General features: G+C 70.7%; 54 protein-coding genes and 3 pseudogenes (1 of these 57 only partly in view). 24 read left to right on the top strand and 33 right to left on the bottom strand.

All coding sequences use genetic code 11. The annotated features are described in order from the left end of the window. Both ACGFY9_RS47245 and serB read left to right on the top strand, forming a co-directional pair. Positions 1-1,539: pseudogene (locus tag ACGFY9_RS47245) on the top strand (streptophobe family protein) (its annotated part extends 414 nt beyond the left edge of the window); the annotation flags it as partial. 1,071 nt (positions 1,540-2,610) lie between these two features. After that, a complete protein-coding gene (gene serB / locus ACGFY9_RS47240) occupies positions 2,611-3,819 on the top strand; it encodes a phosphoserine phosphatase SerB (RefSeq protein ID WP_365610411.1) in 1,209 nt (402 codons plus the stop codon). A 142-nt stretch (positions 3,820-3,961) separates the two neighbouring features. On the opposite strand, the gene ACGFY9_RS47235 is transcribed toward serB, so the two are convergent. The 4 genes from ACGFY9_RS47235 to ACGFY9_RS47220 all read right to left on the bottom strand — a co-directional run bounded on the left by ACGFY9_RS47235 (position 3,962) and on the right by ACGFY9_RS47220 (position 6,559). Beyond that, a complete protein-coding gene (locus ACGFY9_RS47235) occupies positions 3,962-4,504 on the bottom strand; it encodes a SixA phosphatase family protein (protein WP_393765093.1) in 543 nt (180 codons plus the stop codon). A 77-nt stretch (positions 4,505-4,581) separates the two neighbouring features. Further along, positions 4,582-4,788, bottom strand: a complete 207-nt coding sequence (locus ACGFY9_RS47230) for a hypothetical protein (RefSeq protein WP_366494379.1) — start codon at positions 4,786-4,788, stop codon at positions 4,582-4,584. Positions 4,789-4,972: 184 nt separating this feature from the next. Continuing rightward, positions 4,973-5,089, bottom strand: coding sequence for an SGM_5486 family transporter-associated protein (locus ACGFY9_RS47225; protein WP_019060691.1), 117 nt, complete (start codon positions 5,087-5,089; stop codon positions 4,973-4,975). An 84-nt stretch (positions 5,090-5,173) separates the two neighbouring features. Further along, on the bottom strand, positions 5,174-6,559 hold the full coding sequence (locus ACGFY9_RS47220; RefSeq protein ID WP_393765091.1) for a CynX/NimT family MFS transporter: 1,386 nt from the start codon (positions 6,557-6,559) through the stop codon (positions 5,174-5,176). Between the two features lie 82 nt (positions 6,560-6,641). Between ACGFY9_RS47220 and ACGFY9_RS47215 the strand changes: the two genes are divergently transcribed. After that, entirely contained in the window at positions 6,642-7,337 is a 696-nt protein-coding gene (locus ACGFY9_RS47215; RefSeq protein ID WP_393765089.1) for a FadR/GntR family transcriptional regulator, read from the top strand. Here ACGFY9_RS47215 and ACGFY9_RS47210 read toward each other — a convergent pair. From ACGFY9_RS47210 to ACGFY9_RS47185, 6 genes and pseudogenes are all read right to left on the bottom strand, one after another. Then, the gene (locus tag ACGFY9_RS47210) at positions 7,312-7,665 is read right to left on the bottom strand and encodes a hypothetical protein (protein ID WP_393765087.1); all 354 of its coding nucleotides are present in this window, start codon (positions 7,663-7,665) and stop codon (positions 7,312-7,314) included. The genes ACGFY9_RS47215 and ACGFY9_RS47210 overlap by 26 nt on opposite strands. 175 nt (positions 7,666-7,840) lie before the next feature. Further along, entirely contained in the window at positions 7,841-8,608 is a 768-nt protein-coding gene (fabI, locus tag ACGFY9_RS47205) for an enoyl-ACP reductase FabI (RefSeq protein ID WP_393765085.1), read from the bottom strand. Between the two features lie 5 nt (positions 8,609-8,613). Continuing rightward, positions 8,614-9,318: a 3-oxoacyl-[acyl-carrier-protein] reductase gene (gene fabG / locus ACGFY9_RS47200; protein WP_363102126.1), complete on the bottom strand. Its 705-nt coding sequence runs from the start codon at positions 9,316-9,318 to the stop codon at positions 8,614-8,616. A 336-nt stretch (positions 9,319-9,654) separates the two neighbouring features. After that, complete coding sequence (locus ACGFY9_RS47195) at positions 9,655-10,812, bottom strand: SEC-C metal-binding domain-containing protein (RefSeq protein ID WP_393765083.1); 1,158 nt, start codon at positions 10,810-10,812, stop codon at positions 9,655-9,657. A gap of 226 nt (positions 10,813-11,038) precedes the next feature. Beyond that, positions 11,039-11,461, bottom strand: coding sequence for a hypothetical protein (locus ACGFY9_RS47190; RefSeq protein ID WP_393765081.1), 423 nt, complete (start codon positions 11,459-11,461; stop codon positions 11,039-11,041). Positions 11,462-11,479: 18 nt separating this feature from the next. Beyond that, a pseudogene (locus ACGFY9_RS47185) lies at positions 11,480-12,043 on the bottom strand (ATP-binding protein). Positions 12,044-12,220: 177 nt separating this feature from the next. Between ACGFY9_RS47185 and ACGFY9_RS47180 the strand changes: the two are divergent. The 5 genes and pseudogenes from ACGFY9_RS47180 (at position 12,221) to tyrS (ending at position 17,734) form a co-directional block, all read left to right on the top strand. Then, positions 12,221-13,054, top strand: a pseudogene (locus tag ACGFY9_RS47180) (helix-turn-helix domain-containing protein). Next, positions 13,051-13,251 carry a DUF397 domain-containing protein gene (locus ACGFY9_RS47175; protein ID WP_393765079.1) on the top strand — a complete coding sequence of 67 codons (201 nt, stop codon included), beginning with the start codon at positions 13,051-13,053 and terminating at the stop codon, positions 13,249-13,251. The pseudogene ACGFY9_RS47180 and the gene ACGFY9_RS47175 overlap by 4 nt, the downstream one beginning before the upstream one ends. Positions 13,252-13,505: 254 nt before the next feature. Continuing rightward, a complete protein-coding gene (locus ACGFY9_RS47170; protein WP_393765077.1) occupies positions 13,506-15,029 on the top strand; it encodes a TldD/PmbA family protein in 1,524 nt (507 codons plus the stop codon). After that, the gene (locus ACGFY9_RS47165) at positions 15,026-16,420 is read left to right on the top strand and encodes a metallopeptidase TldD-related protein (RefSeq protein WP_393765075.1); all 1,395 of its coding nucleotides are present in this window, start codon (positions 15,026-15,028) and stop codon (positions 16,418-16,420) included. Before ACGFY9_RS47170 ends, ACGFY9_RS47165 begins: the two co-directional genes overlap by 4 nt. A 45-nt stretch (positions 16,421-16,465) precedes the next feature. Then, positions 16,466-17,734, top strand: coding sequence for a tyrosine--tRNA ligase (gene tyrS / locus ACGFY9_RS47160; protein WP_393765074.1), 1,269 nt, complete (start codon positions 16,466-16,468; stop codon positions 17,732-17,734). 67 nt (positions 17,735-17,801) lie between these two features. Here tyrS and ACGFY9_RS47155 read toward each other — a convergent pair whose 3' ends face one another. Then, complete coding sequence (locus ACGFY9_RS47155; protein WP_043685229.1) at positions 17,802-18,080, bottom strand: GlsB/YeaQ/YmgE family stress response membrane protein; 279 nt, start codon at positions 18,078-18,080, stop codon at positions 17,802-17,804. Positions 18,081-18,327: 247 nt separating this feature from the next. On the opposite strand from ACGFY9_RS47155, the gene ACGFY9_RS47150 reads away from it, so the two are divergent. Further along, positions 18,328-18,726, top strand: coding sequence for a DUF3099 domain-containing protein (locus ACGFY9_RS47150; RefSeq protein WP_393765072.1), 399 nt, complete (start codon positions 18,328-18,330; stop codon positions 18,724-18,726). Positions 18,727-18,950: 224 nt separating this feature from the next. Beyond that, positions 18,951-19,169, top strand: coding sequence for a hypothetical protein (locus tag ACGFY9_RS47145; RefSeq protein WP_327405070.1), 219 nt, complete (start codon positions 18,951-18,953; stop codon positions 19,167-19,169). Positions 19,170-19,193: 24 nt separating this feature from the next. Here the strand turns inward: ACGFY9_RS47145 and moaA are convergent, their stop codons facing one another. From moaA to ACGFY9_RS47130, 3 genes are all read right to left on the bottom strand, one after another. Further along, a complete protein-coding gene (gene moaA, locus ACGFY9_RS47140) occupies positions 19,194-20,183 on the bottom strand; it encodes a GTP 3',8-cyclase MoaA (RefSeq protein WP_393765070.1) in 990 nt (329 codons plus the stop codon). A 184-nt stretch (positions 20,184-20,367) separates the two neighbouring features. Beyond that, entirely contained in the window at positions 20,368-21,987 is a 1,620-nt protein-coding gene (locus tag ACGFY9_RS47135; RefSeq protein WP_393765068.1) for a cation acetate symporter, read from the bottom strand. After that, entirely contained in the window at positions 21,984-22,340 is a 357-nt protein-coding gene (locus ACGFY9_RS47130) for a DUF485 domain-containing protein (RefSeq protein WP_393765066.1), read from the bottom strand. Before ACGFY9_RS47130 ends, ACGFY9_RS47135 begins: the two co-directional genes overlap by 4 nt. A 251-nt stretch (positions 22,341-22,591) precedes the next feature. Between ACGFY9_RS47130 and ACGFY9_RS47125 the strand changes: the two genes are divergently transcribed. The 3 genes from ACGFY9_RS47125 to ACGFY9_RS47115 all read left to right on the top strand — a co-directional run bounded on the left by ACGFY9_RS47125 (position 22,592) and on the right by ACGFY9_RS47115 (position 26,806). After that, positions 22,592-24,124 (top strand): S8 family serine peptidase, encoded by a 1,533-nt coding sequence (locus ACGFY9_RS47125; RefSeq protein WP_393765064.1) that lies wholly within the window; start codon positions 22,592-22,594, stop codon positions 24,122-24,124. Positions 24,125-24,240: 116 nt separating this feature from the next. After that, positions 24,241-25,695 (top strand): CoA transferase, encoded by a 1,455-nt coding sequence (locus tag ACGFY9_RS47120; protein WP_393765062.1) that lies wholly within the window; start codon positions 24,241-24,243, stop codon positions 25,693-25,695. Positions 25,696-25,795: 100 nt separating this feature from the next. Further along, entirely contained in the window at positions 25,796-26,806 is a 1,011-nt protein-coding gene (locus ACGFY9_RS47115) for a CopD family protein (protein ID WP_393765060.1), read from the top strand. A gap of 56 nt (positions 26,807-26,862) precedes the next feature. Here the strand turns inward: ACGFY9_RS47115 and ACGFY9_RS47110 are convergent, their stop codons facing one another. From ACGFY9_RS47110 to ACGFY9_RS47075, 8 genes are all read right to left on the bottom strand, one after another. Continuing rightward, positions 26,863-27,909, bottom strand: coding sequence for a zinc-dependent alcohol dehydrogenase family protein (locus tag ACGFY9_RS47110; protein ID WP_393765058.1), 1,047 nt, complete (start codon positions 27,907-27,909; stop codon positions 26,863-26,865). Between the two features lie 37 nt (positions 27,910-27,946). Then, on the bottom strand, positions 27,947-28,654 hold the full coding sequence (locus ACGFY9_RS47105) for a lysoplasmalogenase (protein ID WP_393765056.1): 708 nt from the start codon (positions 28,652-28,654) through the stop codon (positions 27,947-27,949). Further along, complete coding sequence (locus ACGFY9_RS47100) at positions 28,651-29,529, bottom strand: sterol desaturase family protein (RefSeq protein ID WP_393765054.1); 879 nt, start codon at positions 29,527-29,529, stop codon at positions 28,651-28,653. Before ACGFY9_RS47100 ends, ACGFY9_RS47105 begins: the two co-directional genes overlap by 4 nt. Before the next feature lie 125 nt (positions 29,530-29,654). Then, positions 29,655-30,389, bottom strand: coding sequence for a VIT family protein (locus ACGFY9_RS47095; protein WP_393765052.1), 735 nt, complete (start codon positions 30,387-30,389; stop codon positions 29,655-29,657). A 25-nt stretch (positions 30,390-30,414) separates the two neighbouring features. Further along, positions 30,415-31,707 carry an amidohydrolase family protein gene (locus tag ACGFY9_RS47090; RefSeq protein WP_393765050.1) on the bottom strand — a complete coding sequence of 431 codons (1,293 nt, stop codon included), beginning with the start codon at positions 31,705-31,707 and terminating at the stop codon, positions 30,415-30,417. Next, entirely contained in the window at positions 31,704-32,987 is a 1,284-nt protein-coding gene (locus ACGFY9_RS47085; RefSeq protein ID WP_393765048.1) for an amidohydrolase family protein, read from the bottom strand. Before ACGFY9_RS47085 ends, ACGFY9_RS47090 begins: the two co-directional genes overlap by 4 nt. Before the next feature lie 10 nt (positions 32,988-32,997). Beyond that, entirely contained in the window at positions 32,998-33,882 is an 885-nt protein-coding gene (locus ACGFY9_RS47080) for an SDR family NAD(P)-dependent oxidoreductase (protein ID WP_393765046.1), read from the bottom strand. Further along, complete coding sequence (locus ACGFY9_RS47075; protein ID WP_393765044.1) at positions 33,882-34,679, bottom strand: acetoacetate decarboxylase family protein; 798 nt, start codon at positions 34,677-34,679, stop codon at positions 33,882-33,884. Before ACGFY9_RS47075 ends, ACGFY9_RS47080 begins: the two co-directional genes overlap by 1 nt. Before the next feature lie 172 nt (positions 34,680-34,851). Between ACGFY9_RS47075 and ACGFY9_RS47070 the strand changes: the two genes are divergently transcribed. The 5 genes from ACGFY9_RS47070 (at position 34,852) to ACGFY9_RS47050 (ending at position 39,715) form a co-directional block, all read left to right on the top strand. Further along, positions 34,852-35,835 (top strand): DEDDh family exonuclease, encoded by a 984-nt coding sequence (locus tag ACGFY9_RS47070; protein WP_365309045.1) that lies wholly within the window; start codon positions 34,852-34,854, stop codon positions 35,833-35,835. Positions 35,836-35,984: 149 nt separating this feature from the next. After that, positions 35,985-36,218 carry a hypothetical protein gene (locus ACGFY9_RS47065; RefSeq protein WP_078623033.1) on the top strand — a complete coding sequence of 78 codons (234 nt, stop codon included), beginning with the start codon at positions 35,985-35,987 and terminating at the stop codon, positions 36,216-36,218. 85 nt (positions 36,219-36,303) lie between these two features. Beyond that, positions 36,304-37,095: an SURF1 family protein gene (locus ACGFY9_RS47060; RefSeq protein WP_393765042.1), complete on the top strand. Its 792-nt coding sequence runs from the start codon at positions 36,304-36,306 to the stop codon at positions 37,093-37,095. Positions 37,096-37,166: 71 nt separating this feature from the next. Next, positions 37,167-38,954: a glycoside hydrolase family 15 protein gene (locus tag ACGFY9_RS47055; protein ID WP_393765040.1), complete on the top strand. Its 1,788-nt coding sequence runs from the start codon at positions 37,167-37,169 to the stop codon at positions 38,952-38,954. 5 nt (positions 38,955-38,959) lie between these two features. After that, the gene (locus ACGFY9_RS47050; protein WP_393765038.1) at positions 38,960-39,715 is read left to right on the top strand and encodes an SDR family oxidoreductase; all 756 of its coding nucleotides are present in this window, start codon (positions 38,960-38,962) and stop codon (positions 39,713-39,715) included. 48 nt (positions 39,716-39,763) lie between these two features. Here ACGFY9_RS47050 and amaP read toward each other — a convergent pair whose 3' ends face one another. From amaP to ACGFY9_RS47025, 5 genes are all read right to left on the bottom strand, one after another. Continuing rightward, a complete protein-coding gene (gene amaP / locus ACGFY9_RS47045) occupies positions 39,764-40,342 on the bottom strand; it encodes an alkaline shock response membrane anchor protein AmaP (protein ID WP_393765036.1) in 579 nt (192 codons plus the stop codon). 5 nt (positions 40,343-40,347) lie between these two features. Beyond that, positions 40,348-41,025 (bottom strand): DUF6286 domain-containing protein, encoded by a 678-nt coding sequence (locus tag ACGFY9_RS47040; protein WP_393765034.1) that lies wholly within the window; start codon positions 41,023-41,025, stop codon positions 40,348-40,350. Further along, positions 41,022-41,408, bottom strand: a complete 387-nt coding sequence (locus tag ACGFY9_RS47035; RefSeq protein ID WP_393765032.1) for an Asp23/Gls24 family envelope stress response protein — start codon at positions 41,406-41,408, stop codon at positions 41,022-41,024. The genes ACGFY9_RS47040 and ACGFY9_RS47035 overlap by 4 nt, the downstream gene beginning before the upstream one ends. Next, the gene (locus ACGFY9_RS47030) at positions 41,405-41,590 is read right to left on the bottom strand and encodes a hypothetical protein (RefSeq protein ID WP_019060657.1); all 186 of its coding nucleotides are present in this window, start codon (positions 41,588-41,590) and stop codon (positions 41,405-41,407) included. The genes ACGFY9_RS47035 and ACGFY9_RS47030 overlap by 4 nt, the downstream gene beginning before the upstream one ends. Before the next feature lie 67 nt (positions 41,591-41,657). Then, positions 41,658-42,143 (bottom strand): Asp23/Gls24 family envelope stress response protein, encoded by a 486-nt coding sequence (locus tag ACGFY9_RS47025; RefSeq protein WP_393765030.1) that lies wholly within the window; start codon positions 42,141-42,143, stop codon positions 41,658-41,660. 87 nt (positions 42,144-42,230) lie between these two features. Here ACGFY9_RS47025 and ACGFY9_RS47020 point away from each other — a divergent pair, with 87 nt between their 5' ends. Then, the gene (locus ACGFY9_RS47020; RefSeq protein WP_393765029.1) at positions 42,231-43,013 is read left to right on the top strand and encodes a nucleopolyhedrovirus P10 family protein; all 783 of its coding nucleotides are present in this window, start codon (positions 42,231-42,233) and stop codon (positions 43,011-43,013) included. A gap of 24 nt (positions 43,014-43,037) precedes the next feature. Here the strand turns inward: ACGFY9_RS47020 and ACGFY9_RS47015 are convergent, their stop codons facing one another. The 3 genes from ACGFY9_RS47015 to ACGFY9_RS47005 all read right to left on the bottom strand — a co-directional run bounded on the left by ACGFY9_RS47015 (position 43,038) and on the right by ACGFY9_RS47005 (position 46,138). Further along, positions 43,038-43,850 (bottom strand): enoyl-CoA hydratase/isomerase family protein, encoded by an 813-nt coding sequence (locus ACGFY9_RS47015; RefSeq protein ID WP_393765027.1) that lies wholly within the window; start codon positions 43,848-43,850, stop codon positions 43,038-43,040. 117 nt (positions 43,851-43,967) lie between these two features. After that, entirely contained in the window at positions 43,968-44,186 is a 219-nt protein-coding gene (locus tag ACGFY9_RS47010) for a helix-turn-helix domain-containing protein (protein ID WP_019060653.1), read from the bottom strand. 353 nt (positions 44,187-44,539) lie between these two features. After that, positions 44,540-46,138, bottom strand: coding sequence for an ABC-F family ATP-binding cassette domain-containing protein (locus ACGFY9_RS47005; protein WP_266767336.1), 1,599 nt, complete (start codon positions 46,136-46,138; stop codon positions 44,540-44,542). Between the two features lie 344 nt (positions 46,139-46,482). On the opposite strand from ACGFY9_RS47005, the gene ACGFY9_RS47000 reads away from it, so the two are divergent. Continuing rightward, positions 46,483-47,373, top strand: coding sequence for a neutral zinc metallopeptidase (locus ACGFY9_RS47000; RefSeq protein ID WP_393765025.1), 891 nt, complete (start codon positions 46,483-46,485; stop codon positions 47,371-47,373). A gap of 143 nt (positions 47,374-47,516) precedes the next feature. After that, on the top strand, positions 47,517-47,930 hold the full coding sequence (locus ACGFY9_RS46995; protein ID WP_393765023.1) for a VOC family protein: 414 nt from the start codon (positions 47,517-47,519) through the stop codon (positions 47,928-47,930). Between the two features lie 18 nt (positions 47,931-47,948). Here ACGFY9_RS46995 and ACGFY9_RS46990 read toward each other — a convergent pair whose 3' ends face one another. The 3 genes from ACGFY9_RS46990 to ACGFY9_RS46980 form a co-directional block, all read right to left on the bottom strand. After that, positions 47,949-49,358, bottom strand: a complete 1,410-nt coding sequence (locus tag ACGFY9_RS46990) for a hypothetical protein (RefSeq protein WP_393765021.1) — start codon at positions 49,356-49,358, stop codon at positions 47,949-47,951. A 222-nt stretch (positions 49,359-49,580) separates the two neighbouring features. Beyond that, complete coding sequence (locus tag ACGFY9_RS46985) at positions 49,581-50,708, bottom strand: alpha/beta hydrolase (RefSeq protein ID WP_393765019.1); 1,128 nt, start codon at positions 50,706-50,708, stop codon at positions 49,581-49,583. A gap of 684 nt (positions 50,709-51,392) precedes the next feature. Next, positions 51,393-52,136, bottom strand: a complete 744-nt coding sequence (locus ACGFY9_RS46980) for a class II aldolase/adducin family protein (protein WP_393765017.1) — start codon at positions 52,134-52,136, stop codon at positions 51,393-51,395. Between the two features lie 196 nt (positions 52,137-52,332). Here ACGFY9_RS46980 and ACGFY9_RS46975 point away from each other — a divergent pair, with 196 nt between their 5' ends. From ACGFY9_RS46975 to ACGFY9_RS46965, 3 genes are all read left to right on the top strand, one after another. Next, on the top strand, positions 52,333-53,124 hold the full coding sequence (locus ACGFY9_RS46975; protein ID WP_393765016.1) for a lysozyme: 792 nt from the start codon (positions 52,333-52,335) through the stop codon (positions 53,122-53,124). A 98-nt stretch (positions 53,125-53,222) separates the two neighbouring features. Beyond that, the gene (locus tag ACGFY9_RS46970) at positions 53,223-54,461 is read left to right on the top strand and encodes an anion permease (RefSeq protein WP_393765014.1); all 1,239 of its coding nucleotides are present in this window, start codon (positions 53,223-53,225) and stop codon (positions 54,459-54,461) included. A 33-nt stretch (positions 54,462-54,494) separates the two neighbouring features. Next, positions 54,495-54,716 carry a hypothetical protein gene (locus ACGFY9_RS46965; RefSeq protein ID WP_393765012.1) on the top strand — a complete coding sequence of 74 codons (222 nt, stop codon included), beginning with the start codon at positions 54,495-54,497 and terminating at the stop codon, positions 54,714-54,716. The last annotated feature ends 160 nt before the right edge of the window (positions 54,717-54,876 follow it).

Genomic DNA, 54,876 nt, shown 5'->3' with positions numbered 1-54,876 from the left:
GCGATGCTCGGCGGGCTGGCCTGGGCAGGCCACGACGTGATCACGATCGACGGAAGCAAGCTGGGCCTGGACAAACTGACGGGCGGCGGCGGTAGCGGCGGCGGGGTGAACATCCCCGGCCTCGGCGACATCGGTGACATCGGCGGGCTGCTGCCGGGCAAGATCAGCGACCTGGTGAAGGCGAAGGCGGCGGTCGGCTTCACGGTCGACACGGCGCCGACGCTGCTGGGCGGCCTGGGCTGGTCGGCGGGCATCCTCCTGATCGCCCTGCTGGCCTCGCGCCGCACTCCCCTCCCCCGCGGCTGGGAGGCCGTACACCGCGTCGTACGCCCGGCCGCGTCCGCGCTCGTCACGGTGCTGCTGGTCGCGGTGGCGGCGGGCCTCGCGGCGGCGGCGTACGCGGCGATCAGTGACGACCACCCGAAACGCATCGCGGGCGCCGCGCTGCTGGGCGCGCCCAACGGGGTCTGGCTGGGCATCCCGATCGGCCTCTTCGTCCCCTGGGACGGCAAGGCGACGGGCGAACTGGCGAAGCTGCTCCCCCACCCCCTCGACGACCTCCTGAGCGTGAAGTCCGACCAGCCGGTGACGTTGGGGCGACTGGCCGAACTGGACAGCCGGGTATGGCTGTTGGGGGTCGCCGCAGCGCTGATGATGCTGCTGGCGGGGGTGTTGACGGCGGTACGGACACCCTTGGGAGCGGGTGCGGGGAGCGGCTCTGATCGCGCTGGTGCGGCGGGTCGCGGGAGTGCCCTCGGTTTTGCCGGGCGGTGTGCTCTACGGCTGGGGGTCGTCACCGCGCTGACGTTGCCGTTGCTGGCCTGGCTGACGGACGTGTCGGTGGACGCGTCGCTGTCGGTGCTGGGGTTCGACGCGTTCGGCGCGGGGATCGAGTTGCACGGGCATCTGGGCATGGCGTTGGTGCTGGGCGCGGTGTGGGGTGCGGGGGCGGGTGGTGTCGGGGGGCTCCTCGCGTACGCGACCGGGGCCGCGGGTCGGCAGGCTTCCCGGTTGGCACGGGGTGACTCGGGGGCGACGGGGCCGGGGAAGGGTTCAGGGTCGGAGTCGGGGTCGGATGCCTGGGCACCGGGGCAGCCGGACCATGCGCAGCCTGCGGGGAATGCGGGACAGGCAGGGCATCCGGAGAGTGCCGGGGACCCGGGGCCCTACGTGCCGACTTCGCCTTACCGCGCGCCGAACCCTGCGACCAACCCGTATCTGCAACTGCCGGATGAACTACGGCAACCGGAGGACGGCCGGCCACCGCCGCCTGGTGGGGCTTGGCCTGGTGGGGAGTCACCGGGGCAGGGGGGTGGGGCGGGGCCCAGGGGGCCGGGATCCGGTGGTGCGGGGCCGGGTGGTTCGGGGACCGGTGGTGCACGGCCGGGTGGTGGGGCTTGGTCCCATGGACCTGGGTGGTCGCCGGACGCGGGGTCACCTCAGGGAGGCGGCCGACCGCCCGCCGGAAGTCCACAGGCCTCAAGTACAGCCCAGCCACCGGGAGATGCAGGACCTGGCGGTAAGCCCCGATCCCGTGGAGCAACCTGGCCACCGAACGCGGGTTCACCGCAAGAGGGCCCGCGGCCACCCGGTGCACGCTCATCGCAGGCGGGTGGCCGGTCGCCCGGCGGAGGGGTGTCTCCCTCCGGTGCCGCTCAACCGCCGGAGGGCGCGGGTCCGGGCAACACGTCACGGCCCCGTCGACCTGCCCGGCCACCGGACGCCGGATCGCCGACGCAGGCCGCGTGGCCGCCAGGTGCGCGGTCGCCGCAGGAAGGTGGTCGGCCGCCGGGCGGAGGCTCGCGGCCCGGTAGTGCCCCTCAACCTCCGGGAAACGCGGGGCAGTTCGGGGCCGATCCGGCGCCCGGAGCCGTAGGGCCCGGTGGAGTCGGTCGTTACTCCGGAAGCTCGCAGACGCCCGGAGCCGTTCCGCCGGACGACGGCACTCGCCCCTACGACGGTCCGCAGTCGCCCGGCGTCCCTTCGCCGCCCGCCGACATGTACGGCGCTCCGACCATGGCCCAGTCCTACGAGCCGCCGTCCCGGCTGCCTCGGCGTCGGCCCGGGTCGCGTTCGCGGGACTGGCCGGAGGACGACTCGGACGGTGGGCAGCAACCGCCTCCTCCACCTCCGCCGCCCCCTCCCGGAAAGCCCAAGGGCCGCCGGTGATCCGCGTCTACGTCCACGTCGGGTGAGCACTCTTCGGTGCCCGGCGAATCTTGCCCTGCGGCGAACCTTGCCCGGCACCGGATGAGCCAAGGGCGACGCAGGCCGGCGTGCGGGTGGCGGCGTCTTCATGGGCCGACGGCCCACTACCCGGCGCCCCACCCATCCGGACGTATCCCTCGCATCCGGCCCCGCAGCAGTTCCCCTCGCCCGACGACCAGCCGACTCCCGATCGCCCGCACACTCATCACGATCACATCAACACACCTTCCGACCGCCCCTCAATCCACTCCCGACCGCCTCCAGCCCACTCCTGACCACCGTCCCGCCCCTCCGTGATCGCCCCGTAAGATTCGCGCCACCGACCCGACACCCACTGTTCCGTGTCCGCTGGGCGGACCTCTGCGGCATAAGGCACTCCGTGCCGGATACGGTGGGTACACCATGAGCGCTTCGCAGACCTCTGACGTCCCCACTCTCCTCGTCAAGATCTTCGGCAAGGACAGGCCGGGCATCACGGCCGGACTCTTCGACACCCTCGCCGCCTACTCCGTCGACGTGGTCGACATCGAGCAGGTCGTCACGCGTGGCCGGATGGTGTTGTGCGCACTCGTGACCCCGCCGCCCGCCGGGCTCGAAGGGGATCTGCGGGCCACCGTGCACAGCTGGGCCGAGTCGATGAAGATGCAGGCCGAGATCATCTCCGGCCTCGGCGACAACCGGCCGCGTGGGCTGGGGCGTTCGCTCGTGACCGTGCTCGGCCACCCCCTCACCGCGGAGTCCACCGCCGCGATCGCCGCCCGTATCACCAAGGCCGGCGGCAACATCGACCGTATCTTCCGGCTCGCCAAGTACCCCGTGACAGCGGTGGAGTTCGCGGTGTCCGGCGTGGAGACCGAGCCCCTGCGCACCGCCCTCGTCACCCACGCGGCGACGTTCGGCGTCGACATCGCCGTCGTGGCGGCGGGGCTGCACCGGCGGGCCCAGCGGCTCGTCGTCATGGACGTCGACTCCACGCTCATCCAGGACGAGGTCATCGAACTCTTCGCCGCGCACGCCGGCTGCGAGGACGAGGTCGCCGAGGTCACCGCCGCCGCGATGCGCGGGGAACTGGACTTCGAGCAGTCCCTGCACGCGCGCGTGGCGCTGCTGGAAGGGCTGGACGCCTCGGTCGTCGACAAGGTGCGAAGCGAGGTGCGTCTGACGCCGGGGGCCCGCACCCTCATCCGTACGCTCAAGCGGCTCGGCTACCAAGTCGGCGTCGTATCGGGCGGGTTCACCCAGGTCACCGACGACCTCAAGGACCGGCTCGGGCTCGACTTCGCCCAGGCCAACACCCTGGAGATCGTCGACGGGAAGCTGACCGGCAAGGTCACCGGCGAGATCGTCGACCGCGCGGGCAAGGCACGGCTCCTGCGCCGCTTCGCCGCCGAGGCGGGCGTACCGCTCGCGCAGACCGTGGCGATCGGCGACGGCGCCAACGACCTGGACATGCTCAACGCGGCCGGTCTCGGTGTCGCCTTCAACGCGAAGCCGGTCGTACGGGAGGCCGCGCACACGGCGGTGAACGTGCCGTTCCTCGACACCGTGCTGTATCTGCTGGGTGTCACCCGTGAAGAGGTCGAGGCCGCGGACACGCACGACGAGGACTGATCCCGGAGGCTTTCCATACCTTCGGGGCCCGGCACCGCGCGGTGCCGGGCCCCTTGTCGTGCCTGGTCAGTTCCGATGTTGTGCCGGGTCAGTTCCGATTGGCGTGCGCGGTCAGCTCCGACTACTCGGACACCTGGACTACTTACTCCGACGGCGCCCAGTAGTCGTCCAGCGTGGCCACGCCCGGCTCCAGCGCCTTCCAGGAACCGGTGAAGGACAGCACGGCGAAACCGGCGGCCGCGAATCCGCGTTGCTTCAGCCATTCGCGGGCCTCGGTGCTGCCCGTACCGGTCTCGGCACCGGTGTCCGCACCGGGGAGGATCTCCGCCAGCCCCTGCACGCTCGGGTTGTGCCCGACGAGGATCACGTTCCGCGCGTCGTCCGGCGTCTCGTTCAGCACCGCGATCAGCTCGCCGGGCGAGGCCTCGTAGAGCCGCTCCTCGTAGACGGTTTTCGGCCGGTGCGCGAGTTCGTGGACGGCGAGCTTCCAGGTCTCCCGGGTCCGGACCGCGGTGGAGCAGAGGGCCAGATCGAAGGGGATGCCGGTGTCGGCCAGCCTGCTTCCGGCGGTGGCCGCGTCCAGGCGGCCCCGCTCAGCGAGCGGCCGCTCGTGATCGGTCACCTGGGGCCAGTCGGCTTTCGCATGCCGGAAGAGGACGATCCTGCGGGGTTCTGCGACGCTCATGGGATCCAGCTTCGCATGAAACAGGCCATGGGGCGCGGGTAGTTGACGGGGCGGCCGCGCGAGTGCTCCGCGGGTGCTCAGCGGGCTATGAGCTGCTGCACGCGCTCGAACAGATGGGTGATCATCGGGTCCGAGGCCGCCGCTTGCGCGTCCGTCGGGTTGAGCATCATCACGAGCAGCACGACGAACGCGAGCGCCGGCAGGGCGAGGGCCCACCACGGCAGCCTGATGTCGACGCCGCCCGTGGTCGCCGGGTGGGGCGGGGTGTGCGTAGGGGCCGACATGGATGCCTCCGCTGGTCTCCGAGTGGTCCGCGATCCGCTTCTCGCGGTCACATCTCGAAGTTACGGAACGCGCGGCCCCCAACCCATCCGGAGATCCACCCACTTGACCCTGAGCCTCACCCCCTAGGGGATGGTGGGGACAACCCCACCATCGGCCCGCGGAGGCACGTTCAAGGGCGCGCGGTCACGGCGAAGCGATCGTCGCGATGATGGCGATGACGATGAAGATGGCGAAGAACGAGCCGAAGACGATGAGCATCTTCCGCTGGCCGTTCTGAGGGTTCGGGTCGAGCACTGGCATACGGCCAGTCTCGCACCCTGCGTCCGCGCCGGATCCGCCGGGGTGAGGTCGTGCGGGGTGAGGTGGACCCGCGCACGGGCGGGCTCAGCGGGCCGCCTCGTCCTCCACCGTACGGTTGCGGCCCGCGAGGACGCCCACGGCCATCTGCGGGATCATCAGGCCGGCCATGAGGGCGATCGGCAGTCCCCAGCCGCCGCTGTGCTGGTAGAGCACACCGACCAGGAGCGGCCCCGGGATGGAGATCAGATACCCGGTGCTCTGCGCGAAGGCCGACAGCTCGGCGACGCCCGCACCTGTCCTGGCCCGCATCCCGACCATCGTCAGGGCCAGCGGGAAGGAGCAGTTGGCGATGCCGAGCAGGACCGCCCAGGCCCAGGCGCCGCCGGCCGGCGCGAGGTACAGGCCCGCGTATCCGGCGAGGCCGCACACGCCGAGGGCGATCACGATCGGGCCCTGCCGGGGCAGCCGGCTGGCCAGCCGCGGGATGACGAAGGCCAGCGGCACGCCCATCACCATGGTGACGGCCAGGAGCAGCCCGGCGGTGCCCGCGGAGACCCCCGCGTCCCGGAAGATCTGCGCCATCCACCCCATCGTGATGTACGCGGCGGTGGCCTGGAGCCCGAAGAACACGGCGAGCGCCCACGCGGTACGGCTGCGGGTGATCCGCAGCACCGGTTGCGCGTGCTCGGCCTCCCGCGCGCGGGCTCGCGTCTCCGCCGAAGTCCCGGACGCGGGTGTCCCGTCGGCGGCCCCCCGCGCGCGGGAGCGCTGTTCCCCGGCCGCCTCCGGTCCGGAGGGCGCCTCCCGGTGTCGTACGAGAGCGATCCATGGCAGTACGGCAGCGGCGGCCAGGGCTGCCCACACGGCGAGGCCGGAGCGCCAACTGCCGCCCAGGGCATCGGTGATGGGCACGGTGACCGCGGCGGCGGACGCCGTGCCGAGGGCCAGGGCCATCGAGTACAGGCCGGTCATGGAGCCGACCCGGTCCGGGAACCAGCGCTTGACGATCACCGGCATCAGGACGTTGCTGACCGCGATGCCCATGAGCGCGAGCGCGCTGCCGGCCAGGAAGCCGGCCGTGCCGCCTATGCAGGGCCGTACGAGCAGGCCCGCGGTGATGAGGACCATGCCCGCGCAGACCACCGCGGCCGGGCCGAAGCGGCGGGCGAGGCGCGGGGCCGTGACGCCGAAGACGGCGAAGCACAGCGGGGGTACGGAGGTGAGCAGTCCGGCGACGCTGCCGCTCATGCCGAGCCCGTCGCGGACCTCTTCGAGGAGGGCACCGAGGCTGGTGATGGCGGGGCGGAGGTTCAGCGCGGCGAGCACGATGCCGAGGACGAGCAGACGCGTCGTCCACGCGTGCGTGGACGCTTTCCCGGTCGGCTTCCCTGTCGGCGCCGGGGAGTCGCTCGCGGCGGAGCTGCTGACGTTCGTCGTGGACTTCAGTGTCCGGGTTTCCTCGCTTGCCATGCTGCCCATCATAGAATGATGGGATGATTGGTTGTCCATCCCCGGGTGGCCCGCTCCCGCCCCGCACATGCGAAGGTGTGCCATGCCCCTGAGCCATCCCCGTCGTTCGGCGCTGTCCGAGCAGGTCATCGCCGCGCTGCGGAACCAGATCACCTCGGGCGAGTGGCCGGTCGGCTCCCGGATCCCGACCGAGCCGGAGCTGGTCGAGCAGCTCGGGGTCGCCCGCAACACGGTCCGCGAGGCCGTCCGCGCGCTCGCGCACAACGGCCTGCTGGACATCCGCCAGGGCTCCGGGACGTACGTCGTGGCGACGAGCGAGCTGGCCGGAGTGATGCACCGCCGCTTCGCGGACGCCGACCCCCGGCACATCGCCGAACTGCGCTCCACGCTGGAGTCGTCGGCGGCGCAGCTGGCGGCCGAGCGGCGCACAGAGAAGGACCTCAAGCAGCTGGACGCCCTCCTCGTGCGACGTGAGGAGGCCTGGGCGTCGGGCGACACGGAGGCCTTCGTGACGGCCGACGCGACCCTCCACATGGCCGTGGTGGCGGCCTCCCACAACGACGTCATGACGGCGATGTACGCCGACCTGGGCGAGGTGCTGCGGGAGTGGCTGCGCGCGGACGTCGGCGAGGAGCTGACTCCGGAGACGTACATGGACCACACGCGGCTGGTGGACGCGATCCGCGCGGGTGACGCGCAGGCGGCCGCCAAGGAGGCCGCGGGCTATCCGTTCGTGTGCCGACCCGGGAGGCTCAGCTCGCCCGCTTCTGGTGGCTGACCCACACCGCGCGGACGTCCTCCCAGCAGCGGCCGGTGAGCCGTACGGTCTGCGCCGGTCCCGCGTCGGTCGCGATGCCGTCGCTGTCGATGTCCCACCAGCGGTCGCACTCGATGTGCAGGCTGACGCGGTCGGTACGGGGGTACGGGTTGTGGCAGTACGCGATCACGTGCGAGCCGTGGACGGTGGTGCGGCAGTCGGCGCCGAACAGCTGGGGTGCGGCCGGTTTTCGGGCCCCCACGCGTGCGTGGGGCATCGCCTCGTACGCCAGGGAGATGACGAGCGCGATGGCGACGGTCACTGAGGCCAGGCTGCGGGACAGACGCACAAGGGAAACCTCCTCGGCAGTGCTGGGGAGGGAATCGCGTGGTGAACGCGTAATCCAGAGTGCGCAGTTGTGCTCCGACCCCGCCCGGCCGGAGGGGCCGAACGGGTGACGCCCCGCTCCCCGCGCGGTGCGGGAAACGGGGCGTCGACGCCGTAGGAGAGGTCGGGCCGAAAGGTCAGGCTCCGATGGCGTGCAGGCCGCCGTCCACGTGGACGATCTCGCCGGTGGTCTTCGGGAACCAGTCGCTCAGGAGGGCGACGATGGCCTTGCCGGCCGGCTCCGGGTCGTTGAGGTCCCACTCCAGGGGAGAGCGGTTGTCCCACACAGAGGCCAGCTCGCTGAAGCCCGGGATGGACTTGGCGGCCATCGAGCCGAGCGGGCCCGCGGAGACCAGGTTGCAGCGGATGTTCTGCTTGCCCAGGTCGCGGGCGAGGTAGCGGCTGGTGGCCTCCAGGGCGGCCTTGGCCGGGCCCATCCAGTCGTACTGCGGCCACGCGAAGGACGCGTCGAAGGTGAGGCCGACGACCGAGCCGCCGTTCTGCATCAGCGGCAGGCAGGCCATGGTCAGCGACTTCAGGGAGAACGCCGAGACGTGCATGGCGGTGGCGACCGACTCGAACGGCGTGTTGAGGAAGTTGCCGCCGAGCGCGTCCGGCGGCGCGAACCCGATGGAGTGCACTACACCGTCGAGGCCGCCCAGCTCCTCGCCCACGACGTCGGCGAGGCGCGCCAGGTGCTCGCCGTTGGTGACGTCGAGCTCGATGACCTTGGTGGGCTTGGGGAGCTTCTTGGCGATGCGCTCGGTCAGCGTGGGCCGCGGGAACGCGGTCAGGATGATCTCGGCGCCCTGCTCCTGGGCCTGCTTGGCGGCGTGGAAGGCGATGGAGGACTCCAGCAGCACACCGGAGATCAGGACGCGCTTGCCCTCAAGAATTCCGCTCATGGTGATCAGTGACCCATTCCCAGTCCGCCGTCTACGGGGATGACGGCTCCAGTGATGTACGAGGCGTCGTCCGAGGCGAGGAACCGCACCGTCGCGGCGACCTCCTCGGGCTGCGCGTAACGGCCGAGCGGCACCTGCTTGACGATGCCCTCACGCTGCTCGTCGGTGAGCACCTTGGTCATGTCGGTGTCGACGAAGCCGGGCGCGACGACGTTGAAGGTGATGTTCCGCGAGCCCAGCTCACGGGCGAGGGAGCGCGCGAAGCCGACCAGCGCGGCCTTGGAGGCGGCGTAGTTCGCCTGGCCGGGGCCGCCCATCAGGCCGACGACCGACGAGATCAGGATGACCCGGCCCTTCTTGGCGCGCAGCATGGCGCGGTTGGCGCGCTTGACGACGCGGAAGGTGCCGGTGAGGTTCGTGTCGATGACCGAGGTGAAGTCCTCCTCGGACATGCGCATCAGGAGCTGGTCCTTGGTGACGCCGGCGTTGGCGATCAGGACCTCGACCGGGCCGTGCTCGGCCTCGATCTCCTTGTAGGCCTGCTCCACCTGCTCGGTGTCGGTGATGTCGCACTTCACGGCCAGGAAGCCGGCCGGCGGCTCTCCCGAGCGGTACGTGATGGCGACCTTGTCGCCGGCGTCGGCGAACGCACGGGCGATGGCGAGGCCGATGCCCCGGTTGCCTCCGGTGACGAGAACCGAGCGGCTCAACGGATCACCCTTTCGATAGCGGTCCTGCACGCCTGCCCGGTACACCTGGTCGACAGGCGGCTTTATCGAAAACCTATCGGTCCGTCGCGCCCGGCGGACAATCGGGCACCGACAGTGGCTTACGTCGCCTCCTGTCGGGTCTCTACAGTCGCCGACCCGATTCAGTCCGCCGCGCCCGGCGCGTGAGCGGTCAGTCCGGCCTCTCGTGACGCATCGGGCATGCGCTTGTCATACGCGACCAGGCAGTCGAGTGCCTCGCCAAGGATCAGAGCGTTTGCCACATGGATCGCGTCGAGAGAGCGGAGGGTCGCGTGAAAGGGCAGCCCGCCTAGGCGTTCACCCGAGCGCCGCGTTTCCGCAGCACTTCTTGTACTTGCGCTCCGAACCGCACCAGCAAGGACCATTCCGGGGCGGAGGCCAGGCCGCGGCTCGTCCCGTGCGGGCGAGTTCGGCCGCGTAGGCGGACCGCGTGGACGGGGTGTCGGGGGACCCGCCGCTTGTGTCGGCATACGACTTCAGGCCGCTCACCGTCGCCCGGCCGACCGCCAGATGGGCGGCGCCCTCGTTCGAAAGTTCACGCAAGGTGTGCTCGACCTGCCGCAGGTGACCGGCGTGCTCGTCGCCGTACGCCTCCGTGGCCGACGGCCAGCGGTTCAGCAGCTCCGCGAACTCTTCCTCAGGCCAGAACAGGACGCAGGTCCTCAGTGGACCGGCGAACACCGCCTCGGCCTCGCCCTGTTCCTCGGTGAGTGCCTCGATCTCGGCCCGCAGAACATCGGGGCCGCCCTCGGCCAGCCGCTTCAGGCGGATCGGGTCGTGCATCTCGTCCAGCGGACGGAACCGGCCCGGCAGTGGTGACGCGCGCCGCTCGTGCAGTTCGTCGGCCAGGTCGTCCCAGTCATCGTGGGGCTCGCCGAGTTGGCGGCGCACACGGTGGCGACCGATGACGAGTTCCTCCAGGCCGAAGGAATCGGCGGAATCCTCGACCACATCCGCCGTCACCTGGGTCCCGACGCCCAACGCATGCGTGACACCGGCCGTGTACCACTCGGCGGCCGTCGTCGGGTCGTCTCCTGCCTCGAAGACTCCAGCCACGAGGCTCCATGCGCCCGCGTCCTTGGGATGCCGTTTGCGGAACGCGGCAGCCGCGGACCGCGTCTCCTCCTCACGCCCGGCGTCCCACAGCGCGTTGATACGCCACGCGTCCACCATGTCCGGCTCGCGACAACCGCCCGACTCCAGGTCGAGAAGCCGCTCATACAGCCCGAGCGCGCGGTCGTACTCGCCGGCGTCCCGCCACGCGTCAGCGGCTTCCAGGAGCAGTTCCTCCCGGTCCTCGGGGTACTGCGCCACCAGTTCCTCGTACTCCTGCGCGGCTTTGGCGTGGTCCACCGGAGGCGGGGGTGCGTGGACCGCCGGGGTGTGCGTGCGATTGGTTCCTCGCGCCTTGCGATTCCTGCTGTGAGTGCCGCCGGCGCGGCGCTTGCTGGACATGAACCCACGCTAGCGCGGCGGGAGTCGGCGCGATCGGGCAATCCTGAGGGTCACTCCCGCGGGTGGTCGGCGCCTGGTCGCTCGGCACCGCGCCCCGCCCCTCGTGGCGCGACCATCGTGCGCGCGGCATCGACCGACTCGGCAAGGCCTGCGATGTCCGACGCCGGATCCCGCGACGGGCGGGAGAGATCCACGACATGGCGCCGGATCCTCAACGTCCCCTCACCTACCGGCACTTCCACGACGCCGGGTCGACCCGAGCCGTACACGAGATGGCCCACGCCAGGCCGAGCAGTACGCAGCACGCGGTCATCTGGTCCAGGTCGTCTCGCTGAGACCTGGTCTTAAACGTGGCGTCGAGGCCGACCACCTGGCGCAGTACTCCGCCGTCCGGCGACGGCAGATGGTGCACGAGGTCCGGCTTGAGGACGAGTCTGCCAGCGGCAGAGACGGCGGCGTGGGCGAGCGCCAGAAGAAGGTCGGGCCGGGGCTCGGCGGCGACAGGCGCGGGGCACTTGGGGTGAGGGTCAGCTGGATGGTGCCGTAGCCCGAGCCGAGGCACTACGAGGCCCTCGTGGGCGGCGAGCTTCCTGACCTGGGTCGAAGAGTTGACCGTCAACTCCAAGAGGTCGTTAAGCCTATACGGCACCACTGACAACCACCGAAATCACAACTCACCTACACCAGTGGGTTGTTGCGGAAGATGATCGTCAACTACGCATGAAGCGGACAGGGAGTTGTGACGCGCGTGAGACACATGGGGCGCGATGAGCTCACAGGGCGTGGGCAGCGTGCACTCGGCCCACACCGTCTTGCCCGGTCCCGTTCGTTCGTCGACGCCCCAGCGCGTGGCGACGACCTCCACAAGAAGCATGCCTCTGCCGCCGTCCACGTCCCCGGGGTCGCGGGCATCCGGGGTCGGCTCCGGGGGCTTCGGGTGCGCCGGGTGGGTGTCGGGCACCTCCACGCGTACGACACCGACGGCCCGGTCGCAGCGCAGGCGCAGCAGGAAGTCACGGCCGGGGATGCGGCCGTGCAGGACGGAGTTGGCGGCGAGTTCGGCGACGACGAGGGCGACGGCGTCGGAGGACGGACTGCCGTACGGGACTCCCCACTAGGCGAGTTGGTGTGTAGCGAGCCTGCGGGCGAGCCGGGCTCCGCGTCTCGTGGCGGAGAGGCGCTGGGCGAACACACTGACGGTAGCGGCCTCTTGGGCGTAGGGGGCTGGCATGTGCCCAGCATTCTGTGTCCTCCTGCCCGGCCAACAGGTACGACACCCATACAGACACGGCTGTGCCAGTGCACACTCTGGACTGGGTGGGTAACTCCCTGTGACGCTGGGCCGGTTGGGCGGGTTGGGCGGTACCAGCGGGGTCGATGAGAACGTGAGCACAGGAGGCGCGCGGCGATGACGGCGGACCACGGCAGTGAAACGGAACTGTCCGACAGTCTCAAGACCTTCGGCGCGGTCCTGAAGGCGCTGCGGGAGGAATCCGGGCTGACACAGGAGGACTTCGGGCTGCGCGTGCGGTACTCGGCCTCGTACATCGCCAAGATCGAGCAGGGGAAGCGGTTCCCTCCGGCGGATCTGCCCGCACGGGCGGAGGAGCCGTTGGGGTCCGTCGCCGTCAAGATTCTCCGCGCGGCTGCGAAGAGTCTGACGCGGAAGGCCGGGCTGGCTTCCTGGTTTCAGGAGTGGGCGGAGATCGAGGAGGAGGCGATCTCGCTGTATGCGTACGAGTGCCGGGCGATTCCGGGGTTGTTGCAGCCGGAAGGGTATGCGCGGGCAGTGTTCGAGCGCCAGCTCCCTCCGTTCACAGAGGAGCAGATCGACAACAAGGTGGCCGCACGGCTGGAGCGACAAACCCTGCTCACCGAGCGGCCGAACACCGCGTTCACCTTCATCGTCGAGCAGGCTGTCCTGGAACGCAGGGTCGGTGGTTCAGCGGTCACCAGGAATGTCATCAACCATCTGCTGAGCCTCGGCGAGCGGACCAACGTCGAGATCCAGATCATGCCTCTGCGCCAGGAAGACCACTGCGGAGTCGACGGCCAGCTGTACCTGGCCGAGGCACCAGGACACTAGTGGTTCGGGTACGTCGAGGGCCACCGATCGAGCAACCTGATCGTCGATCCCGGCGAGGTCAGCGTCCTCAATCAGCGCTATGGCAAGCTGCGTTCCCAAGCCCTGGATTGCCGGGCTACGGTGAACCTGCTGGAACAGATGCGAGGAGCGCTATGAGCACCACCCCTGAGCTGAGCTGGTCCAAGAGCAGTTACAGCGGCGGAGACGGCGACAACTGCGTCGAGGTAGCCGTGCGCCCCGAGGCGGTCCACATCCGCGACTCCAAGGACAAGGGCATCCGACCTCTCGTCGTCACGCCGGTCACCTGGGCGGCATTCACGGCACTCGCGGCAGGGTCGTCGCTGGAGGGTTGAGGCCGCGTCGTAGGCGATGTTTACGGGCGGGCACGGGAGTTGGTCCCGGGCCCGCCCGTCGGTCTGTGTCCTCGACCTCGTCCGCGCCGCGCGACTAAGCCGGCCCACTGGCCCACCGGACCGCTCTTGCCAACGCTTTCCCACGGTGCTGCGCTGATCGGGACCGTACGTATTTCCGGGGAATCCAACGAGTCCGACATGATTCACTGCGTGAGACGGCCATCACAGGAGAGCACCTCGAAGGGAACCGACCCGTGCCCCATGAAGTCGATCAGGCGTTTCTGGCACTTCCTCTGCGCGCCCTCGCCGACGCCGCCCTCGCACGCGCGCGTGCGCTCGGCGCCGAGCACGCGGACTTCCGGTTCGAGCGGGTGCGCAGCGCGTCCTGGCGGCTGCGGGACGCCCGTCCCGCCGGTACGTCGGACACCACCGACCTCGGATACGCGGTGCGGGTCGTGCACGGCGGCACCTGGGGGTTCGCTTCGGGCGTGGACCTGAGCCTGGACGCAGCCGCCAAGGTCGCCTCGCAGGCGGTGGCGATGGCGAAGCTCTCCGCCCAGGTGATCAAGGCGGCCGGGTCGGACGAGCGCGTCGAGCTGGCCGCCGAACCCGTGCACGAGGAGCGGACGTGGATCTCGTCGTACGAGATCGATCCGTTCTCGGTGCCCGACGAGGAGAAGGCGGGGCTGCTGGCGGACTGGAGCGCCCGGCTGCTCGCGGCGGACGGCGTCAACCACGTGGACGCGTCGCTGCTCACCGTGCACGAGAACAAGTTCTACGCCGACACCGCCGGGACGGTGACCACCCAGCAGCGCGTCCGGCTGCACCCGCAGCTGAACGCGGTGTCGGTCGACGAGTCGAGCGGTGAGTTCGACTCCATGCGCACGATCGCACCGCCCGTGGGCCGCGGCTGGGAGTACCTGACGGGTACCGGCTGGGACTGGGACGAGGAGCTGGCGCGGATCCCCGAGCTGCTCGCCGAGAAGATGCGGGCACCGAGCGTCGAGGCGGGCCTGTACGACCTCGTCGTCGACCCGTCCAACCTGTGGCTGACGATCCACGAGTCCATCGGCCACGCCACCGAACTGGACCGGGCCCTCGGCTACGAGGCCGCCTACGCCGGCACGTCCTTCGCCACCTTCGACAAGCTCAACAAGCTGAAGTACGGCTCCGAGCGGATGAACGTCACCGGGGACCGCACCGCCGAGCACGGCCTCGCGACCATCGGCTACGACGACGAGGGCGTCGAGGGCCAGTCCTGGGACCTCGTCAAGGACGGCACCCTGGTCGGCTACCAACTCGACCGCCGCATCGCCAAGTTGACCGGCTTCGAGCGTTCCAACGGCTGCGCGTACGCCGACTCCCCCGGCCATGTGCCGGTGCAGCGCATGGCCAACGTGTCGCTCCAGCCGGACCCGGCGGGGCTGTCCACGGAGGATCTGATCGGCGGGGTCGACCGCGGGATCTACGTGGTCGGCGACCGGTCGTGGTCGATCGACATGCAGCGCTACAACTTCCAGTTCACCGGCCAGCGGTTCTTCAAGATCGAGAACGGGCGGATCACCGGGCAGTTGCGGGACGTCGCGTACCAGGCGACGACCACCGACTTCTGGGGGTCCATGGCCGCCGTCGGCGGTCCGCAGACCTACGTCCTGGGCGGCGCCTTCAACTGCGGCAAGGCCCAGCCGGGCCAGGTCGCCTCGGTGTCCCACGGCTGCCCGTCGGCCCTCTTCACGGGCGTCAACATCCTCAACACCACGCAGGAGGCCGGTCGATGAGTCCTCGTACGAACAAGCCGCACGAGATCGTCGAGCGTGCCCTCGAACTGTCGCGGGCCGACGGCTGTGTCGTCATCGCCGACGAGCAGTCGACCGCCAACCTCCGCTGGGCGGGCAACGCGCTGACCACGAACGGCGTCACGCGCGGGCGCACGCTCACCGTCATCGCGACCGTCGACGGCAAGGAGGGCACGGCCTCGGGGGTCGTGTCCCGGTCGGCCGTCACCCCGGAGGAGCTGGAGCCGCTGGTGCGGGCCGCCGAGGCCGCCGCGCGCGGTGCCGCGCCCGCCGAGGACGCGCAGCCCCTGGTCACGGACGTACCTCAGTCGCCCGACTTCACGGACGCGCCCGCCGAGACCTCGTCCACCGTGTTCGCCGACTTCGCGCCGGCGCTCGGCGAATCGTTCGCACGCGCGCGTGCGGGCGGTCGCGAGCTGTACGGCTTCGCCAACCACGAGCTGGTCACCAGCTACCTGGGTACGTCGACGGGGCTGCGCCTGCGCCACGACCAGCCCAACGGCACGCTGGAGCTGAACGCCAAGTCCCCGGACCGTACGCGCTCGGCGTGGGCCGGCCGCTCGACGCGGGACTTCAAGGATGTCGACCCGGCGGCGCTGGACGCCGAACTGGCCGTACGACTGGGCTGGGCGGAGCGGAAGATCCAGTTGCCCGCGGGCCGGTACGAGACGCTGCTGCCGCCGACCGCGGTCGCGGACCTGCTGATCTACCAGATGTGGTCGGCGTCGGGCCGGGACGCGGTCGAGGGCCGCACGGTGTTCTCGAAGCCCGGCGGCGGCACGCGCGTCGGCGAGAAGCTCACCGAACTGCCGCTGACGCTGCGCAGCGACCCGAACGAACCGGGCCTGGAATCCGCCCCGTTCGTGCTCGCGCACACCTCGGGGGGCGACCAGTCGGTGTTCGACAACGGGCTGCCGCTGACCGCCACCGACTGGGTGCGCGAGGGCGAGTTGCAGCACCTGCTGACCAGCCGGCACAGCGCGGGCCTGACCGGGCTGCCGGTCGCGCCGTCGATCGACAACCTGATCCTGAGCGGCGGCGAGGACCGTTCCCTGGAGGAGATGGTCGCGAACACCGAGCGCGGGCTGCTGCTGACCTGCCTCTGGTACATCCGCGAGGTCGACCCGGCGACACTGCTGCTGACCGGGCTGACCCGGGACGGCGTCTACCTCGTGGAGAACGGCGAGGTGGCGGGCGAGGTGAACAACTTCCGGTTCAACGAGTCGCCGGTGGATCTGCTGGGGCGGGCGACCGAGGCGGGGCGCACGGAAAAGACGCTGCCGAGGGAATGGAGCGACTGGTTCACTAGGGCTGCGATGCCCGCGCTGCGGGTGCCGGACTTCAATATGAGCTCTGTCAGTCAGGGCGTATAACCTCGTACCTGATCCACGAGACCATCCCAAGGAGATACGAGAACCGTGACGGACATCGTCGACGAGCTGAAGTGGCGGGGGCTGTTCGCCCTGTCCACCGACGAAGATGCTTTGCGCAAGGCGCTCGCGGACGGTCCCGTCACGTTCTATTGCGGCTTCGACCCGACGGCGCCGTCGCTCCACCTGGGACACCTGGTGCAGGTGCTCACCGTGCGCCGGCTCCAGCAGGCCGGCCACCGGCCGCTGGCGCTGGTCGGCGGGGCCACGGGCCAGATCGGCGACCCCCGCCCGACGGCGGAGCGCACGCTGAACGACCCGGAGACGGTCGCCGGCTGGGTCCAGAGGCTGCGCCGCCAGATCGAGCCGTTCCTCTCCTTCGAGGGCGAGAACGCCGCGGTCATGGTGAACAACCTCGACTGGACGGCGAACCTCTCCGCGATCGAGTTCCTGCGCGACATCGGCAAGCACTTCCGCGTCAACAAGATGCTGGCGAAGGACTCGGTCGCCAAGCGTCTGGACTCCGACCAAGGCATCAGCTACACGGAGTTCAGCTACCAGATCCTCCAGGGCATGGACTTCCTCCAGCTCTACCGGAGGTACGGCTGCACGCTCCAGCAGGGCGGCAGCGACCAGTGGGGCAACCTCACGGCGGGCCTGGACCTGATCCACCGCCTGGAGCCGGACGCCACGGTGCACGCCTACGGCACGCCGCTGATGACCAAGGCCGACGGCACGAAGTTCAGCAAGTCCGAAGGCACCGCCATCTGGCTCGACCCGGAGATGACCACGCCGTACGCGTTCTACCAGTTCTGGCTGAACACCGACGACCGGGACATCTCCACGTACGCGCGCATGCTGTCCTTCAAGTCCCGCGAGGAGCTTGAGGAGTTGGAGAAGCAGACCGAGGAGCGCCCCCAGGCCCGTGCCGCTCAGCGCGCGCTGGCCGAGGAGCTGACGACGCTGGTGCACGGCGCCGAGCAGACGGCCGCGGTGACCGCCGCGTCCAAGGCCCTCTTCGGGCAGGGCGAGCTGGCGGAGTTGGACGAGAAGACGCTGGCCGCGTCCCTCTCCGAGGTGCCGCACGTCCAGGTCGCCGAACTCGGCCCCGTCGTCGACCTGTTCGCCGAGGTCGGCCTGGTGGCGAGCAAGTCGGCTGCGCGGCGGACCGTGAAGGAGGGCGGGGCCTACGTGAACAACGTGAAGGTCGCGGCCGAAGATGCCGTGCCGGCCAAGGAAGATCTGCTGCACGGGCGGTGGCTGGTGCTGCGGCGGGGCAAGAAGAACTTGGCGGCCGTGGAGGTCACGGGCGCGTGAGTGCTTGAGCGCATGGCGAAGGGGGCGGTTTCCCGGTTCGGGAGGCCGCCCCTTCGTCGTACAACCGTCAGGCTCGTTGTTTGTTCTTGCCGATCGTCGCCATGTACGCCATGTCGACGACGAAGACGATGATGATCGCGGCGATGAGCTGGAACGCGTGGCGGCTCCAGTCGATGCCGCTGGTCGCGTCGACGCCGGCCGCTCGGGCGATCGCGTTGCCGACGATGGCGCCGAGAATGCCGCAGATGGTGGTCAGCCAGAGCGGACTGTGCTGCTTGCCCGGGATGATCGCCTTCGCGATCAGTCCCAGCACGAATCCCACGATGATCGCCCACAACCATCCCATGGCTGCCTCCTTGTACGGCTCGACGCGAGCATTACGCCAAGTGTGGGTCCGGTCGCCGTACGGCGCATGTCGGGTACGGCCATACGTGCCGCGGCGCAGATCGTTCGCCCAGGCCGGAGGTCCCCCGGTCTCGAAGGCGACGGAGGCGCGGCGTAACGTAGGACGTGTCGGGGCCCGGTTCCCGGATCGGGTGCGAACCGGGGTTGCGGGCCGGGGAGAGTCCGATGCGGGCGGATGGTGGAATGTGATGCGGAAGCTGCACGGCGAAGGCAACGCCCAGGTGTTCCGGATCACCGGAGCCCGGACGGGACTCGCGGAGGACATCCGCGGACGCCAGCGCCGGTACGTCATCTCGATGTCGATCCGTACGGTGTCGGTGATCCTCGCCTGCGCGCTGTGGAACGTCGAACGGCACGTCGCGATCGTCGCGTTGGTGCTCGGTGTGCTGCTCCCCTACGTCGCCGTGGTGATCGCCAACGCCGGGCGGGAGAACGCGCCGGGGCTTCCGTCCACGTTCGTCACCGCGCCGCTGCGGCCGATGATCGCACCGCCGAGGCCGGACGGGACGTTCGCGGAACCCGTCCCGGAAGACGACGTGCCCGAGCCGGCAACCCGCGCGGGAGGCGAACCGTACGACCGGTCGTGACCATGGCGAACGCGCCAGAACCGGACGTCGACTCCGCACCAAGCTCAAGAAAAGCTCAGATCAATCATGTTGTTCCGGTGCCGGGCGAGCGGTCACCCGTGACATACTTCGTACGCGCTCCGCATCCCCCGTCGGAGCGACGGACCGACGCCGGGCAGCTCCCCCCGTGGCTGCTCGGCGTCGCCTTTATCAGCGCATCTGTGAGACGAATTCCGTGAGTTCCCGTGAGTGACGAGACCCCGATCTGCTCCGCGAAGGGCTGCCGCGCCGACGCCGTGTGGGTCCTCGCGTGGAACAACCCGAAGATCCATACGCCGGAGCGACGCAAGACTTGGCTCGCGTGCGAGGAACACCGCGAGCACCTGTCCCAGTTCCTCGGTGTACGGGGTTTCTTGAAGGACGTCGTCAAGTTCGAGGACTGGGAAGAGCCCGAGATCCCGTAGGACCCCTTCGTCTACGACGGCTGCTCAGCCTCCGATCGCCGACATCGGCCGGTCCGGCTGGAGGAACGACGGGTCGTCCAGGCCCGAGCCCGCCTTCTTGCCCCACATCGCCTCGCGCCAGATACGGGCGATCTCCTCGTCCGGGGCGCCGGAGCGCAGCGCGCTCCGCAGGCTGGTCTCCTCGCGGGCGAACAGGCAGTTGCGTATCTGGCCGTCGGCCGTGAGACGGGTGCGGTCGCAGGCCGCGCAGAACGGGCGGGTCACCGAGGCGATGACGCCCACGCGGTGCGGGCCGCCGTCCACGATCCAGCGCTCGGCCGGCGCCGAACCCCGGGCCTGGGAGCCCTCCTCCGTCAGCTCGAAGCGGGTGCGGAGGGAGGTGAGGATGTCGCCCGCGGTGACCATGCCCTCGCGCGTCCAGCCGTGCTGGGCGTCCAGGGGCATCTGCTCGATGAAGCGCAGTTCGTAGTCGTGCTCCACCGCCCAGGCCAGCAGGTCAGGAGCCTCGTCGGCGTTGAGTCCCGGCATCAGCACCGAGTTGATCTTCACCGGGGTCAGGCCCGCGTCGTGGGCGGCTTCCAGGCCCGTGAGGACGTCCTTGAGGCGGTCCCGGCGGGTGAGGGTCTTGAAGACGTCCGGGCGGAGAGTGTCGAGGGAGACGTTGACCCGGTCCAGGCCCGCCTCCTTCAGGGCGGCCGCCGTGCGCTTGAGACCGATGCCGTTCGTGGTCAGGGACATCTGGGGGCGGGGCTTCAGGGCCGCGACCCGCTCGACGATGCCGACCAGGCCGGGGCGCAGCAGGGGCTCGCCGCCGGTGAAGCGGACCTCCTCGATGCCCAGGGAGGTGACCGCGATGTCTATCAGGCGGACGATCTCGTCGTCCGTGAGGAGATCGGGCTTCGCCAGCCACTGCAGGCCCTCCTCGGGCATGCAGTACGTACACCGGAGATTGCACCGATCGGTCAGCGAAACCCGCAGGTCAGTGGCTACTCGGCCATACGTGTCGATGAGCACGTGTGCCCCCTCCCTCGATTCGGATCGCTTGTTTTCCGACACCTGCGAGCCTACGCGACACCTCTGACAACGAGGGCGGCCCGATCCCACGAGGTACGACACGGCCGCGTCGTAGGGATCTACGACGCGGCCGTCGACGTGGGGGGACCGAGTGGGGGGACTCAGGGGGACTGGGCGGGGCGGCTCAGTGGGCGCCGGTGCCGGTCAGCGACCGTACCTCCAGCTCCGCGTACTTGCCGGTGTCCGGCTCCTCCTTGGAGAGGATCGTGCCGAGCCAGCCCAGCAGGAAGCCGACGGGGATGGAGATGATGCCGGGGTTCTCCAGCGGGAACCAGTGGAAGTCGACATCGGGGAACATCGACGTCTCCTTGCCGGAGACGACCGGCGAGAACAGGACCAGGCCGACCGCGGCGACCAGGCCGCCGTAGATCGACCACAGGGCTCCCGACGTGGTGAACCGCTTCCAGAAGAGGCTGTAGAGGATCGTCGGGAGGTTGGCGGAGGCGGCGACCGCGAAGGCGAGGGCGACCAGGCCGGCGACGTTCAGGTCGCGGGCGAGGGCGCCGAGGACGATGGAGACGGCGCCGATGCCGACCGTGGCGTACCGGGCGGCGGACATCTCCTGCTTCTCCGTCGCCTGGCCCCGCTTGATGACGTTCGCGTAGATGTCGTGGGCGAACGAGGAGGACGAGGCCAGGGTCAGGCCGGCGACGACCGCGAGGATCGTGGCGAAGGCGACCGCCGAGATGGTGGCCAGGAGGATGGCGCCCCAGTTGGAGTCGACTCCGCCCAGATGCAGTGCCAGGAGTGGGGCGGCCGTGTTGCCCGCCTTGTTGGAGGCGATGATCTCGTCGGGTTTGATCAGTGCCGCGGCGCCGAAACCGAGGGCCAGGGTCATCAGGTAGAAGGCGCCGATCAGACCGATGGCCCAGATGACCGACTTACGGGCGGCCTTGGCGGTGGGCACCGTGTAGAAGCGGATCAGGATGTGCGGCAGGCCCGCGGTGCCGAGGACCAGGGCGAGGCCCAGGGAGATGAAGTCCAGCTTGGTGGTGCCGGTGGCGCCGTACTTGAGGCCCGGGTTCAGGAAGGCGGAGCCCTTGCCGCTGTTGGAGGCAGCCTTGCCGAGCAGGTCGGAGACGTTGAAGTTGAACTTCAGCAGCACCAGGAAGGTCAGCAGCAGCGCGCCGGCGATGAGCAGGCAGGCCTTGACCATCTGGACCCAGGTGGTGCCCTTCATGCCGCCGATGGTGACGTACACGATCATCAGGACGCCGACCAGGGCGACGATGCCGATCTTGCCCGCGTCGGTGGTGATGCCGAGGAGCAGCGAGACCAGGACGCCCGCGCCGGCCATCTGGGCCAGCAGGTAGAAGATCGACACCACGATGGTGGAGGTGCCGGCGGCGGTGCGGACCGGGCGCTGGCGCATGCGGTACGCGAGGACGTCGCCCATGGTGTAGCGGCCCGAGTTGCGCAGCGGTTCGGCCACCAGGAGCAGGGCGACCAGCCAGGCGACCAGGAAGCCGATGGAGTACAGGAAGCCGTCGTAGCCGAAGAGGGCGATGGCGCCCGCGATGCCGAGGAAGGACGCGGCCGACATGTAGTCGCCGGAGACGGCGAGGCCGTTCTGGAAGGCGGTGAACTGGCGGCCGCCCGCGTAGAAGTCGGCGGCGCTCTTCGTCTGACGGCCCGCCCATACGGTGATGACGAGCGTGGCGGCGACGAAGACCGCGAACAGGGTGATGATCAGCGGCCGGTGCTGGCTCGCCTCGCCTGCGGCCAGGGTGATCGCGGGGCTCATGCGCCGCCCTCCATCCGGGACTTGATCGCCGCGCCCTTGGGGTCGAGCTTCGCGGCGGAGTACCGCGCGTACCACCAGGCGATGAGGAACGTGGTGAGGAACTGGGCGAGGCCCAGGACCAGGGCGACGTTGATGTTGCCGACGACCTTGGTGTCCATGAAGTCGTCCGCGTAGTTGCACAGCAACACGTACAGCAGGTACCAGACGATGAAGGCGACGGTCACCGGGAAGGCGAAGGAGCGGTGGGCGCGGCGCAGTTCGGCGAACTCCGCGCTCTCCTGGACCTGTTCGAACTCCTCGGTACTGGGGAGTTGGTGTTCGGCTTTCGAGGGGGGTGGTGTCTCGGTGGCCACGGTGTCTCCTCGCGTTACGGACCTGCGGGTTCTGGTCTGGCTCGGCGCTTCCTGCCCAAGGGCACGGCGCCGCGCGCCGACCGGTTCAACTCCTTTGACTTCTTTCGGTAGTCGTCTTTGGGAAAACATTGCTGGCCAGCCATCGCGGGAGATAGCTTCAGGTCTGCACCACTCGTCATGTACCTGATGCACCTGCCCGAGCGCGCCACCACGTCTCGGGCCGTTTCGTTTCCGGATGATGTGGAGATCCCATGGCTCATCTGCGCCCCAGACGCCGGCTCGCCCTCGCCGTACCGGTCGTCCTGTCGCTGACCGCCTCGCTCGGTTTCCTCCCGTCGGCGGCCTCGGCGGTCCCGATCGCTGAGCCCACCGCGCAGGCCGCCGACGCACCGAACCTTGCGTATGTGGTCAACACCAGGCTGGACAACCGCACGATCAATGCGGTCAAGAGGGCGATCAATGCGGCCGGCGGCACCATCGTGGTGACGTACGAGAAGATCGGTGTGATCGTCGTCCACTCGGCGAACCCCGACTTCGGGCTGATCATCCGCAAGGTGCCCGGCGTGCAGTCGGCCGGTGCCACGCGCACCGCGCCGCTGAGCCTCGCCTCGACGACCGACGAGGGCGCGGTGCAGTACCTCTCCAAGGACCAGGCCACGAAGACGGCGAAGGCCTCGGCCGCAGCCGGAGACAGCGAGCCGCTCGAAGCCGACCAGTGGGACCTGCCCGCGATCGGTGCCGACAAGGCCGCGAAGATCAACCCGGGCAGCAAGAGCGTGACGGTGGCCGTCATCGACGTCGGCGTCGACGACACCCACCCGGACATCGCCCCGAACTTCTCCGCCTCGCAGTCCGCCAACTGCGTGGGCGGCAAGGCGGACACGACGTACGGCTCCTGGCGTCCCGTGGACTCCGCCCACTACCACGGCACGCATGTCGCGGGTGAGATCGCCGCCGCCCGCAACGGCATCGGTGTGGCGGGCGTCGCGCCGGGCGTGAAGGTCGCCGGGATCACGGTGGCCGAGCCGGACTCGACCCAGCTGTTCTACCCGGAGAGCGTGGTCTGCGCGTTCGTGTTCGCCGCGGACCACGGCGTGGAGATCACCAACAACAGCTACTACGTTGATCCCTGGCTGTACAACTGCATGGACGACCCCGATCAACGCGCCATTGTTGATGCGGTCAACAGAGCCCAGCTGTACGCGCAGAGCAAGGGCACGCTCAACGTCGCCGCGGCCGGCAACTCCAACGACGACCTCGACTCGGATGCCCTGGTCGACGACTCCAGCCCCGACGACTCGACCGCGACGACCCGGACGGTCGACCCGCACAAGTGCTTCGACGTACCGACCCAGTTGCCGGGTGTCGTCACGGTGAGCTCCGTCGGCGTCAAGAAGGCCAAGTCGTACTTCTCCAGCTACGGCCGGGGCGTGATCGACGTGTCGGCGCCGGGCGGGGACGCCCTGCAGATCCCGGACACCCCGTCGAAGAACGGCCGCATCCTGTCCACGCTGCCGAACAACACGTACGGCTACCTCCAGGGCACCTCGATGGCGACCCCGCACGTCGCCGCCGTGGCCGCGCTGCTCAAGTCGACGCACCCGCACGCCTCTCCGGCCCAGTTGCAGGCGCTGCTGAAGGCCGAGGCGGACAACCCTGGCTGCCCGACTGCCCCCTACGACACCAACGGCGACGGCGTGGCGGACGCGACCTGCGTGGGCGGCAAGCGCGTCAACGGCTTCTACGGGTTCGGCATCGTCAACGCGCTGCGAGCGGTGAAGTAGCCGACACCTCAACTCTCTGATGGGCCGGGCGGATCTCCGCCCGGCCCGTTCGCGTCCGTACGGACATCCATATCCGGCCGGCTATGTTGATTGAGTCAATACCGCATAGTTCAATCATGACTGAAATCAAGATGGCATGGGCCGCCCTGGGCGGCGATCCCGCTCTGGTCTCACGTGTCTCGACCGTCACGCGTCCGGGGGCGCTCGAAGCGCGGCTTCCCGTACGGGAGTTGGCGCGGGCCTGCGTGGGAGCGTGCACGCTGGCCGCCGCGGAGCTGGGGGCGCGGCGGGCCGGGCTCGCGGAGGTGCCCGGGGTGCGGGTGGACGACGGTGCCGTCGCGACGGCGTTCGTCAGTGAGCGGCATCTGTTGATCGACGGGCGGGCGCCGGCCAGCTTCGCGCCGCTGTCGCGCTTCTGGCGGACGGCCGACGGATGGGTCCGCACCCATGCGAACTATCCGCAACACCGGGCGCGGCTGCTGGACGCGTTGAAGCTGCCGGGAGACGCGTCGGTGGAGGACGTGGCCGAGGTGCTCGCCGAACGGTCCGCACCGGAGGTGGAGGAGACCGTCTACGGCGCCGGGGGCCTCGCGGTCGCGCTGCGGACGGCGGAGGAGTGGGCCGCGCACGCGCAGGGGGTCGCGGTGGCCGGGCGGCCGCTCGTCGAGCGCGAGCGGCTCGGCACCGCACACGCGCGCGTGCTCCCGCCGCTCGACAGCGACCCGTTGCTGCCCGCCGTCGGGCTGCGCGTGCTCGACCTGACCCGGGTCATCGCGGGCCCGGTCGCCACGCGGACGCTCGCGTTGCTGGGCGCGGACGTGCTGCGGGTGGACGCCCCGCAGTTGCCCGAGGATCCGGACGCGCACGCGGACACCGGTTTCGGGAAGCGGTCGACCCGGCTGGACCTCGGTCTGGCGGCCGACCGGCGGGCCTTCGAGGAGTTGCTGGCGCGGGCGGACGTGGTCGTCACCGGGTACCGGCCGGGCGCCCTGGACCGGCTCGGGCTCTCCCCCGAGGCGCTGGCCGACCGCAGGCCCGGGGTGATCGTGGCGCAGTTGTCGGCGTGGGGCGCCTACGGGCCGTGGGGTGACCGGCGTGGCTTCGACAGCCTGGTGCAGGTCGCCACCGGCGTCGCGGCGATCGAGGGGTCACCGGAGCAGCCCGGCGCGCTGCCCGCGCAGGCCCTCGACCACGGGACCGGGTATCTGCTGGCGGGCGCGGTGCTGCGGTCGTTGACCGAGCAGTCGGAGCAGGGTCACAGCATCGCCCTGCGGCTGGCGCTGGCACGGACTGCGGCCTGGCTGACGGCGCGCGACAGCGAGCACGGCGGGGTTGCGGGCGAGCAGGATGGGTCGGCGGACGAGCGCGGCGGGGCCGTGTGTGCGAGCGGACCGGCGGCACAGGGGCGCGACGGGACGGCGTACAACCGGCCCGATGCCTGGCTGGTCGAAACGGACAGCGGTATCGGGCGGCTGCGGCATGCCCTGTCGCCGGTGTCGTTCGTCGGTGGACCCTCGAACTGGGCGCGTCCGCCGGGGTGTTGGGGTACGGACCCGGCTCGTTGGGCTTGATGCGGGGGTCGGCCGGAAACGTACCTATGAGCGGAATGCCGTTCCGCCAGTTATTTTGTTGCACTTGCCCGGTTATGTGGCGGCTGGTGAAGATCTTGGGGTGACCTTGATACGACCGACTGTCGAAGTGGCCGACACGAGCGGCTCCGGGCGGCGTCCTGGTGCGCGTCGGGCCGTCGCCGTACTGGCCCTGGTGGTGCTCGCCGCGCTGATACCCCTGCTCGGCCCGTCTGCCGCGCTGTACGACACCGGGGAGGCCGCCGCGCCCGGTGTCGGCGGCATCGCGCTGCTGCGGGCGGTGCTGTTCGGCGCGCTGTGCGTCCCCCTGGGCGAGCTGTTCGTGAACCGGCTCGCGCGTACCGTGCCCGGCGCTCCCTCGAACGGCCCCCGCAGCTGGGCCCTGTACGCGGCCGGTGCCGGTTTCGTCGCCGCCCTGGGGCTCGCGTCGGTCGTGGCGACGGGCAATCTGGTGCCGCACAGCCTCGCCCAGGTCGACGTCGGCGGCCTCTACCAGTCCCGGGACGGCAAGTTGGCGCTCCTGGAGGTCAACGCGTTCGCCGTGGCGGCCCTGTGCGCCCGGTCGCGCAGGCCCGGCCTCCAGGTGTGGCCCCTGGCCGCCGTGGTCGTCGCGGAGGCGCTGCGCGTGCACCCGGCGAGCGAGCACAGTCCCCTGGTCGGCTCCGAGCTGACCCTGGTGCACCTGACGTGCGCGGCGCTGTGGGTGGGCGGTCTGCTGCACGTGCTGCGGACGTTGCGACAGTGGCGGGGTACCGAAGCGGGGGCCGCGTTGTTGGGGCTCTACGCGCGCGTGGCGGCCGTACTGCTCGCCGCGATCACCGCCACGGGCGTGTGGAGTTCGCTGCGCCGGATGCCGGCCGGCACGATCCTGGACCAGCTGACGACGACGGCGTACGGGCGCACCCTGCTCGCCAAGGTGATCCTCGTCGCCGCCGTCGCCGTCCTCGCGCTGTGGGCGCGGTCCCGGCTGCGGCGGGCCACCGATCCGCTGGCCGCCTGCTCACCCGCGCGGGCGGAGGTCGTCGCCCTGGGGGTGGTGGTCATGGTCTCCGGACTGTTGACGGCCTTGCCGGTGCCGATCCGCTGGCATTGACCGACCCGTCGCTCAACCAGCCACTCGACCAGTCAATGTCTGCCGTCAATAGTTGATCAACCGTTGGTGACCAGGACCTTCAGGGCCGTGCGCTCGTCCATCGCCTTGTAGCCGTCGGGCACGCCCTCCAGGCCGACCGTCAGGTCGAAGACGGGCGAGGGGTCGATGGTGCCGTCCAGGATGTCGGGCAGCAGCTCCGGGATGTAGGTGCGGACCGGCGCGACGCCGCCGCGCAGGGCGATGTTCCGGTCGAACATGACCCCGAGGTCGAGGCCGGTGCCGCTGCCGTGCGGCACTCCGACGAAGCCGATCGCGCCGCCGTCGCGCGCGATGTCGACGGCCGTCCGCATGGACTGCTCGGTGCCGACGGCCTCGACGACGGCGTGTGCGCCCTGGCCGCGGGTGAGTTCGCGGACGGCGGCGACGGCGTCCTCACCGCGTGCGGCGACGACGTCGGTGGCACCGAAGCGGCGGGCGATGTCCGTGCGCACCTCGTGGCGGCCGAGCGCGATGATCCGCTCGGCGCCGAGGCGCTTGGCGGCGAGCACGGCGCACAGGCCGACCGCTCCGTCGCCCACGACGGCGACGGTGGCGCCCTTGCGTGCGCCCGCGCCGAGGGCCGCGTGGTGGCCGGTGCCCATGACGTCGGACAGGGTCAGCAGCGCGGACAGCAGGTGGTCGTCGGAGGCCGCCTCCTTGGGCAGCCGTACGAGGGTGCCGTCGGCGAAGGGCACGCGTACCGCCTCGCCCTGGCCGCCGTCGTAGCCCACGGCGCCCCAGAAGCCGCCGTGCACGCAGGAGGTGGTGAGGCCCTCGCGGCAGTAGTCGCAGACGCCGTCGGACCACACGAAGGGGGCGACCACGAGGTCACCGGTCCTGACGCCGTTCACCTCGGAGCCGGTCTCCTCCACGATCCCGAGGAACTCGTGTCCGATGCGCTGCCCCGGCTGCCGGGCCGACTCGCCGCGGTACGCCCACAGGTCGCTGCCGCAGATGCAGGCGCGCAGCACCCGGACCACGGCGTCGGTGGGTAGTTGCACCAAGGGCTCGGGGACGTCCTCCACGCGCATGTCGAACGGGGCGTGGATGGTGGTGGCGCGCATGGCGAGGGTCCTTCTCGTCGCGGGTGTGCTGACGCGCTCAGGGGGTGGTCGAGCGCACTTCACGGTACGCCGCCGCCGGTGCGCGGCGCTCGGCGAGGGTGCCGCGCACGCCCTGGACCAGCAGGAACTGTGCGGCGACGTACGTCAGCATGATCCAGAAGTCAGGCCTGGGCGGCTGCGGCCAGTCGGCGACCCCGGTCGCGATGAGGGTGTCGGAGACCATGAAAAGCGCCCCGCCGAGCCCGGCGACGAGGCCGAGCCGGGTGGCCCCGGCGCAGGCCATGGCCGTCAGGAGGATGCTGTAGCCGGCCACGGGGACGCGCAGGTCCGCCGGGAGGTCCGGCCACAGCAGCGTGACGGTGACGGCCAGGGCGACGGCGTACCCGACGACGAGAAGGCCGACACGCGCGCGTGGAGCACTGTTCAGGCCGCCGTACGTCCTGAAGAGGGCGAGGTAGCAGAGGTGGCCCGCCGCGAAGCAGGCCATGCCGGCGAGGAAGGCGGGGTCGGCGTCGGAGAGCAGCAGCGTGTCGCCGCCCCAGCCGCAGAGGAGCGCCGCGACGAGGAGCCGGGGTGCGCCGCGCACGGCCGCGTACACGGCGAGGAGCGGCATGAGGAGGGGCTTGGTGACGGTGTGGGCGGGGTCGTAGCCGACCGCGAGCGCGAGCAGGTCCACGAGGGCGGCCAGCACGAAGACGGTCAGGAGTACGCGGGAGAAGGCCGGGTGTGCGGTACGTGGGTTCACGCGGCCGCGGTCTCCTCGGCGGCCGGGACGCCCTGTTCCGGGACGGGCACCGGCTGCCACCCCGGTCCCCGGAACACGCGCCCCGCGCGCTCGCGCCAACTGGTCGCCGCCTTCAGGTCCTTGGCGATGGCGACGTACTCATGGGTGGCCACCTTGATCGGGTTGAACGTGTTGATGTTCTTGGTCAACCCATAGACGGGCCGCTCGACCTCGGGCACGAAGGACCCGAAGAGCCGGTCCCAGAGGATGAGGATGCCGCCGAAGTTGCGGTCCAGGTAGCCGCCCTGGGAGGCGTGGTGGACCCGGTGGTGGGACGGGGTGTTGAAGACGAACTCGAACCATCGGGGCATCCGGTCGATCCGCTCGGTGTGGATCCAGAACTGGTAGACGAGGTTCGCCGAGGAGCAGAACGCCAGCGCGGCGGGATGCACGCCCAGGGCGATGAGGGGGACGTAGAACGGCCATACCGTGAGGGTCGTCCAGGGCTGGCGCAGGGCCGTGGTGAGGTTGAACCTGCGGCTGGAGTGGTGGACGACGTGGCAGGCCCACAGGATGCGGATGACGTGGTGACCGCGGTGGGACCAGTAGTAGAAGAAGTCCTGCCCGAGCAGCATCAGCGGGATCGTCCACCACAGGACGGGCACGCGCAGCGGGGTGAGTTCGTGGATCGCCGCGTAGATCGCGACGATCGGGATCTTCCAGAGGAAGTCGAAGACGAGGCTCCCGAGTCCCATGCCGACGCTAGTGACGGCGTCCTTCGTCTCGTAGCCCGCCGCGTCGTCGTCGGGGTGGACGCGCACGCTGATCATCTCGATCACGGTGAGCAGCACGAAGGCGGGTATCGACCAGAGCACGGCATCGGGCAGGTTCGGCATGGGTGAACCGTAGGACTGCGGATCGGCCGCGACTAGACGTTGTTACCCACAAGTATTACCGGGGGTACGCGCTTGCTTGTTGGCGATCTCCGCCAATGGGCCCGCCATGTCCCGGTTGTGGGTCACTACACCCCGGCCGCCCCCAGCAAGGCCCCCGCCGCATAGGTGACCCCCATCGCCAGTGCCCCGCCCACCACGTTCCGCAGCATCGCCGGCCTGGTGTCCGCCGTCCCGAGCCGTGCGCTGCTCCAGCCCGTCAGCACCAGCGCCGCCAGGGACGACACCACCGTGACGCCGAGCCGCCAGTCGGCCGGGGGCAGGATGATCGCCAGGAGGGGCAGCAGGGCGCCGACCGTGAAGGACAGGAAGCTGGCCCAGGCCGCGTGCCAGGGGTTGGTGAGGTCGTCGGGGTCGATGCCGAGCTCCACGCGTGCGTGGGCGCGCAGGGCGTCCCGTTCCGTGAGCTGAACCGCCGCCTCCATGGCCACCTCACGGGTCAGCCCGCGGTCCTGGAGGAGTCCCGTCAACTCCTCCAGTTCGGCCTCCGGTTGCTCCTTCAGCTCGCGCTTCTCCAGGACCAGCGCGGCCTTCTCCGAGTCGCGCTGCGTCGATACGGACACGTACTCCCCAGCCGCCATCGACATGGAGCCGGCGAGGAGACCCGCCAGGCCTGCCGTCAGCAGCGCCGAGCGGTTGTCCGTGGCACCCGCCACGCCGACGACGAGCCCCGCGGTGGACACGATGCCGTCGTTGGCTCCCAGGACCGCGGCCCGCAGCCAGTTCAGCCGGGAGCCCAGCGTGCCGTCATGGGCCTCGTCATGGTTCTCGTCCTGGACCTCGTCGTTGGTCGGTTCCGTCACGTCCCGAAGGATCCCACCCCCGTCGTCACCACACCCGTACCGACGCTCCTCGCGCGAACACCGGGCTCGTCGCGCCCTCCGGGGGTTCGGCGAGGGGCTCGGCGATCTCGGTCACCGTGGGGCCGACCTTCGCCGCGATCGGGTCCAGGGTGTCGAGGTCGAAGCCGTAGACGCGGGCCGCGTTGCCGCCGACCATGGCGGCGACCTCGTCGCGCGGCACGCGCGCGTAGGCGAAGCGCAGGCCCTCCCTGGAGTACGGGTACGTCCCCTCGTCGTGCGGGTAGTCGCTGCCCCACATGATCTTCTCGATGCCGATGCGCTCGCGCAGGGGCACCTCATGGGGGCGCATGAAACTGGCGCCTACGAAGCAGTTGTCGCGCCATACCTCCGAGGGACCCTTGCCCATCGAAGTGGCGAGCCCCGCGCCGAACTTGGACTCCGCGGTCGATGCCGTCGATGCCGTCGACGTCTTCGTGGCCGCCGCGACGAGGCGCCCGTGGTAGTAGTCCAGCATGTCGAGCACCCCGGGTATCCAGCCGGAGCCCTGTTCGGTCAGGACCAGTCTCAGGTCCGGGTGACGGCGGAAGGCACCGCCGAAGATCAGGTGCCACAGGGCGCGGTGCGAGAACCAGGTCGTCTCGACCATGTACACCGCGCGGGCGGCCGGTTCGTCGCCCAGGGGCGGGGACGCCGAGCCCGCGTGGTGGTTGACGGGGACGCCGAGTTCCGCGCACACGGCCCAGATCGGGTCGTACGTCGACGAGTACAGCTCCGGCAGTCCCGAGCCCGGCGGGGTGCCGGGCAGCAACAGGCCGCCCCGGAGGCCCGCCTCGACCGCCCACCGGACCTCCTGGACGGCCTCCTGGACGTCGTTGAGGAGGATCTGGAAGACCCCCGCCCGCCGGCCCGGCGCGGCGGCGCAGAAGTCCGCCAGCCAGCGGTTGTGAGCGCGCAGGCCGGCCCAACACCGCTGGAACTCCTCGGCGGTGGGCGCGGGTGCCATCAGAGAGCCGGACGGGAAGAACGGCGGGATTGTGTTCGGGAAGACGACCTCCGCGACGATCCCGTCCTCCTCCAGCTCCGCGATCCGCCGCTCGGAGTTCCAGTTCTTGTCGGCCGTGTCGGCCACCAGGTCCTCGTACGGGTTGACGTACGTGGCCGCCCACGCGTCGAACTCGTCGTGGTACCGCTTCTCCAAGTAGGGCCGGTAGTCCAGGAGATCGGCGCCCGCGTGGCAGTCCGCGGAGATGACCGTGTACCGGTCCGCGCCGTCGGAACCCACGGAACCCACGGAATCCATGGAGCCCGTGGAGGTCATGACGTCGCCCCCAGGACCGGGAAGTCGTGGTCGGTCAGCCAGTGCCGCCCCACCTCGTGCGAGCGCGCCCAGGACGCCGTCACGGCCTCCTGGTCGTCCTGCTGGCCGAGTTCTGCGGGGGTGGGACCGATCCGGCGGGCCAGCGGGGTCAGCGCCGCCACGTCGAAGCCGAAGGCGTCCGCCGCGGCCAGGCCCAGCATGCGGCGGGTCTCGTCCACCGGGATGTCGTGGAAGGTGCGCTTCAGCCACGCGCGCGTGTCGGGCCAGGTGCCCTCGGGGTGCGGGAAGTCGCTGCCCCAGAGGATGTTGTCGACGCCGATCTCGTACCGCTGGGCCAGTTCACGGCGCTTGGTGTTGGTGGCGCAGATGAAGACCTGGCGGTCGAGGTACTCGCTCGGCGGCCGTTTCAGCTCCGCGAACGGCGACAGCTTCTTGCCGCCGTGGGCGCCCAGGTAGAGGCGGTCCATGAACCACAGCTGGTTCGGCAGCCACCAGCAACCCGACTCCGCCACACCGAACTTGAGGCCCGGGTGCCGCTCGAAGACCCCGGACCAGAGCAGGAACCAGAGCGGCCGGGCGGGCCACCAGGTCACCTCGCTCACATAGATGCCCAGATGGTCACCGTACTCGTGGCGGGGAGCCGCCCCGGAGTGCGTGAGTACCGGCATCCCGCACTCGGCCGCGGCCGCCCACACCGGGTCGTAACGGCGGTCGTGGTAAGGCTCCTTGTCGACCCACATGGAGGGGATCATCAGGGCGCCGAGGCCGGACTCCTTGGCGCGGTGGATCTCCGCGACGACCTTCTCCGTAGGGGCCGTCACGGGCAACAGGGCGACTCCGCAGTGCCGTTGGGGGTTCTCGGAGACGAAGTCGGCGAGCCAGCGGTTGTGCGCCTGCGCGCCCGCCATGCCCAACTCCGGGTCCTGGTCCCCGGAGAGGCCGAGACCGACCCCGAAGGGTGCGGCCGTCTGGCTGTCCACGGCGTCGGCGTCCGGGAAGACCACCTCGGCGGCCACCCCGTCCCCGTCCAGTTCCTTGAGGCGCTGTGCGGGGTCCCAACCCCCGCGCAGGCCCTCCTCGTTGTCCTGGAACCACTTCGCCGCGAACGCCTCGTTGCGGATGCCGAGCCGGGTCATCTCCTCGCGGCGCCGGTCGCGTCCGGCAAGGAACTCGTCGAAGTCCCGGTGGAACCGGGCGTCCAGATAGGGCCGGTACTCCTCGGTGGGCAGCCCGGCATGGCAGTCGGAGGAGATGATCAGGTACGGCTCCCGGTCGGTCACAACAGCCCCCTCAGTCCAGGATGAAGCTCTCTAGGTACGACGGGTTCGCGCGGTCGAGCATCGAGCCCGCCCGTGCCCGGATCTGGGCGTCGCTGTGCTCGCTCTCGGGCAGCAGCCAGAAGCGGTCCGCGCGGATGCCGTCCACGACGAGGTCGGCGACCTCCTCGACGGGCGTGAAGGCGACCTCCTTGCCCGCCGCCTTCATCGCGGTCTCCCACTGGTCGAGGCTGCGGTAAGGGGTCCTGCGGGGGCGCTCCTTCGCGTACCGGTCGGGCCGGTTGCGGTGCGACTCCCACAGGCCCGTGCGCAGCATGTGCGGCCCCGGGAAGAGCACCGAGGCGCCCACGCGCGCGTGCTCCGCCTTCAAGTGGGCGTACAGGGACTCGGTCATCGTCACGACGGCCGCCTTGGTGACGGCGTACACGGAGGCGGTGGGCAGCGGGGCGATACCGCCGTCCCCGGAGGACGTGTTGACGACATGACCGGGTTGACCCGACTTGATCATCCTCGGCACGAACGCCTGGATGCCGTGGAAGACGCCCCACACGTTGACGGCGAACGCCCACTGCCAGTCGTTCGGCTCGTGCTCCCACATGCGGCCCTCGGCGCCCGAGCCGACCCCGGCGTTGTTGCACAGGACGTGGACGGCGCCGTACGTCTCGTAGGCCGACTCGGCGAGATCCAGAACCTGTTGGCGTACGCCGACGTCGACCACGCGTGCGTGCACGTCGGCGCCGTCGGCGCGCAGATCGGCGGCGGCCTTGTCCAGGGCGCCCTCCTCGACGTCGGCGAGGACCACCTTGAGCCCGTCGGCGGCGAACCGCCGTGCCATCGCAAGCCCGATCCCGCTCGCCGCGCCGGTGACGACGGCGACCTGACCCTCCCTCAACTCCATCAGGCGCTCCCCTCGGGCGGTCCGTCATGGATCTGCTGCGGGTCGTCGTAGCGCTGGTGGATGTACGGCAACAGGACCTGTGCGTCGACCCGTTCGACGACCTTGCCGCGCTGGTCGCTGGTCTTCTCGCCGATGGTGATGTCGACGAGGGTGCGGACCGGGAGGTCGGCGACCGGGTCGTACATGGACTCGCGCAGGACGACGTCTCCGGTGACGCGTTCCAGTCGGCGGACCTTCTCGTTGCGCAGGCAGTGCACGAGCACGGGGTCGGCGTCGAAGCCCGAACCGTCCACCGCGGGAAGGAACTTGAAGTAGAAGTCGGTCTTCTGGGTCGGCCCGGGGAGGGGCAGTTCCTCGCTGATCGCGCCGCGGACCTCCACGAACGCGATGCCGTGCCGGGCGAGGGACGCGTGCACGACGAGGCCCACGCGCTCGACGGTCACCTCACCGAGTTTCTTGGGCTCTCCGAAGACCTCGCGGCCGCCGGTGAGGGCCCGTTCGTGGGTCATCGGCATCACCAGGGGGTACCAGCCCTCGACGCCGTCGTGTGCGGCGGCGACCGCGAACGAGCCCGCGCCCAGGGGGTATCCGGCCAGTTCGACCTTGCTGATGTTCACCCGGACCAGGGGCCGCCCGGTGGGCTTGAGGGGTGGCGGGAGGACCGCCGCGACCGCGTCCGGTTCGCTCTCCCAGACGGCCACCACACCGGTGGACCAGATGTCGGGGAGCTTCGCGCTCTTCGTGCGTGCGGCGGCGATCTCCGCCTCGGTCCGTGCGCCGTACCGTACGCGTGCCATACGCCGTACCGCCCTTCGTAGGCCGTCATCCGTCAGGCGGGCAGCACGTTTGCACCGGGCGGGCAAAAGGTCCATAGCCACGCGCACGCGCATTCGGCGGACCCGAACGGGCGGGCGGGGCAGGCGACCTGAGGGACAGGACTGTCAGTGGCGGCCCGTATCCTCAGTGACCATGCTCGAAGACCACTCGCCGACAGTGTCCGCAGCCACTCCGTGGCCGGCCGCATATCCCCAGGGGTATGCGGTAGTTGACGTGGAGACCACCGGCCTGGCCCGGGACGACCGGATAATCTCCGCGGCCGTCTACCGTCTGGACGCGCTCGGCGAGGTCGAGGACCACTGGTACACGATGGTCAACCCGGAGCGCGATCCCGGCCCCGTGTGGATCCACGGTCTGACGAGTGACGTCCTGGAGGGCGCGCCCCTCTTCAAGGACATCGCCGAGGAGTTCGCGACCCGCCTGGAGGGCCGCGTGCTGGTCGCGCACAACGCGGTCTTCGACTGGCAGATGATCGCGCGGGAGTACGCGCGCGTGCAGATCGAGCCCCCGGTCCGTCAGCGGCTGTGCACCATCGCCCTGTCGAAGGAGCTGAGCCTGCCGCTGCCCAACCACAAACTGGAGTCCCTGGCAGCGCACTTCGGTGTCGTCCAGCAGCGCGCGCACCACGCACTCGACGACGCGCGCGTACTCGCCGAGGCCTTCCGTCCGAGCCTCCGGGCGGCGGCCCAGGGCGGCGTACGCCTGCCGCTGCACGAGTGCCGGCCGCTGACCGAGTGGGCCCAGCCCGCACCCCGGATCGGTCAGCAGGCGGGGGGCTACGGCGGCTTCGGGGCGGGCAGTTGGCGTCCCGCGCGCAAGCGGCCCGCGTGCCCGTATCCCAACCCGGGGCGGTTCGAGGACGGCAGGCCGCTCAAGCAGGGGATGCGGATCGCGTTCTCCGGGGACACGTCCATCGAGCGCGAGCTGCTGGAGGACCGGGCCGTGGAGGCCGGGCTGCATGTCGCGACGAGCCTGTCCCGGCTGACCAGCCTCCTCGTCACGAACGACCCGGACTCGGGCACCTCGAAGGTGGTCAAGGCGCGTCAGTTCGGCACCCCGGTGGTGGACGAGGCCGCGTTCGGGCAGCTGCTCCGGGACGTCGAGGCGGCGGACTGAGCGCGCCGCGCGGAGCCGTACGCCCGGCGGCCGACCGCCTCGGCCTCGGGGACCGACCGCGCCGCTCGGACCGTACGGACGGGTGATTGTCGTACGACTCGCCCCGCGCCCGCTCGCCCGTGCCGGGCGGACGGCCCACCCTGTGGCGCATGGCGAGATGTGAAGTGTGCGGCAATGACTACGGCATGAGTTTCGAGGTGCACGCGCAGGGCGCGGTGCACGTCTTCGACTGCTTCTCCTGCGCGATCCACCGCATGGCCCCGATCTGCGAGCACTGCCGGGTGCAGATCATCGGCCAGGGCGTGGAGGTCGAGGGCCACTGGTTCTGCGGCGGCCACTGCGCGCGGGCGGAGGGGATGGTGGGGATCATCGACAAGGTGTGAGCCGCCGGCCTTCCGGAAGCCGCGGCCCGTATCCCTTCCGGTACCCCCCTGAATGCGCCCCACGACCGAGTTGTACGGTCGTGGGGTGTACCGCTTCCTGATGTCCCGGCAGTGGGTGATCCTCGCGTTGATCACCCTCCTCCTGATCCCCACGATGATCAGGCTGGGCATCTGGCAGATGCACCGCTACGAGATGCGCAGCGCCCGCAACCAGCTGGTCACCAACGCGCTGCACGCCAAGCCGGTACCCGTGGAGACGATCAGCGCCCCCGGGCACGCGGTCACCCGTACGGAGAAGTACCGCACCGTGACCGCGACGGGCACCTTCGAGACTTCTAAAGAAGTCGTCGTCCGGCGTCGTACCAATGACGACGACGAGGTCGGCTTCCATGTCCTCACCCCGTTCGTGTTGACGGACGGCAAGGTCGTGTTGATCAACCGTGGATGGATCCCGGCGACCGGGGTGCAGACGGCGTTCCCGAAGATCCCCGCGCCGCCGAGCGGCAGGACGACCATCACGGGGCGTCTGATGGCCGACGAGACGACCGCGGCGAGCGGCATCAAGGACATCAAGGGCCTGCCCGACCGGCAGATCATGTTGATCAACAGTGAGGAGCAGGCGCGGCGCCTGCACGCCACGGTGCTCGGCGGCTATGTCGAGCAGACCGCGCCGGAGGCGAAGGGCGACACGCCGGAGCAGATCTCCGACCCGGGCAAGGAAGACGCCCCGCTGAACTACGCGTACATGATCCAGTGGTGGCTGTTCGCGGCGGCCTTCCCCGTCGGCTACGTCGTCCTCGCCCGCCGCGAGGCCCGCGACCGCCGGGAGGCGGCGAAGGAAGAGCAGGCGGCGGAGGCCGAGCCCGCCGCCGTGTGAGCCGGGCTTCACTTCACCCGCCCGGCCCCGAACCTTGATTGCCTCACCGACAGGCAGGGAACCCGCACCCCGTGCACCCACGTATCGAGGACTACGCCCTCATCGGCGACGAACAGACCGCGGCCCTGGTCGGCATGGACGGCTCGGTCGACTGGCTGTGCCTGCCGCGCTTCGACTCGGCCGCCTGCTTCGCCAGAATGCTCGGAGACGAGGACAACGGCCACTGGCGCATCGCCCCCAAGGGCGCCGACCGCTGCACCCGGCGCGCCTACCGGCCCGACACGCTGGTCCTGGACACGGAGTGGGAGACCTCCGAGGGCACGATCCGCGTCACCGACCTGATGCCCCAGCGCCACCGCGCCCCCGACGTCGTACGCATCGTGGAAGGCATCAGCGGCAAGGTCACCGTCCACAGCAGGCTCCGCCTGCGCTTCGACTACGGCTCGATCGTGCCGTGGGTACGCAGGTCCCACGGGCACCGGGTGGCCGTCGCGGGTCCCGACTCGGTGTGGCTGCGCAGTCAACCCGAGGTGCGCACCTGGGGCGAGGACTTCAGCACCCTCTCGGAGTTCACCGTCGAGGCCGGCGAGAAGGTCGCCTTCGTCCTCACCTGGCACCCCTCGCACGAGCCCCGGCCGCCGCTCGTCGACCCGTACAAGTCGCTGCGCACCAGCGTCGCGGACTGGAAGCGCTGGGCGGCCCGCTGCCGCTACGACGGCCCCTACAGGGACGCAGTCGTACGGTCCCTGATCACTCTCAAGGCCCTCACCTACCGCCCGACCGGCGGTATCGTCGCCGCGGCCACCACCTCACTGCCCGAGGACATGGGCGGCGTCCGCAACTGGGACTACCGGTACTGCTGGCTGCGCGACTCCACCCTCACCCTCGGTGCCCTCGTCTCTGCGGGCTACCACAAGGAGGCCGAGGCCTGGCGCGACTGGCTGCTGCGCGCGGTCGCGGGCGATCCGGCGGACCTGCAGATCATGTACGGCGTGGCGGGCGAACGACGGCTCCCCGAATTCGAACTGCCGCACCTCTCCGGCTTCGCCGGTTCGGCCCCCGTCCGGATCGGCAACGGCGCCGTCAACCAGCTCCAACTCGACGTCTACGGGGAGGTCCTGGACTCCCTGTGGCTGGCCCGCCGCGCGGGCCTGTCGCCCAAGCCGCACATGTGGTCGCTCCAGGCCGTCCTCCTGGAGTGGCTGCGAGCGCAGTGGCGACAGCCGGACGAGGGCCTGTGGGAGGTGCGCGGCGGGCGTCGGCACTTCGTGCACTCCAAGGTCATGGTGTGGGTGGCCGCCGACCGCGCCGTCCGCACCCTGGAGGAGTACGCCGACCTGCCCGGCGACCTGGAGGGCTGGCGCGAACTCCGGGACGAGGTGCACCGGGACGTGTGCGAGAAGGGCTACGACCCGGAACGCAACACCTTCACGCAGTACTACGGCTCCCAGGAACTCGACGCCTCCCTGCTGCTCATCCCCCGCTTCGGTTTCCTGCCGCCCGACGATCCACGGGTCGTCGGCACGGTCGACGCGGTCCGCGAGGCCCTGGGCCACGACGGCTTCGTACGCCGCTACGACACCGCCGCCGACACCCCCGTGGACGGGCTGCCCGGCGACGAGGGCGCCTTCCTGGCGTGCTCCTTCTGGCTCGTGGACGCGCTGCAGATGACGGGCCGCAAGAAGGAGGCCCGGGTGCTGTTCGAGCGGCTGGTGGGGCTCGCGAACGATGTGGGGCTGCTCGCGGAGGAGTACGACCCGGTGGCCGGCCGTCAGCTGGGCAACTTCCCGCAGGCGTTCAGCCACATCGGCCTGGTGAACACCGCCCTCGCCCTGTTCGGGGCCGAGGAGGCAGGATAGGAGCCATGGATCTTGGACTGAAGGACCGGGTGTACGTCGTCACCGGGGCCACCCGCGGGCTGGGCAACGCCGCCGCGCGCGAGCTGGTGGCCGACGGCGCGAAGGTGGTCGTCACCGGGCGGGACGAGAAGCGCGCGGCCGACGCGGCGGCCGAACTGGGGCCGAACGCGGTCGGCGTGGCCGTCGACAACGCCGACGCGGAGGCGCCGGCCCGGCTGATCGCCGCCGCGCGCGAGCGCTTCGGGGGCTTCGACGGCATCCTCGTGAGCGTCGGTGGTCCGCCGCCCGGGTTCGTCGCCGACACCACCGACGAGCAGTGGCAGTCGTCGTTCGAGTCGGTGTTCCTGGGCGCGGTGCGGCTCGCGCGCGCTGCGGCCGAGGAGCTGGAGGAGGGCGGTGTCATCGGGTTCGTACTCTCCGGGTCGGTGCACGAGCCGATCCCCGGGCTGACGATCTCGAACGCGCTGCGGCCCGGCCTGGCCGGTTTCGCCAAGTCCCTCGCGGACGAGCTGGGCCCGCGCGGCATCCGCGTCGTGGGGCTGCTCCCGGCCCGCATCGACACGGACCGTGTGCGCGAGCTGGACGGGCTGTCCGCGGACCCGGTGGCCACGCGTGCGGCCAACGAGTCGCGGATTCCGCTACGGCGGTACGGGACTTCGGACGAGTTCGGGCGGGTGGCGGCGTTCCTGCTGTCGCCGGCCGCGTCCTACCTGACGGGGATCATGGTCCCTGTAGACGGTGGAATGCGGCACGGGTTCTGACACTCCCCGTCAACTCAGTCCCGTCGCTCAACCCATCGAATCAACCTGTCAACTCACCCGCTCCGCGCGGTGCTTGACGCCCGTCAGGCGGACCTCCGTCGGCAGCGTCTCCAGGCCCGCCGAATCGCGGGCGTGGGCAAGGGCGTTGGCCGTCAGGTGGTCGAGGGCGACTCCGGGGTCCACGTGCGGTTCCAGGCTGAGCTGGACGCGGGCCTCGGGTGCGGTGCGGGTTCCGGCGAGCCGCACGTGCGCGTGGGCCACACCGTCCAGGGCGCCCGCGTCGGTGGCGAGGACGCCCTCCAGGGCCCGGCCCCGCAGCAGCGCGCCCTCGCCGTCGCCGGTGCTGACGGCGACCTCGGCGAGCCGGCGCCGCCGTAGCACCGCGACGAGCCACCACAGGGCGAGCAGGACGAGGACGGCGAGCACGGCGAGGACCGTCGGCCACCACCAGCCGTCGCCCCGCCAGCGGGTCCTCCGGGCGTCGCTCAGCAGGACGTCGTGGCGCCCGTCGTAGATCCACCAGGAGGGCGGCTTCACGCCGAGGCCCACGGCCAGTACGGAGCCGCCCAGCACGAGCAGTACGAGGCCCACGGCACCGATCACCGCGCGGTTGACGGTCCTGAGCATCGGCCTCATCCCTTCCGGCCGGAACGGCCGACGCGCACCGACAGCGCGGGCGGCCGGGCGAGTCCGAGCCCGGTGATCGCGTCGCCGAGCACGGCGTCCAAGTCGGCCCGTACGTCGTCGAGTTCACGGAAATGCGACACCGCGCGGACGTCGGCCTTGGTCCGGCTCGTCCGTACGCGTACCGACTGCACGCCCGAGACCTCCATGGCCCGGTCGCGCAGCACCATCGCGGCGGCGGCGCGTTGCAGACCGGCCCGGACGTCGGCGTGGGTGCGGCGCATCGGCAGCACCTGGCGCAGGCCGGGCGTGACGGCGAGCACGATCAGCCAGAGGCCGAGGGCGGCGGCGATGCCGGCGCCGACGAGCACCCAGGTGTCGTCCAGGGGCCGCTGGGCGAGTTGCCGGGCCAGTTCCCGGCGCCAGTGCGCGGCGGGCCGCTCCGCGCGCACGGCGGTGACGTCGTAGAGCAGGGCGCCCGCGCCGACGAGCAGCAGGACGGCGACGATGGCCGCGGGGACGCGGCGCGCCGACCAGAAGCGGCCGCCCTTGCCGTCTCCGTCATGGACGACGGGGGCGGGTTCGTAGTCGGACGCAGCGGTGTACCCGCCGTGTCCGGGATCGGTGTCCTTCTCGATGACCGGTAGTCGTTGGGTCGTGCCGTCGGAGCCTTGGGGCTCGCTCATCGCGTCCTCCCCTGTGCCGCGCCATGTGCCGGATGGAGCCGTTCCACTTGGACGGCGACCTCGGGCACCTCCATGCCCACCAACGCGCGTACCCGCTGAACCACCTGTCGACGCACCCGAAAACAGCGCTCGCCGATATCGCAGGGATAGTCGAGTTCGAGGTGCACGCGCACGCGTACCGTTTCGTGGTGTACGACGACGGTGGCATGCGGCGACGCGGCGTCCGGGTGCAGAGGTCCGAGCGCTTCACGCGCGGCCTGTGCGGCGATCTTGGCCACGACCCGGTCGGCGATGCGGGTGGCGCCCCGCTCGCCGGGCGCGACGACCGTCAGGGGTCTGCCGCGCTCGTCGACCGCGCCGTCCCCGCCGCTCACGGGCGTCATCGCCGCCGGTCGTCACGCGAGCGGAAGAAGTCGCCGAGTTCCAGGTCCCCCTCCAGGAACCGGCCGACGACGAACCCGATGGCGCCCAGGGCCGCCACCAGCAGAAAGGCCCCGAACCCGCCGAAGTATCCGGCGAAGCCCAGTGCCATTCCGGCGATCATGCCGACCACGGCCCTGCTCATCCTGCGCTCCTCAGCTCGTTCGTCGGCCCGCTCATCGATCGGCCCGCCGGTTCGTTCGTCGGCTCGGTCACTGGAGTCGGGGCTCCGGTTCCTCGTCCTCTTCGTCCGGCAGCTTCACGTCGCTGACCGCGATGTTGACCTCGACGACTTCGAGGCCGGTCATCCGTTCCACGGCCGCGATGACGTTCTCCCGTACGGCCCGGGCCACGTCCGCGATCGACACGCCGTAGTCGACGACGATCTCCAGGTCGAGCGCGGTCTGCACCTCACCGACCTCGGCCTTCACACCCCGGGACACCGACTTCGTGCCGCCGGGCACCCGGTCGCGTACAGCCCCGAAGGTGCGGGACAGCCCGCTGCCCATGGCGTGCACGCCCAGGACGTCCCGGGCGGCCAGCCCGGCGATCTTCTCCACCACGCCGTCGGCGATGGTGGTCCGCCCCCGGGACGCGGGGTCGCCGCCGCCGCGTTTGGTGGGGGGTTTGCGGGTCTGTACGGACTCCCGCTCGCCGTCGGGGTCCTGTGTCCGGTTCCGCTCCGTCATGTCGGTCATCGCCGTACATCCCTTTCGGTCGTCGTCCTTCGACCACGGTAGTTGCGGTTGCTCGGTCCCGCGCTGGACATGCGGCAGGCTGGAGGGATGACGGCGGACGCGTGGACGCGAGCGGTACGGCATCAACTGCGGCTTGGCAGGTTGCTGCCTCTGGGTGATCGGCGCGACGGGGCGTGGATCGCGGAGCGGGCGGCCGAGGCCGTACTCCGGGGCGCGGCGGAGCATGTACGGGGCGTGCGGCTGGGCGCGCTGCGGATCGCGCTCGCCGATCCCGAGGACACGCACGGGCCCGCCGTACCGCCTCCGCCGGGGGCGCTGCCGCCCGGGCCGCTGCGGATCACGGCCGACTTCGCGGCCGTGGCGACCGAGCCGCTGCCGGCCGCAGCGTCCCGGTTGCGTACGGCCCTGGCCTCGGCCGCTGCGGAGCGGCTCGGTCTGGTGGTGGACGAGGTTGATCTACAAGTGACTGTCCTGCTGGACCATATGGACGACATTGACGCCATGGACGATGTCGACCATGTGGACGATGCGGATCACGATCCTGCCGCCGACCTTGACCATGTTGATGACATTGATCGTGTAGACGATGTTGACCGTGTTGACGGCGACGGCGAGTCCCTGGTCGCCGCGGCCGCGCTCGCCGTCCCGGGAGTGGCCCGGCTGACCGGTGCGCTGGGCGGGCTCGGCCGGGCGGTGCACATCGAGGAGGTCGCCGGCGAAGGGGCGCTGCCACGTCTCCACGCGCGCGTGGAGCTCGCGGTGCGCGCGGACCGCCGGGCCCTGGATGTGGCCCGGGAGGTCCGCGCGGGCGTCGGCGAGGCGCTGCCGGATCACCCGACCGTGGCCGTACTGGTCACCAAGGTGGGCTGACGGCAAGATGGGCTGGCTGACGGCTTATTCGCCGACGCCGGCCAGGTCCCGCAGGCGTCGTGCCTGTGCGGCGCGCTCGGCGGCGCGCTGGTCGTCGTAGGCACGGCCCTGGACGCCCTGGAGCAGCGCCTTGGTCTCGATGAGGGCGTCGCGCGGGGCGGCCAGCAGTGCGGTCGCCAGGTCGCGTACGGCGTCCTCGACCTGGTCGCTGGGCACGGCGATGTTCGCGAGGCCGGTGCTGACGGCTTCCTCGGCCAGGACGGAGCGCCCGGTCGCGCAGATCTCCAGCGCGCGGGCGTAGCCGACGAGACCGACGAGCGGATGCGTGCCGGTCAGGTCGGGCACCAGTCCGAGGCTGGTCTCGCGCATGGCGAACTGCACATCGTCGGCGACGACGCGCAGGTCACAGGCGAGGGCGAGTTGGAACCCGGCCCCGATGGCATGCCCCTGGACGGCGGCGATGGACACGATGTCGCTGCGTCGCCACCAGGTGAAGCCCGCCTGGTACTCGGCGATGGTCCCGTCCAGCACGGCGTCATCACTGTGCGCGAGGTCGATGAACGACGGTTCGCCGTCGAAGCCCTCGGGCGTGAACGCCTGCCGGTCGAGTCCGGCCGAGAAGGACTTGCCCTCGGCACGCAGCACCACGACACGGACGGAGCCCGGCAGCAACCGCCCGGCCTCCGCCAACGCCCGCCAGAGAGCAGGACTTTGAGCGTTGCGCTTGGCCGGGTTGGTCAGCGTCACCGTGGCGATCGCGTCGTCGACGGTGAGCCGTACGCCGTCCTTGTCGAGTACGGGACCGAGGTCCTTGTCGTCCTGTTCGGGCGAAGCCATGGGGCGCCTCCGATGTGTGCGGTCAGCAGAGCAGAGCTAAGTGACTGCACAGTAACCACCCGGTCGGTCAGTCGTCCGACCGGGTGGCCACCATCGAAGCCGATGAGCCACCCGGGGTCAGGCCGAAGCCTTCTTGCCCCGGGTCGCCCCGCCACGCCCACGAAGCGTGACGCCCGACTCACTGAGCATCCGGTGGACGAAGCCATACGAGCGGCCGGTCTCCTCGGCCAGCGCTCGGATGCTCGCACCGGAGTCGTACTTCTTCTTCAGGTCTGCCGCGAGCTTGTCGCGCGCGGCGCCGGTTACCCGGCTGCCCTTCTTCAGAGTCTCGGCCACCCGTGCCTCCTCATGGGAAGTGCGCTCTTGGTCTCCTCATGATCACCCCTCCAAGCGTTCATGGCCACCCATTCGGCAAGGTCCGTAAGACAAGGTTTTGACGACAGGAGTGCGTCCCCACAAGTGGAATGTGGAATTCCTGAGGGTCGTGTCCGTACGGCCGAACGAGTTGTTCCGTGAAGTGCCTGGTCAGAGACGCAGGACGGCCGAGCCCTTGTCGATAAAGGGCTCGGCCGGGAAATCGGTGTACGACACACCTCGGTACGAGGAGATCTCACACAGATGGTGGATCACCGGTGGGCCGAATGATCCATACGCCGTGGATCAAGCATTCGGTCAAGCGGCGCTGACCGTCAGGCGAGCGCGACGAGATCCGCGTAGTCCGCGCCCCACAGGTCCTCGACGCCGTCCGGCAGCAGGATGATGCGCTCCGGCTGGAGCGCCTCCACGGCGCCCTCGTCGTGGGTGACGAGAACGACGGCGCCCTTGTAGGTGCGCAGTGCGCCGAGGATCTCCTCGCGGCTGGCGGGGTCCAGGTTGTTCGTCGGCTCATCCAGGAGGAGGACGTTCGCGGACGACACCACCAGGGTGGCGAGCGCGAGACGGGTCTTCTCGCCGCCGGAGAGGACCCCGGCGGGCTTGTCGACGTCGTCTCCGGAGAACAGGAACGAACCGAGCGTCTTGCGGACCTCGACCAGGTCCAGGTCGGGGGCGGCGGAGCGCATGTTCTCCAGGACCGTGCGCTCCGGGTCGAGGGTCTCGTGCTCCTGCGCGTAGTAGCCGAGCTTGAGGCCGTGGCCCTCGATGACCTCGCCGGTGTCCGGCTTCTCGGCACCGCCGAGGAGCTTCAGGAGGGTCGTCTTGCCGGCGCCGTTCAGGCCGAGGATGACGACGCGCGAACCCTTGTCGATGGCCAGGTCGACGTCGGTGAAGATCTCCAGGGAGCCGTACGACTTGGACAGGCCCTCCGCCATGAGCGGGGTCTTGCCGCAGGGCGAGGGCTCCGGGAAGCGCAGCTTGGCGACCTTGTCGGAGACACGGACCGCGTCCAGCCCGGCGAGCAGCCGGTCGGCGCGCTTGGCCATGTTCTGCGCGGCGACCGTCTTGGTGGCCTTGGCGCGCATCTTGTCGGCCTGCGAGTGCAGGGCGGCGGCCTTCTTCTCGGCGTTCTGCCGCTCGCGCTTGCGGCGCTTCTCGTCGGCCTCGCGCTGCTGCTGGTAGAGCTTCCAGCCCATGTTGTAGTAGTCGATCTGGGAGCGGTTGGCGTCCAGATAGAACACCTTGTTGACGACGGTCTCGACGAGGTCGGTGTCGTGGGAGATCACGATGAAGCCGCCGCGGTACGTCTTCAGGTAGTCGCGCAGCCAGACGATCGAGTCGGCGTCGAGGTGGTTCGTGGGCTCGTCGAGGAGCAGCGTGTCCGCGTCGGAGAACAGGATGCGGGCCAGCTCGATACGGCGGCGCTGACCGCCGGAGAGCGTATGCAGCGGCTGGCCGAGCACGCGGTCGGGCAGGTTCAGCGCGGCGGCGATGGTGGCGGCCTCGGCCTCGGCGGAGTAGCCGCCCTTGGTGAGGAACTCCGTCTCCTGGCGCTCGTACTGGCGCATGGCCTTGTCGCGGGTGGCGCCGCTGCCGTTGGCGATGCGCTGTTCGTTCTCGCGCATCTTGCGGATCAGGGTGTCCAGTCCGCGCGCGGAGAGGATGCGGTCGCTGGCGAGCACGTCCAGGTCGCCGGTGCGGGGGTCCTGCGGGAGGTAGCCGACCTCGCCGGAGCGGGTGACGGTGCCGCCGGCGGGCTGGCCCTCGCCGGCCAGGACCTTGGTCAGGGTGGTCTTGCCGGCGCCGTTGCGCCCGACCAGACCGATGCGGTCGCCCTTGGCGACACGGAAGGTGGCGGACTCGATGAGGACGCGGGCACCGGCGCGCAGCTCGATACCGGAGGCGGAGATCACGGTCAGACTCCAGAGCGGGGTCGTAGGCGGAAGGGGCGGCTGAGGACGTTCCCGCCGTCTAATGCGCGAGGAGAATGGCCATGGGCCAAGTCTAACGGGGCCGTGCAAGCGCTTTTCCTGTGCGCGGCGGGTCATCGCCCTGGGGCGGACGGTCCGGGGTGATCCGGTGCAGGCCGTCCACGGCCATGAGCTGCGCGGTCCGGTGCGGTGCCGGGAGATGAGCACCCCATGCGCGTGACGTACGGCACGCGCGTGCGTGCGCGCTCGGTGAGCGGGGCCGGCGTCGTCCCCCGTTCGGCCCCTCGTCCAACGCCGCGCCGGGAACGGCGGGCGAGGATGACGCCATGCAGTTCGACGACGACGCGAATCTGGACACCTCCGAGGTGCAGGACGTGCGCGGCAGCCGGATTCCCGGTGGCCGGGCGACCGTGGGCGGTGGCCTCGCGGGGCTGATCGCGCTGCTGCTCGGGCTCTTCTTCGGCGTCGGTCCGGACAACCTGGGGTTGTCGTCGGGCAGCGACTCGCCGGTGGCGACCGCGTCCTCGCTGGCCCAGGTGCAGTCGTCCTGCCGTACCGGGCAGGACGCGAACGCCAAGGAGGACTGCCGCATCGTGGCGGTGGTCAACAGCGTGCAGGACTTCTGGACGCAGGAGTTCCGGCGGCGCAGCGGTACGTACACGCGGTCGCCGACGGTCTTCTTCAGCGGGCAGGTCGCCACAGCGTGCGGGACGGCGACCTCGGCGGTGGGGCCGTTCTACTGCCCCGGCGACCGGAAGGTCTATCTGGACCTGGGGTTCTTCGACGAGCTGCGGACGAAGTTCGGCTCCAGTGGCGGGCCGTTCGCGCAGGCGTATGTCGTGGCGCACGAGTACGGGCACCACGTGCAGGACCTGATGGGCACGCTCGGCAGGTCGCAGGACGGGCGGACCGGCGCGAACAGCAACGCGGTGAAGGTGGAACTGCAGGCGGACTGCTACGCCGGGGTCTGGGCGCATCACGCGACCACCACGAAGGACGAGTCGACCGGCCGGCCGTTGATCACCAGCCTCACGGACGCCGACATCCGGGACGGGCTGGACGCGGCGGCGGCCGTGGGCGACGACCGGATCCAGGAGCGGTTCCAGGGCCGGGTGACGCCGGAGAGCTGGACGCACGGGTCGGCCGCGCAGCGGCAGCAGTGGTTCTACCAGGGATACAGGACCGGGGACATGGCGCAGTGCAACACCTTCCGCTGACGGCGGTCGGCAGCCGCGATGTCCGGTTCGCGGGGGCGTTGTCAGTGGCGGGTGCAAGACTCGTCGAAAGCGATCGAAGCAGCGGAAACACCGAGGAACCCGACAACAGCTGACAACACCACGCGCACAACGAAGTGATCGGCATGACAGGCGAGAACAGCGGGCGTCCGAGCATCTACCCGTCCCTGCTGTACGCGGACGCGAAGGCGGCGATCCGGCAGCTCACGGAGGCCTTCGGCTTCACCGAGCTGGCGGTGTACGAGGGCGAGGACGGCTCGGTGATGCACGCGGAGCTGGTGCAGGGCAACGGCGCGGTGATGCTCGGCTCCAAGGGCCGCGGCGGCCGTTTCGACGAGGCGATGAAGAGCGCGGGTCCCGCCGGGGTGTACATCGTCGTGGACGACGTCGACGCCCATCACCGGCGGGCCGTGGAGCACGGCGCGGAGATCCTGATGCCCCCGACGGACCAGGACTACGGATCGCGGGACTACATGGCCCGGGACGCCGAGGGCAACATCTGGAGCTTCGGTACGTACGCTCCGGACATAGGGATCTGACCGCACCTGACCTCGCGCCTAGCTTCCCCCCGTGTGCACCTGGAAGGCCGCTCGGCGTACGGCCTTGGCGAGGGCCGGGTCGGGGTGGGCGGCGGCGAGCGCGACGAGGACCTGCACGGTGCGGGGATGGCCTACGGCGCGGACCTCGTCGAGGAGCATCGGGACGGTCGGCTGGATGGCGGACTCCAGGTGCCGTACCAGCAGCGGGGCCTCCCCGTGGTCGGCGACGGCAGCGGCGGTGTCGACCCACAGCCAGGTGGCCTCGGCGCGGGTGAGCACCTCGTGCGCGTCCTCCGGGTCGATCCCGTCGTGCTCGGCGAGCCACAGCAGGGCGTACGGCCGCAGGGTCGCCTCGTCGACGACGGCGCGGACGTCGGGCTCGGCCGGGGCGCCGACGACGCGCAGCGCCTCGAAGGCGAGGCCGCGCAGCAGGGCGTCCTCGCCGCGGGCGGCGTCGATCAGCTGGCCGACGGCGGTGCCCACGGTGCGGGCGGCGAGCCAGGCGCGGTACTCGGCGCGGGCGGCGTTCGGGCGGAGCTGGGAGCAGCCGCGGAGCATGTCCTCGGCGGACTGCTCGATGTTCCCGGCGGGGCTCTGCGCGGCTACGCAGATCTGCTCCAGCTTGACCCAGACCGCCCAGCTGCCGAGTGGGGTGAGGGTGGCCTGGGCGTCGCCGTAGGTGAGGGCGCCGACGGAGGCGAGGGCGTGCAGGGCCCAGTCGAGGAGGGTGTCGAGAGGAGTGTCGGGGGTGTCGGCGGCCGGGGGCCGCTGGACGGGTTCGGGCTGGGGGCCGTAGGGGATCTCGCAGCGCTCGGTGCGCAGTTCGGTGACCCGTTGGCCGAGGAGGTCGAGGAGCTGTTCGACGGGGACGGGTCCGGCGGACAGCTGGAGGAAGGAGAGCACCTGAGGCATGGCCGAGACGACCTCGGCGACGGCTGAGGGCTCGTGCTCCCGGGGTTCCGGGTGGGCGAGCGACCAGGCGTCGAAGAGGGCGACCCAGCCGCGCAGTACGGCGCTGTCGTCGCGGTCCCAGGCGCGCAGCCGCCAGCCGGGGCGGGCCTCGTCGCCGTGCACCTCGACGAGGCCGGCGAGGCGGGCGGTGTCCCAGTCGGCGCGGACCTGAGCCGGGGTCAGGCCCAGATCCTCGGCCGCGAGTTCGGCGGTCGAGTCGGAGAGGGTGCCCTTGCCGTCGGGGCTCGCGCTGTCACGGCCGGGGCGTAGTGCGGCGTCGGCCCAGTGAGCGACGCGGGCGGCTCCGGCCAGGCCGGAGCGAGCCATTCTGGCCAGTTCCGCGGGGGCCGGTGTGCCCTCCGGAGGGCGGGGTGCGGGGCGGCGCGAGCGCCGCTGGTTCATCGCTCGGGGGGCGGCGGCCAGGGGTCGCGGGCGGACGAGTCGAAGCCTGGAGTCGCGCGGGATACGGGACGTCACGGGTGCAGTCTTCCGGTTGACGGTCCGAAAACCCAAACGGAATGTCACGGCGGGCGACAGGGAGGGCCAAGGCACGGGGTCCCGCGGGCAGCTGGGGACCGGGATCAGGCCAGTGGTACAGGGCTAAACGGAAGGTCGGCGGGGTGTGGCGGGGGTGGGAGTCCGGGGTGGTGAAGGGGGGCGTCCGGTACGGGCCGGTGGATCACATCAGCGGTGTGCGGATCACATCAGGGGTGTCAGGAAGCGGCGCAGGATCTCCTGGTATCCGGCCGGGTCAGCGTTCCACATCGCGCTGTGCGGGGCGTGGGCGACCGGCTGGAGGGTGATCAGGTCCGGGCGCTGGGCGGCGAAGCGGCGGGAGAGGGTCCAGGGGGCCACCGTGTCGTCCGGGCCGTGGAAGATCAGGGTCGGGACCCTGAGCCGGGCCGGATCGGCGGCCTCGGCGATGCGGTCGCCGTGCAGACCGGTGCGGCCCTGGGCGGCGCGGACCGCCAGCGGCAGCAGCGCCCCCGGGGTGTGCCGGGCCGTGGCGAGGGCACGCAGCGTCCTCTCCCAGTGCAGCACCGGCGAGTCCAGCACGAGGCCGGAGACGCGGTCGCGCATCGCGGAGTGGGCGGCGGCGCGCAGCGCCATGGTGGCGCCGGTGGACCAGCCGTACAGGACGACGTGCTCGGCGCCGTAGCGCACGGCGTAGCGGATCGCCGCGTCCAGGTCGCGCCACTCGGTCTCGCCGAGGTGGCCCAGGCCGTCGGGGTTGCGGGGTGCGCCCAGGTCGCCGCGGTAGGCGAGGGCGAGCACCGGGAAGCTGCTGCGGTGCAGGAACTCCATGACGTTCAGGGAGAGTTCGCGAGTGGCCGCGAGGCCGTGCACGGCGATCACCCAGGTGCTCCGCGCCCCGGGGACGAACCACGCGGGCAGGGAGCCGAGTTCGCCGGGGATGTCGATGTCGGCGTGGTCCAGGCCGAGGGCGGCGCTCGGGTTGCCGACGTGGACGTTCGGGGTGAGCCAGACCTTGTCGCCGGGGCGGAGGGTGCCGTGGGTGACACGTTCCAGGCGGCGTACGACGGCGTCGGCGGAGGGCGACGCCGCGTCCACGACGGGCCCGACGACCGCGTGGGAGCCGTCGCCGGCGAGGCCGTAGGTGCCGGGGCGCAGGGACGCGAGGTCCCGGGTGAGCGCGATCTGCCCGGCGGCGGTGGAGTGCACCGTGAGCCGGGGTTCGGTCGGCAGGGGACGTCCGGGCGGCGCCTTCAACGCGGCGTCACTGGCGAACCGCCCGACGGCGACACCGGCGACACCGGCCGCGAGGGCCACGGAGACGGCCGCGGCCGTCGCTTTGACTGTGCGCACGGGTCCAGTGTCCAGGGGGAGGCGGCTACCGGCCAGCCGGAGGGGGCGCGGTGTTGAGCGGGGGGTGCGTCGGGGCGGGGTGGTTCGGTGAGGGTGGGAAGGGCGGTGCCGGTGGTGGTCGGCGCTGCTTGAGTGGCGATGCGGGCGATGGTGAGGGGACTGCGCCGGTCGCGCGGGGCCTTAAAGGGTGACGCGCGGCGGGCCGGCGGCGGAAAGCACCAGGCACCAGGGTGACGTCAGGCCGGCCGGTTGCGCGGGACACGGGGTGATGCGCGGCGGCCGGTGACGCGGATGATGCGAGGCAGCTCGGCGCCGCCGGAAGGGTCCTCGCCGGAAGGTCCTCGCCGGAAGCACACCCCGGAAGGATCCGAAGGAAGCGAGCCGGCGACAGCGCCCACCTAGCCCTAGCCGCGCTCACCCTCGCCACCCGGCCCCCTCACCATGTCACCCCCGCCACCCTCACCCCAGCCAACCTCGCCCCCCTCACCACCGCCACCCTCACCCCAACAACCTCGCCCCTTCACCACCACCTGCACCCCAGACACAGCCGACCTCGCCCTCTCCCTTCCGCCGCCCATACCCGCACCCTCACCCTCGCCGCGCCCTCCCCTCCCCCTCACCTCGCGCGCGTTCTCCCCTCATCCCGCCGCGGACTCACCCCTCAACTCGCCGCGCACTCACCCCTCACCCCGCCGCACGCTCACCCTGCCCATACCCCCGCAACCGCTCCCCCGCCTCCGCCACCTGTTCCCCCGTCAGCAACGTCGGCGACAACCCCGGCACCGACGAAGCCGTCAGCCACAGTCGGCACATCCACTCCAGCTGGGCCGTGCGGTCGAAGGCCTGGTCCAGGGAGTCGCCGTAGGCGATCGTGCCGTGGTTCTGGAGGAGGCAGGCGGAGCGGCCCATCAGGGCCTGGAGCATGTTCTCGGCCAACTCCTCCGTGCCGTACGTCGCATACGGGGCAACCCGGACCGGCCCGCCGAGGGCGCCGGACATGTAGTGGACGGAGGGGAGTTCGGGGACGAGGGTCGAGACGGCCGTCGCGTGGACGGCGTGGGTGTGGACGACGGCGTGGGTGTCGGTGCTGCGGTAGACGGCGAGATGCATGGGGAGTTCGCTCGTCGGGAGCAGGGTGCCGAGGACCTGGCGGCCGTCGAGGTCGACACCGACCGTGTCGGCGGGTGCGAGGCGGTCGTAGGGGACGCCCGACGGTGTGACCAGGACGGTGTCGCCGACGCGCACCGAGACGTTCCCGGAGGTGCCGACGACGAGGCCGTCGGAGACCGTCCGGCGGGCGGTCGCGACGAGCGCGCCCCAGGCATGCGCCTCCTCGGCGCGCACACTCCTCCTCCGTGCCTCCCCCGCAGCTCCCGCACTCTCCCGGGCGCCCCGCCCGTCCCCCTGGTCCCGCCGTTGCTCAGCCATGCCGCGATCCTGCCAGCCGGTGCCCCAACGCACGTTCGGGCGAAGGCACTTTAGGCCGGAAGCCGTGCATCCGAAAGATGACATATGGGCGTTAACCGCCCACTCCAGTCGCTTGGCTGGAGACCGACCGGCATTGACGGATCTTCCAATAACCTCTGGGAGATTTGTCGTGCACGCCGCCATTTCCGGGGGAAACATGGCCCGTGATCGCAAACCGTCCCTGACTCGCACCCACCCTCAATTCCGCTCCCGCGCCCACCTCTCCGCGGCCGCCGTCGCCGCGCTCACCGTCGGCGCAACCACGCTCGCGCTCACCGAGATCCCGGCCGCCGCCACGAGCATCGCCGCGAGCGCGACGAAGGGCCACGACGTGTCCTCGCACCAGAAGAACGTCAACTGGCCCAGCGCGAAGGCGAAGGGCGCCACGTTCGCCTACGTCAAGGCGACCGAGTCGACCACCTACCGGAACCCGTATTTCAGTCAGCAGTACGACGGCGCCCGCAAGGCCGGCATCATCCGCGGCGCGTACCACTTCGCCCTGCCGGACAGATCGTCGGGCGCGAGCCAGGCCGCGTACTTCGTGGCGCACGGCGGCGACTGGAAGGCGGACGGCTGGACGCTGCCGCCCGCGCTGGACATCGAGAACAACCCGTACGACAAGAAGCACGGCTGCTACGGCCTGAGCAAGACCGGGATGGTCAACTGGATCAAGGCCTTCAGCGCCGAGGTGAACCGGGAGACCGGCCGCCGTCCGGTGATCTACACGACCACCCTGTGGTGGAAGACCTGCACGGGCAACAACAGCTCCCTGGCCTCGGCACACGCGCTGTGGATCGCCCGCCACGAGTCGGCGGACGCGGGCTCGCTGCCCGCCGGATGGTCGTACTGGACCTTCTGGCAGTACGACAACAGCGGGAGCCTGCCGGGTGACCAGAATCTCTTCAACGGGACGGTGAGCCAGCTGCGGAAGTTCGCCCGCGGTTACTAGGCAATCCGGCCACCACGGATACCCCCTCAGTTCATCTTCCGTTCATCCAGGTTTCCTACGGTCAACGCGCCAATGACCTCGAACGATTGCCTGGGTAAATGGAAAGCTTCTCGCTGATCCTCGCGATTGTGGTGATCACCGCACTCGCGTTCGATTTCACGAACGGTTTCCACGACACCGCCAACGCGATGGCCACCACCATCTCGACCGGTGCGCTCAAGCCCAAGGTCGCGGTGGCCATGTCGGCCACCCTCAACCTGGTGGGCGCTTTTCTCTCCGTGGAGGTCGCCAACACGATCTCCAAGGGGCTCGTCGATGAGAGCGGCATCCGTCCCGAGGTCATTTTCGCCGCCCTCGTCGGCGCGATCCTCTGGAACCTGGTGACCTGGCTCGTCGGCCTGCCGTCCAGTTCCTCGCACGCCCTGATGGGCGGTCTGATCGGCGCCACCATCGCCTCGGCCGGCACCGGCGCGGTCCACGGCGACGTCCTGGTCACCAAGGTCCTGCTCCCGGCGATAGCCGCCCCGATCGTCGCGGGCATCGCGGCGATGCTCGCCACCCGCTTCTCCTACGCCCTGAGCCGCGACGCGGGCGGCAAGGCCGCCGACAAGGGCTTCCGCGTCGGCCAGATCGCCTCCGCCGGACTGGTCTCGCTGGCCCACGGCACGAACGACGCCCAGAAGACGATGGGCATCATCACCCTGGCCCTGGTCGCCGGCGGCTCCCTCGCCCCCGACTCGGACCCGCCCACCTGGGTCATCCTCTCCGCGGGTCTCGCCATCGCGATGGGCACGTACATCGGCGGCTGGCGCATCATCCGCACCATGGGCAAGGGCCTGACCGACCTCCAGCCGCAGCAGGGCTTCGCCGCCCAGACCAGCGCGGCCGCGGTCATCCTGGCCTCCTCGCACATCGGCTTCTCCCTCTCCACCACGCACGCCGTCTCCGGTTCCGTGATGGGCGCGGGCCTCGGCCGCAAGGGCGGTGTCGTCCGCTGGTCGACCGCGACCCGGATGTTCGTCGCCTGGGGTCTGACGCTGCCGGCCGCCGCGCTGGTCGGCGCGCTCGCCGAGTCCGTGACCGACCTCGGCGACTGGGGCACCGCGCTGGTGGCCGTCTTCCTTGTCGCCTCCAGCACCGGCATCTGGCTGCTCTCCCGCCGCCAGGTCGTCGACGCCTCGAACGTCAACGAGATCGACGAAGCGGCCGGCGTGGTGACCACCGCGATCGCCGCCGTGACCCCGCCGCCCCCGTCGGTCGCCCTCTCCGAGGGTCTGACGGCGACGATCCCGTCCCCGGTCCCGGCCACGAAGGCCGACCCGGCCGCCACCGTCTGAGCCCGCGCCCCAGTCACGAAGGAACGAATCAGCATGCACATCGACTGGGCAGCCCTCGGCTCCGTCTTCGGCGTCAGCCTCGTGGCCACCGTGGCCCTCGTGGCGGTCTTCACCCTTGGCGTCGTCGGCCTCTCCCGCCGCGAACGCGCCACCGCCCAGGGCGACTCCGCGCCCCTCGCCCTGACCGGCGCGTACGCCTGCTTCGCGGCCTGCGCGGCTGCGGTGGCGTACGGGATCTATCTGATCGTGGCCTGACCGGCCCCAAGTTGAACGGCACGTGGGGTGGGGGGGGGGGGGCCCGCCCCCCCCCCCCCCCCCCGGGGCCCCCCCCCCCCCCCCCGGGGGGGGCCCCCCCCCCCCCCCCCCCCCCCGGCCACAGCAACATGTAGGCCCATCCAACAACCAGGTGGACTGC

Source organism: Streptomyces sp. NPDC048504, from assembly GCF_043200035.1.
Classification (GTDB): Bacteria; Actinomycetota; Actinomycetes; order Streptomycetales; family Streptomycetaceae; genus Streptomyces.
This window is presented reverse-complemented; position numbering and strand designations above follow the sequence as displayed.

Excerpts from the sequence above, each read along its gene's own strand:
- serB (WP_365610411.1), top strand. The coding sequence starts at position 2,611 with ATGAGCGCTTCGCAGACCTCTGACGTCCCCACTCTCCTCGTCAAGATC.
- ACGFY9_RS47235 (WP_393765093.1), bottom strand. The coding sequence starts at position 4,504 with ATGAGCGTCGCAGAACCCCGCAGGATCGTCCTCTTCCGGCATGCGAAA.
- ACGFY9_RS47230 (WP_366494379.1), bottom strand. The coding sequence starts at position 4,788 with ATGTCGGCCCCTACGCACACCCCGCCCCACCCGGCGACCACGGGCGGC.
- ACGFY9_RS47225 (WP_019060691.1), bottom strand. The coding sequence starts at position 5,089 with ATGCCAGTGCTCGACCCGAACCCTCAGAACGGCCAGCGGAAGATGCTC.
- ACGFY9_RS47220 (WP_393765091.1), bottom strand. The coding sequence starts at position 6,559 with ATGGCAAGCGAGGAAACCCGGACACTGAAGTCCACGACGAACGTCAGC.
- ACGFY9_RS47215 (WP_393765089.1), top strand. The coding sequence starts at position 6,642 with ATGCCCCTGAGCCATCCCCGTCGTTCGGCGCTGTCCGAGCAGGTCATC.
- fabI (WP_393765085.1), bottom strand. The coding sequence starts at position 8,608 with ATGAGCGGAATTCTTGAGGGCAAGCGCGTCCTGATCTCCGGTGTGCTG.
- ACGFY9_RS47195 (WP_393765083.1), bottom strand. The coding sequence starts at position 10,812 with ATGTCCAGCAAGCGCCGCGCCGGCGGCACTCACAGCAGGAATCGCAAG.
- ACGFY9_RS47175 (WP_393765079.1), top strand. The coding sequence starts at position 13,051 with ATGAGCACCACCCCTGAGCTGAGCTGGTCCAAGAGCAGTTACAGCGGC.
- ACGFY9_RS47165 (WP_393765075.1), top strand. The coding sequence starts at position 15,026 with ATGAGTCCTCGTACGAACAAGCCGCACGAGATCGTCGAGCGTGCCCTC.
- ACGFY9_RS47155 (WP_043685229.1), bottom strand. The coding sequence starts at position 18,080 with ATGGGATGGTTGTGGGCGATCATCGTGGGATTCGTGCTGGGACTGATC.
- ACGFY9_RS47150 (WP_393765072.1), top strand. The coding sequence starts at position 18,328 with ATGCGGAAGCTGCACGGCGAAGGCAACGCCCAGGTGTTCCGGATCACC.
- ACGFY9_RS47135 (WP_393765068.1), bottom strand. The coding sequence starts at position 21,987 with ATGAGCCCCGCGATCACCCTGGCCGCAGGCGAGGCGAGCCAGCACCGG.
- ACGFY9_RS47125 (WP_393765064.1), top strand. The coding sequence starts at position 22,592 with ATGGCTCATCTGCGCCCCAGACGCCGGCTCGCCCTCGCCGTACCGGTC.
- ACGFY9_RS47120 (WP_393765062.1), top strand. The coding sequence starts at position 24,241 with ATGACTGAAATCAAGATGGCATGGGCCGCCCTGGGCGGCGATCCCGCT.
- ACGFY9_RS47110 (WP_393765058.1), bottom strand. The coding sequence starts at position 27,909 with ATGCGCGCCACCACCATCCACGCCCCGTTCGACATGCGCGTGGAGGAC.
- ACGFY9_RS47100 (WP_393765054.1), bottom strand. The coding sequence starts at position 29,529 with ATGCCGAACCTGCCCGATGCCGTGCTCTGGTCGATACCCGCCTTCGTG.
- ACGFY9_RS47090 (WP_393765050.1), bottom strand. The coding sequence starts at position 31,707 with ATGACCTCCACGGGCTCCATGGATTCCGTGGGTTCCGTGGGTTCCGAC.
- ACGFY9_RS47080 (WP_393765046.1), bottom strand. The coding sequence starts at position 33,882 with ATGGAGTTGAGGGAGGGTCAGGTCGCCGTCGTCACCGGCGCGGCGAGC.
- ACGFY9_RS47075 (WP_393765044.1), bottom strand. The coding sequence starts at position 34,679 with ATGGCACGCGTACGGTACGGCGCACGGACCGAGGCGGAGATCGCCGCC.
- ACGFY9_RS47070 (WP_365309045.1), top strand. The coding sequence starts at position 34,852 with ATGCTCGAAGACCACTCGCCGACAGTGTCCGCAGCCACTCCGTGGCCG.
- ACGFY9_RS47065 (WP_078623033.1), top strand. The coding sequence starts at position 35,985 with ATGGCGAGATGTGAAGTGTGCGGCAATGACTACGGCATGAGTTTCGAG.
- ACGFY9_RS47050 (WP_393765038.1), top strand. The coding sequence starts at position 38,960 with ATGGATCTTGGACTGAAGGACCGGGTGTACGTCGTCACCGGGGCCACC.
- amaP (WP_393765036.1), bottom strand. The coding sequence starts at position 40,342 with ATGCTCAGGACCGTCAACCGCGCGGTGATCGGTGCCGTGGGCCTCGTA.
- ACGFY9_RS47040 (WP_393765034.1), bottom strand. The coding sequence starts at position 41,025 with ATGAGCGAGCCCCAAGGCTCCGACGGCACGACCCAACGACTACCGGTC.
- ACGFY9_RS47035 (WP_393765032.1), bottom strand. The coding sequence starts at position 41,408 with ATGACGCCCGTGAGCGGCGGGGACGGCGCGGTCGACGAGCGCGGCAGA.
- ACGFY9_RS47030 (WP_019060657.1), bottom strand. The coding sequence starts at position 41,590 with ATGAGCAGGGCCGTGGTCGGCATGATCGCCGGAATGGCACTGGGCTTC.
- ACGFY9_RS47025 (WP_393765030.1), bottom strand. The coding sequence starts at position 42,143 with ATGACCGACATGACGGAGCGGAACCGGACACAGGACCCCGACGGCGAG.
- ACGFY9_RS47020 (WP_393765029.1), top strand. The coding sequence starts at position 42,231 with ATGACGGCGGACGCGTGGACGCGAGCGGTACGGCATCAACTGCGGCTT.
- ACGFY9_RS47015 (WP_393765027.1), bottom strand. The coding sequence starts at position 43,850 with ATGGCTTCGCCCGAACAGGACGACAAGGACCTCGGTCCCGTACTCGAC.
- ACGFY9_RS47000 (WP_393765025.1), top strand. The coding sequence starts at position 46,483 with ATGCAGTTCGACGACGACGCGAATCTGGACACCTCCGAGGTGCAGGAC.
- ACGFY9_RS46995 (WP_393765023.1), top strand. The coding sequence starts at position 47,517 with ATGACAGGCGAGAACAGCGGGCGTCCGAGCATCTACCCGTCCCTGCTG.
- ACGFY9_RS46980 (WP_393765017.1), bottom strand. The coding sequence starts at position 52,136 with ATGGCTGAGCAACGGCGGGACCAGGGGGACGGGCGGGGCGCCCGGGAG.
- ACGFY9_RS46975 (WP_393765016.1), top strand. The coding sequence starts at position 52,333 with ATGGCCCGTGATCGCAAACCGTCCCTGACTCGCACCCACCCTCAATTC.
- ACGFY9_RS46970 (WP_393765014.1), top strand. The coding sequence starts at position 53,223 with ATGGAAAGCTTCTCGCTGATCCTCGCGATTGTGGTGATCACCGCACTC.
- ACGFY9_RS46965 (WP_393765012.1), top strand. The coding sequence starts at position 54,495 with ATGCACATCGACTGGGCAGCCCTCGGCTCCGTCTTCGGCGTCAGCCTC.